Genomic DNA, 56,793 nt, shown 5'->3' on the forward strand with positions numbered 1-56,793 from the left:
CAATGTGATTATCTCCTGTCCCATGGTGACATTTTCATAGAACAGTTACACAGTGACAATATCACAGAACAATAACATTTTTTCCATCAGACCACTTGACTGTCTAAAGCGACCACTGTATATTTACTTAAATTGATTTTGAAAGTTAGTGGTTTGATATATCTACGTAAAGCCCAGCCCTTGATACGACAACATTTGATTTAAGCATTGTTGACAGGGTGGGGGTCGCTGGTTCGAACCCAGTCCGGATCACCATAACAGAAACGTCAAAAGCCTTGATAATCAAGGCTTTTTTTGATGTAACAGGCACCTAGAATTTCAATAATACAGGGTGCTTTTCAGATTGTTGTTGACGGATTGTTGACCAAAAATCTCATTTAGGAGGCACAAATGAAAGACTGGGGCATAAAAATATTGTCAAGTATAGCTACAGGGTTACTTGCAAAAATTTTTCTCCCGATAATAGTTGCATTGCCTCCAGTCGCAGCTACGATTGCATACTTACAAAACGGAAAATGGGTAATTCCAATGTGGGCATGGATGATTTCTGCTTTCTTATTGGCTTTGGTCGGTATTTCTTGGCTTATTAACAAGCGGGTTAAATCTCTCGAAGAGGAAAATTCTAGTTTGCCTATGTTTGCTGTTGTAAGATCCGTAAGGACATGGACTGACTTAGGTTATGAAGAATTTTTCGGAGTACGTTGGAGAGTTAGGTTTGTCTCGAATCCTTATTACAATAGAGGATTTTCAGAAGAAACACTTGAAAGCAGCTTAAGTAAAATCGACGTCCAATCACCACCACTTTGCCCACATTGTGATACCGAACTTTATGAAAAAAGTGATTTCTGGGGCACTCCATTGTGGGGGAAATATATTTGGTATTGTGTTGGATGTGGCTTTAAAGTAAGAAGTAAGCAAAAATTCTATGAAGCTGTCGAAAAGGTTAAGAGAATTGTGAAAGGAAAGGCAAGAAGAGAAGTAATCAAACAACTACAGGATAATTAGTAAAATGGCAGCCTGAACTAAAATAATGTTCGGGTCTGCCATTTGCTGCGTTTAAGCTTTTTTGTTTTTTAAAGGTGTCTCAAAAAGAGAATCGAAATGCTTTGCCGCTTCCTGGTCGGCAGATCGGAGGGCGTGGCCGTAAATGTTCATCGTGGTCAGGATATTGGCATGCCCAAGACGTTCCCAAATGATCTTTGCATGAACACCTTTGTTAATCAGCAAGGTTGCTGACGTGTGTCGCAGATCGTGGAAGCGGATATATCGGAGGGCATTACGCTTAATGAATCGGCTCCACCACGTTTTAACGCTGGATGGATAAAGCGGTTTGCCGTTGTAAGACGAGAACACAAAAAAGTGTTCTCCGCCTTCCCATAACTCACCGGACTGCATGCGGTCTTTCACGGATTGTACTTTTAATGCTTTTTCTTCCGGTATTACCGAGGGAGGCATTGCAACTTTACGCACCGAGTTCTTTGTCTTCGGCTCTATAATCTGGTACCTGATTCCTTTAACAAATGTTAATGACTGTCTTACATCGATCGTTCCAGCTTCAAGGTCTATATGCTTCCATTCCAAACCCAGGAGCCTCACCGCGACGTAATCCCGTTGTCAGTGCCAACGTAATCATGACTCGCCGCATTAGTTTTTCTTTCTCTAAAGCTAAAAACAGTTGCTGCACTTCTTCTTCATCGCATACAGACATTTCGGCTTGTTCGACTTTCGGCTTCTTCAACCCTTCCATTGGACGTGTTTTGATAACCTTCCAGTCAACTGCCCTGTTGAATACGTTTTTTAATACCCGGTGAATGTATTCGATCATCCCGGATGACAATTTGCCCTCTTTTCCGTCTTTGCGTCCACCGTCTTGCTGTAAGTTCTCCAGAAACGAGACGATATGTAATGGCTTGATTTGATCGAGCCGCAAGTGACCAAATTCCGGGAGCAGTCGTTTGTTTATTTGAATGTCATAGTTTTCCAATGTCTTGGCACTTAACTCGCGTTTCGCGTATTTCTCTCGCCATTCCCCCGCAAAGGCTGCAAAGGTCATCTTCTCTGGAGCGATATACTCCCCTGCTTCGACTTCGGTAACGAACTTGGCCAGTTCCTTCTCTGCTTCCCGTTTTGTTTTGCATTTCACAGTCTTTGTACGCTTAATTCGCTTGCCGTTAGCGTCGTAGCCTGCTTAGACGAGAAGCCAGGATTTTCACCGCGCTTTTGGATACTTGCCATGTAGTACCTCCCTTTAGTTAAGTGAGCTTTTGCACTTGTTTTTTGTTGTTCTTAAAGAAATTTGATATGATCTTGTGCAACTCATCGATCGGTTTTTGTTTCAAGACGGCGGAAACGTCCGAGCTCGTTATCTTCCTTCCGTCTATGTGATGACCTTGCTCGTTTAGCTTCTTTGCAACTGCGGTGACGTTCCCCTCAATTGCGTATTCGTAGATTACTGCGGTCTCAAAGGACGTTACTTTGTAAGATTCCACAAGCTGGACGAAATGCTGCAATTGAACGAGCTGTTGTTTTGCTTCGACCAATTTCATATAGTGCCTCCTTCATGGTTACTCCTTGTGGTTGGAGAACATAAGCCGGAGCATGTCCAGAATGCGCTGCCGGTCATCTTGGGAAGCGGGCAGCCCTAGTATATAGTGTTTGGGTGGTCTAAGACAGAAACATGTTCCATCGCCTTCCCACTAAGGACCTGTTCCCTTTTTGATTGAGATGTAGCGTAATAAAGTTTTCCAGCCTCGATTTTGTATAAATTCCTGCATAAATTCTTCCCAGAAGTCGGACATAAATCCCAATCTAAAAAAGGGGATTTGTTCCACTTGTCGAAAAAATGAGTTAGGATTGGGGGTAAATTACATGAGTGGTTTTATTCAACTGAAAAAGTTTCAAGAAATTAATCTGAATGATCCATTTTTTGATTCTCTAAAAGCCGATTACCCCGGCTTTGAAGTATGGTTTGTCAAAAAAGCAAGTGAGCAGGCGTATGTTTATGAAAATGATCAAGGATTCCTAGAAGCGTTCTTATATTTGAAAAAGGAAGAGGGTCCCGTAACTGATATAGTCCCTCCTTTGGACAGTAAAACAAGGGTAAAGATCGGAACCATGAAGATCAATCCTCACGGTACTAGATTGGGTGAAAGGTTCATTAAAAAAGCATTTGATTATGCGGTGAGTCATGGGCTGGATGAACTATATGTGACCGTTTTTCCGAAACATGCTGCCTTGGTCAATCTTTTTAAGAAATATGGCTTCTTGGAGCACGGAAAGAAAGGAATCCCAGGTAAAGAAGAGCTAGTCTTAAAAAAGTCTTTTAGCCAGCTCACAGGTCATATAGTAATGGATTATCCTATGGTAAATGCAAAAGGGTTAAGTAAGTATCTGTTATCGATATATCCGGATTTTCATACACGACTATTCCCTGACTCGATATTAAAAACTGAGAGCTTCAATGTAATTGAGGATGTGTCCCATACGAACAGCATACACAAGGTATACATATGTAAAATGAACGGGGTTGCGATGCTGAAGCAAGGTGACACTTTAGTAATTTATAGAACGTCAGACATTCCAGGACGAGCTCGGTATAGATCTGTAGCCACTTCAATATGCGTTGTAGAAGAAGTGAAAAGCAAACGTGAATTCGCTAATGTACAAGCATATTTGAAATACTGTAGTACGTACAGTGTTTTCTCCGAAGCTGAATTATTACAGTTTTATTCCCAGTTTAACAATCTCTATGTTATTAAAATGACGTATAATGTTGCATTGAGAAAGAGACTGACAAGGGATAGATTAATAACTGAGATTGGTTTAGAAGAAAATACGTATTGGGGCTTCTTGCCACTAACCGACACACAGTTTGAACTGATTCAGCAAAAAGGTGATGTATATGAAGGTCTTGTTATCAATAAAGCCTGAGTTTGTAGAGAAAATTTTCAGTGAAGAAAAGAAGTATGAGTTTCGGAAAGTAATCTTTAAAAAAGACATTGACACGGTGATAATTTACTCGACGATGCCTGAAGGCAAGATTGTCGGGGAGTTTCAGATCGAGGATGTCTTGCATGATGACTTGGAGAGCATTTGGCAACAAACTTCACAGTACGCAGGTATATCTTATGATTTCTTTAAGGAGTACTTTAGCAACAAAGAACAAGCGTACGCAATAAAAATAGGGGAAGTGATTAGGTACGAAACTCCGATCGATCCCAAGATGGTAGACAAAACATTTATTCCCCCACAATCTTTTTGCTACACAGATAAGGAGTATGCATAGACTCTGAAGATCACCCCTTATAGTAGACATTGGAAAATACCCTTGGATTAACCGAATGGTCTGAAGAAAAAACACCTAGATTACCTGTCGCCTGTACTCCTGGGGTGACAGGTATTTAATTTTCCCTGAATACGTTCATTGTTGTAATAATGGATGTATTCATCCACTTTTTCAAGTACCATACCGTTAGGTATATTATTTTCACTGGTGTGAAGAATTTCCCACCTTTCGTATCCCGGTCGTTACTAAGCAAAAAAATCATGTAATACCGTCTTTGATTTGCCACCTCTAAAAACTTTCGAGCCTAATTGGTATCCCACACTTAAACTTCTTTTTTGAATACCTTAGGAGTATCAAAATGGGCTGCCACGTTTTCGGTGAGAAACGACTGGTTAATCAAAGAAAATCGAGGTAGGTTAAATAACTACCATGAGAAGATGTAACGAAGAACAGCCCTCCCTCCGTTCGCTTTGAAATGAAAAATTGGCGTCCAAAAGTATGCGCACCACTGGTATCAAGACCAGTAATAAGCAGCACTTTTGAACGTCATAGCCTATGGTAGTTCAAGTGTATCTCTTTATGCCGTAACTACCAGTTCCGGACCAAAAAATCCAATTAATCTTCTATTCCTTACTGTTCAATAAGCGAAATAGCTGATAACTTTTTTTGTGTAATTATTGTAAACTGTTCTTAGTGATTTTTATGGCTCAAAAAGGGAGAATAAGTACGAAATGGTCAACAAAAAAGGACTACACGAGGAGTTACAGTTACTCAATGTACTATACCCAGAAAATAATAAACGGTATCCAATATCTCCAAATGAATATTCATATGTACTTACTCATTATATAACTGAGATTGTAGGGTCAGCTCTTAAAGAGTTATCGAAAAAAGAACGATATGAGGAAATGATACAATTAGTCTTTAACATAGAAAAACAAATAAAAGACGAAGTAAATGTATTATCACGACCATTAACTAGCATTCATTATCGATTTGATAATGAGTTAATTCCACTGATCTATCCCGAATTATTTTTCAGCAAACCCTATCTGGTTACAAATCAGAATAAAAAAGGACAGAACTTTTTTAAGGTACTTAGGACTGAATTATTCACTGCGGATCATGTTGACTTTATGGTGAGTTTTATTCGATGGTCTGGCTTACAACTTCTCCTAAGATCATTTGATGAATTGCAAAAGAAAAATAAAGAGGTACGCATACTTACATCTACATATATGAACATAACTGAGCCAAAAGCATTACGAAGATTGCTAGATTTCAGTAATGTTCAAGTGAAAGTCTTTAATGCCGGTAATACATCGTTCCATACAAAGGCTTATTTGTTTAGTCGGCTATCTAATATGAATACTGTCATTATAGGTTCTTCCAATTTATCATATTCTGCTATCCAACATGGCTATGAATGGAATGTAAAACTACCTGATGCACCTCTTATCCCGATTTATAAAAATGCTGCTCAACTATTCTTAGAACTTTGGAATGACGGAAGAGCAGTGCCATTGACCGCTGAATTGATAGATGAATATGAAAATGAATTAATGCAATATCAAGGATCGAATAATAAAAATACATATCTAAATCAGCCTAAAGTTTTTAAGGTGGCAGAGTCATCTGTAACTTATAATACTGAGCAGAAGAGAACCGACTACATAAAGCCAAATTCTATGCAACAGCAGGCCCTTTTAGCCCTAAAAGAAACACGTGAAAGAGGGAACAAAAAAGGCATAGTAATTGCTGCAACGGGAACAGGCAAAACATACCTTACCGCTTTTGACGTGAAGCAAATGAATGCGCAAAAAGTACTGTTCATAGCCCATAGAGATGAATTACTCGAAAACGCAAAACAAACGTTTATTTCTGTTTTTGGCTCTGGAGAGATAATGGGAAAAGTTACGGGGACAATAAAGGAATGGGATAAACCATTTATCTTTTCAACTGTACAAACGTTACATCGGGAAGAATCTTTAAGCAGATTCACTTCATCACATTTTGATTATATTGTTGTCGATGAATTTCATCACGCTGAAGCGGAAACATACCGTAGAATATTAGATTATTTTCAACCAAAATTTCTACTTGGAGTAACAGCAACTCCAGAACGGATGGATGGTCGTGATGTATTAGCCTTATGTGACCATAATGTAGTGTATGAGGTTAGACTACATCAAGCACTGGAAGCTGGGCTGCTAGCTCCGTTCCACTATTTTGGTTTGGGTGACACGGTTGATTATGAGCAAATTGCCCAACAAAATGGTTACATTGATGAGGAAGCACTTGTTAAAGCACTAAAATCAAATGAGCGCGTTGACTACATCATAGAAATGATTGAAAAGTTCGGTTATGACGGGAAGCAAAGAAGAGCACTCGGATTCTGTGCATCTGTTGACCATGCAATGTTCATGGCAGAGGAATTTAATCGCAGGGGTTATCAATCTGCGTGCTTGACAGGTGCAGATGATCCCTACATACGTAGACAAACCATTGACCGGTTAGAAGATGAGAATGATCCGTTGGAATTCATCTTTACGGTAAATATCTTTAATGAAGGAATTGACATACCTTCACTAAATCTCGTTCTTTTTTTAAGACCAACTGAATCAGCAACAATATTTTTTCAACAATTAGGACGTGGTCTACGTAAATCAAAAGAAAAAGAGTTTGTAACAATACTGGACTTCATTGGGAACTATCAGCGGTCATTTATTGTACCACTTGCTCTGTCTGGACAAACAAATCACAAGGCATTTGACAGAGATGCCTTGAGAGTCATTGTAGAAACAGAATTTGCGAATCTTCCCGACGGATGTTATGTTGAGTTGGAAGAAATATCAAGACAGAAAATTTTAGATAAAATTAAGCAAATTCGCATGGATGACAATCAAATGTTGTCGGGATTGTATGCAGAATTTCGCAGAGAATTGGGATATTCCCCAGAGATTGAAGATTTTCTATATTCTTCGTCTGCTCCGAGTCTGAATTACTTTATCCAAAAATACGGTTCTTGGGTCGAGACAAAGAAGAAGATGAATGATACCAATCTTTTCGATGGAAAAATATTAGATACTCCCTATCTACTTCAGATCGTACAACGATTAGAACAATCCCTTCCGATCAAGTGGCCTTACGAATTTGCGGTAATTTCATTAGCGAATCAACTTACTCAAGTATCGGTAACGGATGTCATCTTATATTTATCTGCAAAATTTGGGATAGAATTAGATATCGAACATCACCAGAGTTACATCATTCGAGCAATGGAACGACTTGCTGCACCTTATAAGAAACAAGAATGGGCATTTGGTACATGTACGGGTAATACCTTCATTTTCGATGAGGAATTTAGAAAAACTTGGAATCAGGCCGCATTCCACCAGTACCTGCAAGCAAGAATAGAGTATGGAATAGTTGAATTTAGAAGAACGTATAATCCAACTTCCTTCTTTAAGGGGAATCAGAAGGTCCAACTTTATCAAAACTACACAAGAAATGAACTGATATATCTGTTTCAATCTAACGCAAAAGAAGGCTCCTGGCGTGAAGGCATAAGCCGCGTAAATAATCACTATTTATTCTTTGTCACTTTAAAGAAAGACGAAAATACAGCTGAACACTTAAATTACCACGATTATTTTATTGACAAAAACCATTTTCATTGGCAGAGTGCAAATCAAACGTCTCACACTTCAGAGAGAGGACAAGACTATATTCATCATAAAGAACGAGGTTTGCATATTCATCTATTCGTGCGCAAGTTCGATCAAATGCATGGAAAGACACTTCCATTTACGTATGTTGGCGAGTTGGACTACGTAAGTAGCGTTGGGGATAAGCCGATGAATATCACCTGGAGGTTGCAAAGTAGTTTGCCGGATGACTTGTATCTCGACTTTGTCCGATGATTAAGGAGGATTGTATGAAGCAAGTGGATGTAGTAGGAGCTGTCATTGTAAATGAAGATCAAAAAATATTATGTGCCCTTCGCTCTCAAAATATGTCTTTACCTGGTATGTGGGAGTTTCCTGGAGGGAAAATCGAGAAGAATGAGTTGCCACAAGAATCCCTTGTTCGTGAGATAAAGGAAGAACTAGGATGTGATATTGAAGTTGGAGAACTCATAAGTGACTCGGTTTATGATTACCCAACAGTTAGAGTTAGATTAATTACCTATTTCGCTCAAATCGTTAATGGTGAACCCAAAGCAAGTGAACATGCAGAACTAAGATGGGTAGCCCTTAATGAGCTCAAGTCTCTCCATTGGGCCCCTGCGGATCTACCAACAATTGAAGAACTTTTAAAAGGAGCGGACAGTTAAATTCTGTTAGGAGAATCTTGGTGTTGATCATGACTCAAGTGAATAAGATTTTTGTCCCTTTTGCAAATCTGAAGATCTGTCCGTCGTGCTAGAAAACGAATAAGCAGCCGTCATTATTGACAAGTACCCTGTGCAGCGAGGGCATCTCCTGATCATCCCAAGTGGCATATTGCTACGTATTTTGATGCCACAGATGATGAAATTATGGCAATTGTCACCGCCGGGATATAATTGACCCAGGTTCGCCGGAAAGAAAATGACCCACCCTTAGTGGTCAAGACCCCATATTGTAGACACTAAGAAAACGCCCGGCCGTTAGTTAGGCCATGAGCTGGCGCCTATATTCAGCTGGCGTCAGCTTGTTTAATATAATCTGTTCAATTCGCCTTTGTGCCTCTCTCAAGCTTCGTGTAACTTAAGGATAGAGAGTTTCGACTCTTATGTGTGAGGAGGAGAAACTCTCCATTGAGGCATTGTCTAAACAATTGCCTCTAGGGACATGCTAATGCGGGCGCCAACCTTCAGCAGCATGTCATGGTAAGCATAGTACGTGTATTGGCAACCCTGGTCGCTGTGAACGATCAGTCCAGACACGTCCTTATGCTTTTCAAAATCTTTCCGGAACGTCTCTAGGAGTTGTCCTGAAGCGCCCCTCTTATAATAGACAGTGGAATACCTTCAGGGGAAATTCAATCTGTGAAAAATTAAGCGTGGAAGAGGAAAATAAACGATTACGAGCAGAGAATGAATGTGAAGAATCAAAAAGAGAAAACCAAAGCTTTTACGATCATACAGGAATTGGCGGGACATTATCCTCTTTCTTTGCTGTGCTCGATAGCAGGCGTGTCACGAAGTGGTTATTACAAGTGGGAAAACGGCAGCATAATCCGCAGCTTGCCCAAAGATCCCACATACACATTGAGCAAAAGCGTGTGTATCGACTCATGAAGGAAATGGGAATCCAGGCTCGCATTCGCAGGAAACGAAAATACTACGGCCACAAAGAAAAGTTTGTTGTTTCCGAAAACCAACTGTCCAGATCTTCCTATCTTGCTGATTAAGTTCCTGACGACGTTTGGCCACGTAGTGCCGAACCGTACGGTCGCTGCCAATAAATCCGTGTTCGGCGACGAGCCGTTCAAACATCCGCTTAGCTGTATGCCGCTGTTTCCGTGGACGCGTCTGATCCTCCTGAAGCCATGCGTCTACCTTATCGATATAGGGCTCCATCACCCGATGACGACGATGGCATTCTCATCGAATCGGCATTTTTACATTGCCAAATTCGACACTTATATTTTGCCAGACACATAACGTTCAAAAGTTACAGCACCCCTCCCTATCACTCTAGCATTTTCGTATAATGTGGGAGGGGTGATTTTATGTATGAAAAGATATTTCGACATCTTCAGACCTTTAAAAATAGCAAAATATCCCTGGGTCAGCTCGAAGCCTTGGCTGATCCCGACATGACCTACACCTCTTTTCAAACGACCATCCAAATGCTACTAGATAACCAAGTCTTGAAACCTGTAAGCAAACACGGAACCAATGGAAAAAATCCTCCGCTGCCTCTTACCTACCGCATCCGGAAATCCATCATCGCTCAATCCCTGAAGCGAGAAATACAAGCTGCACAATTGCGTTTTCACCCTTCGATCAAGTTGGATACTTATTTTTCGTTATCCGAAACCAGATGGAACAAGGATCTACCTTACATCGAAAGCATAAACAATTACCTCACTCGTCATGGCGTTCCACAAGAGGAGGCGACTGCAGCTGAACGATCCTTTCACCTTGTTGGGGACGAAAAGTGGATAGATGAAAAAGGCGGGAGGAAGCTCCTGGAGACGATTGGGATATGGGATCTGCTAAGAATAACGGCACTGCCAGACCCGCTGATGCTAGCAATGAATGTTATGCAATTCCGGGAAAGCCAGAACGTTTACCAACATCTGATCGTAGAGAATAAGACCACGTTCTACGCCATTCAGCCAATCCTCCCATCTCTGCCTTATGCCACCTTGATCTACGGAGCGGGCTGGAAGGTGGTTTCCGGCCTCGAGAACTTACCTGACCAACTGGGCTTAGGTCCAGAGGTTCAGAGCCGTTTTGAGTATTTTGGTGACCTGGACCACGAAGGAATAGCCATCTGGCATGCGCTATTTGAGAAATACAGGGCTGTCCCAGCAGTTGACGTATACCTAGGTTTACTAAAACAAAACCCATCCACAGGTAAAGAGACACAAATCGTCAGGGAGGAAGCTGTAAGGCGTTTCGTCACATTCTTTTCAGATGAGGAAGGACAACGTATCCAGAATCTCCTGCGAGAAGGCAAATACCTTCCGCAAGAAGCGCTTGAAGCAGAGATATTACGAGACGTCATGAAACAGTCCTTTGGTTACGTAAAGAAAAGGGAGGATCAGAACGTTGGACTATGACCGACTTACAGGGATGCTGGAAGGGTACAAGGAGCGAATCCAACGTCTTGCCTTGTTTGATCCTCTTCATAAATTAGAGGCAAAACGAGAAAAAGATCGTCAAGATCGGCCTATTGATTACTTTGGACTCGGGATGCTTACCCTTCTTTTCTTTTTTGAGAATATGTTGATCCGCAACAAAAAGACAGGCGTACAAGAACTGGCCAGCTATCTACAACAGATGAACGAAGGCGAGATCGACCTCGACGTTGAAGGCTTTGAGAAAGTAGCTAGAACGATTATTGAGGCATTTCGTCCCCCGAGCGGCAAGCGTAACTCCCGGACATTCTATAACTGGGAGACACGTCAAATGGATAAAGTGGAGTTCTCCATCCTGAAAGCAGAACGGGGAGATATTGCATCCAACAAACAATATTACTCCCTGGATGAACACGGACTGGAACTCGTTTTTGCCACAAAAGAGTTTTTCAGGGAATTTCATTTATCCATCAATCAACTGCTACTGCGTAAACAATTGGAAAAAGGAGAGTTCGTTGGGGCGCTCCGTCAGATCAGTGAGATGCGCGTGGATGTTGAGACGCTCCAGGAACGCATCATACGAATAAAGCATGAGGTGCAGCGAAGCATCGTATCAGAAGAAACCTATCTGCGGTACAAGCAAGTGATTGAGGACATTCATTTGCGCCTGTCAAGAGAGCATGAGGAATTTACGGAGCTGCAGGCGTTTGTAGATGAAACCAAGGAGCGTCTTTTATACGAACGAAAGGACGGCAAGGAACAGAGAGCATACGAGTATATTTTGCGGATTGATCGTGAATTGGGAGAGGTGCATTTTGCCCATACCCATCTGTTAAAGGACAGCATTGCTCTAAAAACAACAGCTCTGCAGGCGGCTCAGGAGTCTTTATATCATGTAGCGCTGCAATCCTTTAACTTTGATCAGGAGATTGTTTCCCGTCTTATCTCTACGCCCTTGCCGCTTGGGGCGACAAGAGTATTGTTGGAACCTTTTCTGATGCTCGAGCAATCCTCCAGCTGGTCACCCTTGGCCGTGTTTGAAAAACAGCGGGTGGGCGTCGCACAAGAAGAGGAAGAACAAGAGGATTTCGAGGATGTCACAAACGAACAGGATCAGGCGCATTACGTGGTTCAACAGACAAATTTTGGAAAATTAATGAAACGCATACTAGCGATAATGGGGGACAAGAGAGAGATTACTCTCGCCGAGGTCGCTGCGTATCTCCGGGAGAACGGCAATGAGCAATGGCTGCAACATCGCTCATTCTATGATTTCTGGCTGCTATTGCATCAGCGATCTCCTCTTCAAAAATCTCAGGGGGAAGAGGAAAATCACTTGCTCAAAGAAGTCCTGGCACTCCTTAAGACTGATGAATTCATAAGAGTGACAGAGATGCCGAATCTATTGCGATTGACGGAACGTTATGAAATCCAAAATATGATCTTTGTGAGGGAGGGCAGCGACGATGTATGATAACGAGCAAGTGCTGGCTGCTTTCCGGCTCTACAGTCAACTTAGCCGGGACGGTCAGGCAGATACCGAAAGTATGCGGCAGTATATAGCGAATGACATGATTAGAGGTCTGGTTGATCAGTTTGCCCAAGAGGTTGATTGTACGGTTATTCCCGCAGGGGATAAGCTGTACCTTGTACCGATCGCGGTTACCTCTCCCTTTCATGTAAAGAATGCCACCTTGAAAAAGGAGTTCCTTTCTGCAAAAGCAAAAAACATCGATCTCTACATGATGTATTTGGCTATTCTTGTTTTATTTGGGGAGTTCTACGATAGCTATCATTCCTATGAGATGACGCGTGATTTTATCACGATGGGCAACTGGTTGGAAAGTGTTGATGCGCGTATCCAGGCGCTGAAAGAACATGATCCAGAGGACTTGCAAGCTCTGGATGCGGAATACGACTACAATTGGAGCCAGCTTGTGGAGAAGTGGGACGCGATTGATGACCTTCGGGAATCATCCAAGCAACAGGATGGACGAACCAACAGCAGGTTGGGTTTTTTATCTCTGGTACAAAACTTTCTGATTCAGCAAGGGCTTGTTTCCGATCTGGGAAATCAAGAGATCACTCTCACTGAAAAAGCGAAAACAATTGTGCAGCGCTACTATATGGACACAGAATACAACAGGGGGATCCTGGAATTGATATCCTCCCTTGAAAGACGTAAGGAGGGAGCTTGATGCCCGTCATCTCCAAAATTCGCTTTACAAATGTAATCTACGAGGGCGGTAGCAAGCGGTACAATGATGAACTGTTTCTTTTTGATGGCCATAACGCTGTCATTCTGCTAGAAAATGGAGGTGGCAAAACAGTATTTATTCAGACAGCCTTACAGGCAATTTTGCCGCATACAGATATGGCGGGCCGGAAGATCAGGGAAACGCTATCACTGGCAGGGACACCGGCCCATATCGCGATTGAATGGATCATTAGTGATTCCCCACGTCGCTATGCGTTGACTGCTGTCACGCTGTTTCTCCATAACAATGAATTGGATTCTTATCGCTATGTACATGAGTACGAAGAGGGAAGTCCGCATTCGATCGAAAATCTCCCTTTTGCAAAAGAAGGGATCAGCGGAAAAAAACGACCGGCAGACAAGGGAGAAATGCAGGAATATTATTCGTACATGAGCTCCCAATATATGAATGCGCATACGTTTGGAACGATGAAAGAATACCATGCTCATTTGGAGACTCATTTCCAAATAATTCCCAGTGAATGGCGCAATATTGCCGTCATTAACGGTGCTGAGGGCGGCGTAGAAATCTTTTTTGATAACTGCAAGACTACAGATCAGCTCGTCTCCCAGTTACTGATCCCAACAGTGGAAGAGGCGATGAATGGAAATGACGGCGAAGCTTTTGCAGAAATCTTTGAAAAGCAGCGAGAACAATTTAAACAAAGCAAGCAACTCCGTATGCAAATACAAGAGAGCAAGCTGTTGGAGGGCCAAATTCAGCAGTTGAGTCAAGTCTACGCACAGTACGATAAAGCCAAGACTCTGTTTGAGCGGGAAAAAGAATGGACAAAAGCACTTTTCAACCATGCCAAAAAAGAGCAGGAAGACACGCAAGAAGAACTGTACAAACTGGAGAAGCAACTCACTGAAACAGAAGAAACACTGAGGATCATCAAGCGTAAGAAGGCCTCGAGAGAAATTGCCGTGCAAGAAAATGTATTGCAGGGCTGCGTGTTGGAGTGGCAGAGGGAAAAGGAAAAACTGGATGAAAAACAGCGGGAATACGATGAGTTGGAGCATCAGCAGTATACGCTGGAATATGCCAAATACAAGTTGAAAAAACAAGAGGCAGTAGAGAAAAAAGAGCTGGCAGAATCTCAGCTTTGTGGGTTGGATGAAGAGCAGGATATTGCCCAAATCATAGATGATGTGGAGCGAACAAAAAGAGAGATTCGCGGCTTGTATGAAGATGCGGAAAAAGTCCTGAAGCGGGATGAGACCTACTTACGGAATCAACTGGAAGCTTTACGTTCGCAACAGAGGAAGAAACAAGCGGAAATCGAACAAGAAAGAAGTCAAATCGAAGAGAAAAAACAAGCACAAGCGGCTGTTCAAAATCGACTTGAGCAAACAGCTGAGCAGATGGAGCGAATCGCTAAAAAAATTCTGGACAATCCGCTTCAGGAATGTGTGGAAGAGTGTATTCCGATATGGAAAGAGGAAATCGACAGAGCGCTGGCCAATCAACAACTCTATCAGCAGTATATTAGCGAGTGCGACAAGCACAAAGAAATTCTGGCAGAGAAGCTGGAGAAGGCTCGTCTGGAAGTACGAGAGTTGCAGGAGCAAAGTAGTCAATGGAACATGAAGTGCCAGGAGGCGGAGAGGCAGCAGGAGACAGTGCTTGCAGAAGTGAAGCTTCATTTTCCACGCCTGGGCTACCTCGATTCGCTGTATACCAAGCAAGAGACAGTGAAACAAATGCTGGCAGACAAGGTGGCTCTTCTGGAGCGGGAGAAGGAAGAGGCATTGCAGCAGGAACGAATGGCAACGAGGCTGAGCGATGATTATCTGGAGAGCTCTTTTTTCCTGGCTGATCCTGAACTGGCCTTGCTTGTCGCCAGATGGAAAGATGCTTTTCACTATCTTGAAACAGGCACACAATTTATCCAGGAAATTGTGCGGCAAAAAGAGATTTCCTTGGATATCCTGTACGGTCGCTTTCCCTATTGGGCAGCATTGCTCATTACGACCGAAGCGGAAATTGATCAGGTGGTACAACGGGTGAAAAAACATGCAGACCAACTGCGCAATCCCGTATTTGTTGTGAGTGTTCAGGAAGCGAGAACCTGGCTGGATTCACCCGAGGAGTACCCTTACAGATTCAGGGAAATCATACCCAGCCATTGGCGGGATAATCTGGATCAGGATCAGTTTGAAAGCTGGAAACTCGAAGTGCGGAAGAAAGCGGAGGAAGTGGTCCAGCTTCGTAAAAACAAGGAGAGAGAGTACCAGCATCTGCTGCAGCTGAATTACCAGGTGCAGAGCTTTTACTCCCAATATCCGCAGGACGTCTATAGAGAATGGAAGAAACAACGAGATGAACTTGTGGAGAAGGAAAACTCTCTCCACAAAGAGATTGCCCATATTACAGAGCAAGTCAAAAAGTATGAACAGGAATGGGCTTCCTATAAGGATAAATTGTCAAACGAAATCGGCCGGGAGCAGCTTCTGGGCTATCGCTTGCAGGAAGCAAAAGAATACGTGCAACAGAAGAAGGAATGGGAGGAATCAAAGAAAGCAGGAGACGTGCTCGCAAGCGAAATTGAATTGCGTCAGCGAAACCATGCTGGACTCGTCAGAACTCTCCGTACACTAGAGGATCAAGAAGAGGAACTCCGCAGTGAGCTGGAGGAAAAGAAGGGAGAGCTGGCAAAACTTCACGGGGATTGGCTCTATCAGCAGGTGCAAAAGTATACGCCGCTTCCCCCACGCTTTTCCCTCGAGAGATTACGAGCAGAGCTTGAGGTGCTTGAGGGACTATTACGGGAACAGCAAGCAAGCAGAGCGGAATTGGAAAGGCAAATTGAGCGTTTTCGCAAGGAGATCAGTGATAGCGACAACGCAATGGGACTGGTTCAAGCCAAGGCAAATCAACCACTTGATCAGGAAGCGCGTTTTCCTTTGGATGGGGATGCGCAATTGCAGCGTTTGGTCGAGAAATTGCTGCTCCTCAAAAAAGAAGTGTCGGCACAAAGAGACATGGTGGAAAAGCTAAACAGTGAAGCGGCGAGTGAAAGCAGTCGTCTTGCCCTGATGAAAGAGAATTTTGTGGAGGCTTTTCCTGAAGAAGTAATCGACGAGTTTGAAGGACATCTCGAAGATGTTCGGACACTGCTGGAGCAAGAGGAGAAGGCTGCTCGGTCCAGAACAAACTACCTGCGTGAGCAAGAAAAGCTGGCACGTCATGCGGCGAGGGAACTGGCTGAAGTCATCCATAAGCTTGAGATCAAGAACGAAAGCTATTCGTTTCTGGCGTCTGAGGTACAGGACGTTCCTTTACTAGAGGAAGATTTGCTCGCTTTCTCCTATCAGCGAATGGAGATCGCACAGAATAGATTGAGGAAACTGGAAGAAAAACACCTCCAAGCAGAAAGAGAATTCAAGAGAGTAACGGCTGAAAAAGACCGATTCAAACGTTTCTGCGAAAGCTTCAAAAATATTAAATTACGCGATACAGCGATTGCCGGAATTGCGAACAAACAGGACTTTGCTGAAGTAGAGGAATGGGCAAGTAACATGAGCAGGACGATTGCGACGAGTATACGGGTGCTCGAGGATAATCTACAGGGACGAGACAAAGAGTTGCAGGATTTTATCACGATCGTTCATACTCATCTGCAGCGAATCGCCATTGAGCTGAAAATGATTCCAAAGAAGACAAGTGTAAAAATAGAAAGCGGTTGGAAAGAGGTATACAACTTCCATGTGCCTGAATGGAAAGAGGAGGTAGGCAAACAACTTCTCCGCCAGCATGTCGATTGGATGCTTCATCGTTTGGATGGGGATGAATTTAAGGATCCAGAGGGGAAAGATGACCTCGGAAAGATCAAGAAGTTTATTTACACCTCGCTTCAGTCCAAATCGTTATTAGGCATCGTCATGGGAAATGATAGCATTCGAGTGAAGTGTCGCAAGGTGAGCAAGGATGGGAAAGTAAGCGGAGCACTCTCCTCCTGGGAGGAATCGAACAAGTGGTCCGGTGGGGAAAAATGGAGCAAGAATATGACTCTATTCTTGGGGCTTCTTAACTACCTCGCAGAAAAACGCCAACACATTGCCCAGAACGGTAAGCGATATCGGACAGTTATTGTCGATAATCCTTTTGGGAAGGCATCAAGCGAGCATGTCCTCGACCCGGTCTTCTTCATTGCTGACCAGCTGGGATTCCAGTTGATCGCCCTGACAGCGCATGCAGAAGGGAAATTTATCCGAGATTATTTCCCCATTGTGTACAGCTGTCGCTTGCGTGAGTCCACAAGCGGCGACGTTCTAATCATGACCAAAGAGCGTGAGATTAGGCAAGCCTACTTCCGTGATCATGATCCGTTTGCTTTATTACGACTTAGTGAACATGAGCAGCTTAGCTTGTTCTGAAGAGGACTTTGTACATCATTTCTGCCAACACGGGACTGGTCTTACCCCTGTCAAGTAGACAAACTTTAACAAGTCCTATCATTTTAAGCGGCCTGAGCTCGGTATTGTACCGGGCTCAGGTTGTGTAAACGGGGCTGAAAAAACGAACAGGATTTTTGCCATTCTTCAAGAAAAATGAAAAGTAGAAATTTGTCGTTTTTTGGAGTGAATGACTTGGAGAAGGTACAACGTCTCTTTTTCATACTTACCACGATCCAGCAGAGGCCAGGTATCACCGCACCGGAACTTGCCAAGTTGGCAGGAACGTCAGTGAGAAGCATTTACCGGGACATTAGACACCTCGATGAATGTGGGATTCAAATCATGCTGGAAGGAAACAAAGGCTATTTTCTCGTAGATAACTTCATCCAGACACCAGGACAGCTGGCTGCGGAAGAATACTTCGCCATTTCTTTATATCCGATGCTCGCAAGCCCCATAAAACTAAAAGGGCATCCGTTCCAAAAGTCATTTCAGTCGGCGATGGAGAAAATCCTTACCAGGTTTAAAGTCAACGATAACCTCCTGCAGCTAAGTAAGCGGATCCGGATTCATATGGAGCAGATGAATCCGGAGCAAGATGTGATCATTCGATATCTCTTACTCACTGTTCAAGGCGTTCAACAAGAGGCGACTGAGGCTCGATCTTCCATTTTTTCTGTGAAGAAGACAATAGAAGATGACGTAATTATCATGAATAACATACAAACGGGTACTGACGAGGCAAAAACATGGTTTGATACCTTCTCTCAAAGAGGAGAAATTCCTCTGTCACAGGTCGATTTACGAGATAAACTTGCCACTCATTTGAGTGACATTGGCTATACCGTACGAGTGAATTATGAACTGGGTAAAGAAAAAATATCCATCTGAAGAATCAGTTGGCCTACGACATTTCACGGTACGACTTTTTAAGCGACCTTGGAAAAATGGAAAGAGTGGTCAGAAAGAGACCCGATGTTAAAGGGTACGCGCTACTTCTGACTAATGATCGGGTACACTGGCAACCCTCGAGAACACACAACCCGGTGGATAAAGAGTTTCATATTCACGATGGCAGGTTGATTACTGGGCATTGCTCCTGGAAAGAGCAAGCATCAAAGGGGACGACTTCGGGGAGAGAAGAAACGATTCATTTGACCGGTACATATCGGTTGAAATGGCTGCCGTACGTAAGTCTAGGGATGAAAAAGAACGAACAGTTCCAAGCGTTATTGGTAGAGGTGAGTCATGGATAAGCAAACTACTGTGGATTGGATTCAAATGGAGTTTTTCGGGGGATATTGGGGGGCACTATACCATTCGATTCATGCCGGACGTGGCGATTGAATATTTTGGAGACATATCTAGGCCACTCCGTACTTCTATCGTCACAGCAGCTGTCTTCGATGACTACCTCCGGAAATTCTACGGGTACGGAAGTAATGAGTAGCCCGAAATCCCTCGTAAGACTACCATCTTGAGGGCTGCCTGTAGCTTATCAAGAATACTGAAGGGGCAATAAATCCGTTCTTGAATGGCTAGCAGTCTAATGTTAAATTTTCTGTATCGTACATTTTTTATAGGGGGTTGAGTATGTACGGGATTTTTCACAGAGTGGGCGTAACCCTGCTTTTACTGATGATGTTCGTGATAGGGATACCGGGACAGTCTTCAGCAGATACGAATGTAAAATCTTTCGACAACTACAAGCAGGTTTGGAGCTTCTCAACAGGAACGAGCCCTTATGCCGCTACACCCCAGATACTGGAGGCGCGAATGGATGGGAGTGTCTTGTATGGCCTGGCGAATACGGATGGACACTTCATTGAGATTGGCTTGCGAAATGCCAGTGGGAAGATACTTTGGAAGCGGAGCGACGTCTATATTTATGAATACCGTCTAAACCAGTCATACGTGGTTGCTCTCGCCTTCACTCCAACGAAAGATTACCGGCAAGATAGCATACTTGTCATCAGAAAGTCTGACGGAAAGATCGCAAAGAGCTTCTCTTTAGAACCTTATGGCATCATCATCACCCCATACAACGTGTTCGAACTTGATCAGCAAAACCGTATTTATATTCCGGTGGACAATCGGTTACTGGCGCTTGATGTGACCGGACGAAAATTATGGGAGTTACGCTCGGACAACCCGAATGTTGCCTATCATCGTCCGATCATACTGGATGGAGAACGTCTGGTTACCTGGACCGACTGTAGTGGTTATGGGGTCTGCTCAGAGGACATGTATCGGTTCATGATGCTGTCAACAAGAACAGGCCAAGCCTATTGGGCAATCAATCAGCATGTGAACACTGACTTTCCCATCGTACAGAAAGATCGAATCATCGTAGAAAACAGCTCTGGATGTTTCGCCTTTCGTTTGGATAGCGGAGAACTCCTTTGGCGTTTCCACGAAAACGGAAGTTTGGAACCCGAAGGTATTGATCCGGAAGGGAGAATTTATATTAGCGAAATAGAACCGGATCACCAAGGACATGCGATAACAAGGAAAGTTCTTTCGTTGGACCGAAATGGCGCACTATTATGGAGTACAAACATAAATCTGCCTTCTTTTACCATTCGCGGTGTATCGTTAAACGGAAAGATTGTCTATGCGGATTCGGATTACGGTGTGTATTACATGGATCGAGCATCAGGAAAAATACTGGCCTCCATCCCCTATTATCGTGCTCCGGGTAGCAAGGTCCCCACAGGCCCCATTGCGAAAAGCTTTGGCAACAGCCTGCTCTTTACGGAAGAATGGTATCAGTCCAAGGGAGATTGGTTTCATACCATGTGGAATATTCGGTTGCAGGTATATACCAAGCTAGGGAAAAAGGTTGGAGGAATTGCCTTTACAAATCGTGGGCCAGTGTACGATGCCTACGTTGGTCCGGATTTCCGATTGTATGTTACAGATTCTCATTCAATAAAAGCATTTGCCCCGGTCACCATGAAGTGAGGGGGATAGGTGTTTGTCGCCAATTAAGAAATGTCGAAAGGGTCTACCATAGTCTCCGACCCGAAGAGTGTGGCTTCTGTTCATGATCCAGAACAAAAAATAAACACTCGTTTAGCACTTTTGGAATGGGTAGATGTGCAGGCAACTAAATATAGTTACACGAGTTATTTATTTGGAGATGAAATTGTCGTAAAGATGATCATAAACGACTTTTTGTACGCACAGGTTATCATAAGTTTAGACAATTAGTGATCGAAAAAAGTGAAGGAGAGGCTATTACGGCCTCTCCTTCACTTTTTTCCTATCAATCGATACATCGACTTCGGGAGAAAGGCAGGGGGCTCTCTCTTCAAAGTTGTATATATTTCTGAAGTTTCGAGACAATAGCCTCTGTACAAATATTATCCTTGTATGAAAAGACTACCAATGGGATCCCTCTCTTTTTTAGGAAGTCAGCCTTGATTTTGTCCCTTGCCTTTTGTCCTTTTAAAGACCATTTCGTCTTTCTGTCAGGATGACGAAACCAATCTACGTTTTTGAAATGTTGCTCTCCGTGATATTCTACTGTTAAAGGAATACTTTCAGCAAAGTAATCAATACGCAATGGGAAGTTAGTTAGAGGATTAACAAGTCCTTCAATCATGTACTCCCTCACCCCCTTTACGTTCAACAGATTGTCCAGTATATCGAAGAGAACTGCTGCGGTTCTACCATACTTCTCATTTTCTGCGGTAAAATAAGTCCCAACACGTAGGAAAATCTTCCCCCTCCACCATTGCAAACACTATATGTTCGTACATAAGCTTCAGCTTGTTCCGGTCACAATGGTCAAGCATTACGTTTGTTGCTGGCAGGTCTGTCTTTCTTTAGACATTCTATTTTCATTTGATAAATCTCGATTAGGCCAAAAGGGATTTATTTCTTGAGTAAATAGAAAAATACTGATTCGTTTGCTATAGTAAATATGTACTAAAAAATTTTATATTTTAACGACGTTTTAGAATTTTTTAATTAGTGGAAAGAGTTATCGGGGGTTCATACAATGACTTGGCTTACTAAGCCAAACAGTGCTTTGGTGATACATATCTCTTGTGCGATTTTTATGATATCTTTAATCATTTTTTCTGAAATGAAATCACCCAAACAAATACAGTACGAGACTCGTAACCCTTCCATAGTAATCGAACCTCCACTTGAAAGGGAAAAGATACAAGTTAGACAACGGATCCATCTCTCTGATCGATTAAGCGTAACAAGTTTACGTTACATCATTGAAAACGTGCCACACATAAAACAATATCCGGAGTTAATAAACGGATGTGAGGTAACAAGTGTTGCCATGCTTCTTCGCTTCTTGGGGAATCCGGTGAGCAAACTTGAACTGGCGAAACGTGTAAAAAAAGACACCACTCCGCTCAAAGTGGATGCAACTGGGAGAATACTTTCGTGGGGGAATCCGGAAAAGGGATTTGTGGGCGATATTACTGGGAAACATCTAGGTTATGCCGTGTATCATCAACCGATCGTCCATCTCATTAACGAAGTATATCCCAAGCGAGCGAAAAATGTAACCGGATTGGATTTTTCAACAATCCTGCAGGAAGTACAAAACAATCGGCCCGTAATTGTATGGACAACCAGTGACTTTCAGCCCACAAAGCAATGGCTTGAATGGAAAACGGCAGACAATCGGACGATTCGGGTGACGTTTAAGCAACATGCCGTCCTGCTTGTTGGCTTTGATGTCGATTCTGTCTATATCAACGATCCAATGGGAAAAGAGGGCTACAAGAAAGTGGCGAAGGAACCTTTTATAAAAAGCTGGGAACAACTTGGCAAACAAGCAGTAACTGTTTTTTAAATCTGGATGACACCGTTGGGAGGCAACGAAATTGTTATCGGTAGCGTTTTCATCAGACTTATTTCAGTATGGTTATATGTTGATGATGTCAGCTGTTTGTCTATTTTTGGGCTTTCTAATCTATAAACCCTATCAAACAGTTGATCAAGATACCAAGAAGATAAAAGAAGTGCTGGCAGAAATAAGTGAAGAAGAAGACACCCAATCAAAGTTCAACCGCTTCAAGGATTGGATCGATACAAACGCGAACACAGATTACCTGAGGAATTGTGTAAACCCAGCCTGGGACAACTTTTACCAAAAGTATATGCACAACCAGCAGTCAGGAATCACATTTACACCCGATGTATACGATTTTTTTCTGGAAGATTCTTTTGTCCAGAAATTCGGAAAGCGGAAGTTGGCAGAAATTGTACCTGGAATCTTTCTCGCTTTGGGTATTATTGGGACCTTTCTAGGGATATCGATGGGCGTATCAGGTCTTGACCCCACTGGGGATGCAACTACGCTGAAAAGTGGCATCGGAACTTTGTTAAGTGGGATGAAGGTAAAATTCGTTTCATCTATCATCGGAATCTTGCTGTCTCTAGCTTGGCAAATCGCAGATAAATATTGGTTGTACCCACGCCTTTCCATCAGCTTTTCAGAGATTCGACAATCGATGGATACAGCATTCCCGACCCAGGAAGAAAGCACCGTACTCTATCAAATGTTTCAAAACCAGGAAAAGCAGATGCACGACTTTCAGGATTTCCTTACCGAGATCATGATCCCAAACATGATTTCCGGCTTTTCTGATGCACTGCAAAAAGCGGTTCTACCGCACATGGAACAGACTCAAAATATGATGCAGGAGATGATCCAAAAGACTAGTTCAACACAAATGGAAGGAATTAATCAGATGGTAGACCAATTTGTTCATTCGTTAAGTGAGATTACCGGAGAACACATGAAAGGATTAGGGGAGGCCCTCCAGACTACCATCGAATGGCAGCAGAAAGTTCATGGTGAAATGAGCGCCTTGGTGGAATCGATGCAACAATCTGCAAAAAGACAGTCCGAAATGGTTGAAAAAACAACGGTCCTGACAGAGCAGATTCACTTGTATACGGATCAAATTATTACCTATCAAAATACGTTGCAAGAAACACTTTGGGAAATGAATCAGACAACCGAAAAGAATACGGCCCTCCAGTCTTCAATCTCGGAGTTGCTGGAAAGAATGGTGGAAGAACGGAATGTGTTCCATATGCACTTCGATCAACATTTGGAAACGCTCAGGGAAAATGTCACGTCGATCGTTTCCCATTCAGAATTTCAGGCTGCGCTTCAAGACAAGATTGAAGAAAATCTGCAGCACATCTCGTCGGTTACAGACTCCCAATATAAACTTGCAGAATCGATGGCTGAGCAAATCCAGCTCACGAGCGATTCAAATGACGAATTGAACTCCTTGCTGCGGCAATTTAGCGTGCATGGCTCCATGTTTGCAGAACTGCAGAAAGAACTTATTAAAACATTGGAATCTACTCATAGGGAAAGGCAACATATCGATGAGACTTACAATCAGATAAACGAGAATTTAAGCTGGCAAATTGAGCAAATGGATTCACGAGTGGCGTCATTGAAGCAGATTTGGGAAACTACGAGTCAGGTGCTGTCAGATGCCAACAAACAGCTGGCGGTATCGATGAGCCGTTTTACAGAAGACATGCATCGCGGTCTGGAACATACGTTTAAGCAGTTCGATCAGGAGCTTTCCAAATCGGTTCAATATCTTGCAAGTGGAGTCGATGCGATTCAGGACGGGGTCTCCGATTTGCCTGATGCGATCCAGACCTTGAAGCTGTCTGTGAATGAACTGAATAAATACGCAAGCAATATGCTGAAACAGGCGTAAGGTGTGGAGATCATATGGCCAGAGGATTTCGCAATGCGAAGAAATATTTTTCCTACACGCACGAAGAAGAAAAAGAGAGTTTTTGGGTATCGTATACTGATTTGATGTCAGCCTTGTTAATCGTCTTTGCCCTTGTACTTATGATTGCTCTCTTTAATATGCAGAAAACCTTTGAAGAGACACAGGCAGTTATCAAGCAAAAAGAAGAGGCCATTGATGAAAAGAACAAGATGATTGAGGAAGTTGTCGGAGTAAAAACGAGAATTATCAAGGAACTGGTGAAAGTATTCCAGGACTCAGATCTCGATATGCAGGTAGATCCGCAAACTGGTGCCATTCGTTTTTCCGGGGGAGTATTTTTTGCGACTAACAGCAGTGAAATTTCGCCGACGGGAAAACAATACCTGGAGAAATTTATTCCGAAATATATTGGTATTTTACTTTCCGATCAGTTTCGCAACGAAATATCGCAAATTATTGTAGAAGGACACACGGATACGCAGGGTGGTTACCTGTTTAACCTGAAACTCTCCCAAAACCGGGCATTGGCTGTGGTTGAACAGATTTACTCTCCGTCTTTTCCCAATTTTCGCTATCGTAATGAGTTAAACAAGGTGATTACTGCAAATGGCCGTTCGTTCAGTATGCCGATGTACAAGTCGGACGGAACGATTGATGCGGATAAGTCCAGACGTGTAGAATTCAAGTTTCGATTGAAAGATGACCAGCTATTGGAGAAGATCCAAACGATGGTGAACGAGAATGGAAAATAACCCGCGGTTTCATTTGTTCGCGTTTGAACCTGACCTCCTGAGGGAAGTGAGCAGGAAAGTAGAGGCGCGTTTTAAGAACGTAGAACAATCATTAGTTTTGTCGCGTCGTGCTGTTCTTTTGCCGAAGTTGCTGGAGAAGATACGCGGTCTGTCTTTTACAGAGATCGTTCCCTTTGCCCAATCTCTGAAAAAGATGGAAGTATTGTTGCTGCTGTACGATTACCCATTTACAAGCGAAACGGATGAAACAAGAAGCAAAATCAATGTCATTTTGACGACCCGCTATTCCGGTACGGTAGGACAACGGGCTTGGGGCTTGTTTCAACAAGATTTGACCGACCGCTTTTTGCAAGATTTGATACGGGATTGCTATTATCAGGATCGAGTCGGATTTATGGGGATTGAGGAAACATTTTTACGCTTGTTTGAGCCAGCTATGGAAGAAAAACAAGGGATTGTTCATGGCCTTGTTTCTTCCTTGCAGAAAGCGTCTTTCTCTACCCGGGAAGTATTGAAGAAGTGGAAAGTTAAAGAAGAGTCGTTGCTCGAAGAAGAGTTGATAAAACGTCTCTTTGCTGCCAGCCTGTCCGATGACCGCATCATCAAAAAAGATGGTGTTCCATACATTGTGGAACGGTTGGAGTACTTGTCCTTACAAGACTATAAGCATGTGCTGAAATTTTACCTGGAGGCCAGGGAACATCTCCAATTTCATTTCCTCATCATGGAGCAAGCCATTCGGCGTTTGCTTGATCCGCGTGAACGAGAAACAGAGTGGGACTTTCTGTCAGAGAGGGCACTCAAGCAGGTACATCGATGGTTAATTGGGAATGAACTGAAAAAGTTCTTTGAAACGGATGAAAACAATGAGCGAATCGAGTATTGGAAACGATTTATCAACTACATGAATCACGTGGAATCGTTGAAGGACCCTTCCGTAGTCTTTATTTATTTTGAAGGTTTCGTGGTCGTCGAATTCAGGAAGATCGGGGCAGCTTACTTTTATCATGAAGCAGGTTTCCAACAGTTTATTCATTCAAAGATACACTTGGCTAATTTCAAACATTCAAAGAATACGGCAAAGAAAGAGAGCATGCTGAAAGATACAAATTCAATGAGACATGGAATTAAACTTTTCATTAACAAATTGGATCACCGAGGGGATTGGCAAAGAAAGTTTGACATCCAAATGCGTCAATACCTAAAAGAATGATCCAGTAAGGACTGAGGGCAATGTCCGGTATATTCAATTTCTTGAAGAAAACGAAAAAAGAAAACAGTACTCCCTCCCAGATTCGTGCGGATATCCAAAAAGTTGAAAAAGGGCTTCGGATTCGTCTATACCGCGATCGCAAGGAGCAGGTGGAGAAACTACCGCTGAAACTCTCCATCCTGGAGATCAAGCAGCAGGAACAGATTGACCTATTAGAGGTAATAGAAGCCCTGTGGTACGATGAGTACCTTGAGGAAGCGGGAGAATCATATGTATTGCCTTATCAAAGATTCCGGGAGCTGCCTTCAGAGGTCAAGTCACTTCTCGGGATACCAGATCCGGCAAAGGTGCAATGCAAACTAGGCCATGAGGGCGCAGTAGGCAGCTCCCGTTTCCAGTTTGTTCTGGAAAAAAACACGGGGAAATGGCGGAACATCGAGAGAACGTCAAAACAGACCGGGCCGTGGATCACCTTGCCTGACCAGACCGTCCTGTTGCTTGACGAGGAACAGTACCTGTTTGAGCAGATGCTGAAAAAAAGTCCTGACCCGAAAGACAAGGATCATATTTTTACCTATGTGGCCCAAATCAGGACAAAGGCGAGAGAAATGCAAATCCCTATGGACGATTATCTGGAAGAACAGGAGTATCTGTTCATCGACAAGCTGGACGTTCAGGTGGATTACGACCAAACAGTAATCACGCTCAAGCCGTCTTATCAAACGGCCCATGATGTCCCCCAAGAAGTTTTGGACAAAATGGGAGAAACCTTGAGCGTGTACGCCACCGGCCCCAATCATCAAAAAATCTTTGTGGCTCCCGAGATTCACGAACAGGCAAAAACAATCGATCAGATCCCCCTGATTCAGGGAGCGGATATACCGAGGTTTGCCGAGAACCCTGAGGCATTCCTGCCCGAGATCGAAGGGCTGGATCTGTCTTTCTTCAGTGAACGGGTGAAGTCACTAGGGATCAAAGTGTATCGTGCCCAGCCATATGTCTACGCAAAAGAGAGGGAGCGGGGATGGTTTCACGTCGATGTTGGATTTTCCGCTGTCGATGAAGCCGGCGAATCGCAAGGAACATTCGCGGCAAACGAGATCGTCAAACTCATCCAGACAGCGAAAGAAAATGGCGAGGATTATATTGAATGGAATGGCCAATGGCTGAAAATACCCGGTGACGCCGAAGAATTCTCCAAAGCAACCGAGCAGCTCCAGACAAATGTTGATCTTACACAGCCGGTGGACATCAACAAGCTTCCGTATATTCTAGAAATATACGAAAATATTAACCAGCTTGAGTTTAACCAGCCTATACTAGCTGCAAGGCAGGAAATGCAGGATTTGGGAGTTCTGGATCCGAATCCTCCGCAAAGTTTTTGGCAACATTGAAGCCATTCCAGGCGGATGGCTACATCTGGATGAAATCCTTGCATTATCGCAAATTGGGCGGATTGCTTGCGGACGACATGGGGTTGGGAAAAACGGTCCAGGTGATTTCGTTCCTGTCCTATTTGCAGGAAACGAAGCAGCTTTCACCCACACTGATTGTCGTCCCCAAGACGTTGCTAGACAACTGGGAAAAAGAGATCCGCAAGTTTGCGCCGCTGCTTTTGGCTTCGTTTTCCATACACCGCGGAACGGAACGGGTACGAGATCCAAAAATCTTGGAAAACACCGGCATTACGATTACCACCTATCAGACTTTGGTCAAGGATCAGCTCATTTTCGGCCAGGTGAATTGGCAAGCAGTGATCTGTGATGAGGCACAAGCGATCAAAAATCCTTCCACTGCAGTTTCTCGCGTCATAAAGGCGATGAAAACCAGATTTCGCCTGGCGATGACGGGGACACCCGTAGAAAACAGTTTGAGTGAACTGTGGTCGATCATGGATTTTGTCCAGCCGGGGCTATTAGGCAGTTTGAGCCAGTACAAGCAAGAATTTATTACCCCGCTGGAAGAGGAAGAATTCTCTGGAGGCATCGAGGAGAAACTGACAGCCCGTATTTCCATGGTATACAAAAGAAGGACGAAGTCGGAGGAATTGGCGGACCAGCTCCCGGCGAAGTCAATCATTATCAAAGAAGTTCCTCTGGGACGAGTTCAGGAAACCTTGTACAAGGAAATCATCGGTCTCGTAGGCGAAAATGTTATGGATGGGTTGCAGGCGATACAAAACCTGAAGGCACTTTCCTCCCATCCAGGATTGATCAATGAAAATTATCTTCATTTGGCAGTCAAAGAGATACCCAAGCTTCAGGAAACCTTGCATATTATCAAAACCATCCAGCAAAAGGATGAAAAGGTCCTGGTGTTCACGGAGTATTTGAAGATGCAGGAAATCTTGAAGAAAGTGATTCGTGAACATTTTGACGTAAACCCGATGATCATTAACGGGATGACCAACAAAAGACAGGAAGCTGTCGATGCGTTTAACAAAAAACCGGGATTTGACGTCATGATCCTTTCCCCGAAAGCGGCGGGCACCGGACTCACGATCACGTCTGCCAACCATGTGATCCACTATACTCGCTGGTGGAATCCGGCTGTGGAAAATCAGGCGACGGATCGCGTGTATCGGATTGGGCAGGACAAACCTGTTTTTGTTTATTATCCTATCGTCACCGATCATGGTAAGATGACGTCCCAAGGGACGGTCGAGGAAATTGTCCATAAAATTCTCCAGGAAAAGCAAGTCCTCGCAACCAATGTGATCGTCTCCAGCAAGAAGGTAAACATGGAGGATGAAATTTTGGGATCATTTCAATTTCATTAAAAAGGAATAGACAAAACCTGTCAGAACATTTGTTTGCTGACAGGTTTTGTCACACACTGAGCTAGTATAAAGAAAAAAGTTTAACATATTTGCTCTGTACGAAGGTGGATCATTCAAATGGCTACGTTAATAACTCCGCATGGTTTTTCAACGGAGACTGAGTATCCAGCTGGGCAGAGCATTCGTTCGGCTACGTATGTCAGATATTTTTGAGCCACCACATTTTCGTGGTTAATTTCCTACCTCACAGTAGAATCGTTCAATCTGTTGTCGAGCCTGCCGATTTCGATGTCAGCATATTGAGCGAGCAGTAGCTAAAGGAACGGGGCATTGGCTGGGTGCCCAGAAGCCTGAGCCAAGCGATCGACTATCTAGCAGAGGATACCATCCTGGCGGAAACCATCGGGCGCTCCATCTGGGAGGAATTCATCAAGATCAAAAGAACGGAATGGGATAAATACTCCCGGCACGTAAGCGATTGGGAACGGACCGTATTTACTTCGCGGTTTTAGAGTGCCTGTCACCACTGGTATTTTAAAAATCGCCGGGTGGGTCAGTTCTAAACCGGCGATGGTGGGTCAAAATAAAGTCGGCGTTGACACTGTTGTTGCTTAGTAAATAAAATTAGCTATTTTGGCTGTTCGTAGATTACTACTTGTGGATACAAAAATCATTTGTAGAACACTTCACAGGGTGATTATGAATTATGAGCCACTTTATAACTTGCCTGTTCGAGGAAGGGAAATACTCAAAGACCATCCAGACGTGCAAGACGTTCAACAATTTCAGGATTGGATGAATCTTACTGGCGCTGTCCAGATAAAGAATTTAAGTGGGAACACTTAGGTTCAGCAATATTAGGAATCTCTGACATATATAAAGAAGAATTAAAGTCGTTATTTAACCGCTTCACCAGTAATCGATAATCTTCCGGTATAAACTTTATCGTAGTGTCGTAATCGGACCTGTTTTACTTAAAAGTACGTATAATGCTATTTCCTGTTCTCACCGCCGGGATATAATTGACCCAGGTTCGCCGGAAAGAAAATGACCCACCCTTAGCGAATATATCCCCTTCGTAATTAACGGCCAAGTTAATCTTCGGAGGGAGACACATGCTAAGGAGTGGGATAATGATATAATAAATGTATCTAAAAATTATCATGTGGTAAATAGACTTAATATTCGATAAATAATGGTGGGAGGTATTATCATTGAACACACATAAAAAAGGAGAACACATCAAAGATTTAATGTTGCAGCAGAGCGATATTGAAGATGAAGCTTTTAACTCAAAAGTAAGAAATCTGATTTCACTCTTAGTAAATAAAATAGATCTACCCAACGTAAATAACTTCTATGCAGAGGATCCGAACAAATGTGCTAACTTATTTACATACTTTAAAGAAATGTATTCGCTCAAACCGGACTTTCTTTTCATCGGTGAGGCACCCGGAATAAAAGGTTGTTATCTCACGGGGATTCCATTTACTTCAGAACGAATGATTAATCAAGGTATCTCTACACAACAAATTTTTAAGTCAAGTTACTTGATAAACGGTAACCAGTATGAACATTCAGCTAATATTATTTGGGGAGAGGTAAAGAAACTGAAAAGACCTCCACTTTTTTGGAATGTGATGCCGCTTCATCCTTATAAGCTAAACTCAGGCAAGATTGAAAATCGTCCTCCTACTAAACAAGAGAAAGAGTGGGGAAAGGAAATTTTGTTAAAAGTAATTGGAATTTTCCCCGATGTACGAATTTACTCAATAGGCAATCATTCGAAGGAAGCACTTCAAGAGATATGTATTCGTTCAGAGGGTCATTTGACTCACCCAAGGCTAGCGCATAAATTTCGAGAAGATTTTAGAAAATATTTTGGTTAACTTGTACATAAGTTTCAAGATGAATGAAAACGTACGTTCGCTGACATACTGATGTCAACAACTGATGTTACACTCTCCTTAATAATGAGTTAGAGGAGAGGGTTTCATGAAAATGCCGATTCAAGTAAACCATGAGTGGAACCGGCCGTATATACCGACGGGCGGGGCGGAGAAGGTATTTTTGCTGTTGGAGTGCAAAGGAATAGCCGGTGTGCAAGTGAATCGGGCGCCGATCAACTTGTCCCTCGTGCTGGACCGAAGCGGGTCGATGAGCGGGGATCCGCTTCAGTTCAGCAAGAAAGCCTGCCAATTCGTCATTACCCAAATGAGCGCCCAAGACACTCTCAGCCTCGTCGCGTTTGACAACGAGGTGACCACAGTATTTCCTCCACAGGCAGTTATCCATAAAGATGCCATGAAACAGCATGTCGAACAGATCCAAGCCGGAGGTTCGACAAACTTGAGCGGAGGCATGTTGCAAGGCATTCAACACGTGATGCAGAACAAAAAAGACGGCGTTGTGCAGCGGGTGATCGTGCTTTCAGACGGCCATGCCAACGAAGGGATCACTGACCAGGCAAAACTGGGTGCGATAGCACGGGAGTTCCAAAGTGCAGGCATCGGGATCTCTACCATGGGTGTTGGAGATGGGTTTGACGAAGAACTGATGGAAACCATTGCTGACAATGGAGGCGGCAACTTCTATTACATTCAGAAACCGGATGATATCCCGTCTATTTTTAACAAAGAGTTAAGCGGGCTTTTGTCCGTTGTTGCACAAAACGTGCAGCTCAAATTGAAGCCATCAGAAACCGCAATAATCACCAACATATATGGATACAAAGCAACAGATGCGGATGGAGAAATAACGATCTCCCTTGGTGATGTGTTTGATCAAGAGGAAAAGTCGATCCTGCTTGAGATGGCCTTTTATCCGCATTCCCCTGGAGAACATCCAGTGCTCGAGGTCGAATGGCAGTTTGTCGATGTTACACAAGGGGCGAATCTCTGTCAAATCAAATCTGATGTAAAACTCCATTTTACGAATGACATCAACTTGATTAACCAGCCAGCCAACATGAAAGTCGAGAAACAGGTGCAGATTACCGAATCGGCCAAAGCAATTGAGGAAGCCATGCTGTTGTTCGACACAGGCAATTTGGATCACGCAAAGGGGATGCTGAAGCAGCAAGCGGATAAAATGCTGCAGATGGCAATTCAATGCAATGATCTTGAACTCCGCGAGGAATCTGAAATGCTTTACAACCAGCTTGAACAGTTAACTCCCACAAGCGCATCCCGAAAAGCGCTCCATGAGCAGAAATACCGCCAAATGAAGCGGAAAAAGAAATAACCACAGTAAGAGGGAACATGGCAGCGACAAGTTGTCATGTTCCTTCTTCATTGCAATAGGCAGGAACTATTTCACATGGGACGAATGTACTAAGAAACAATGTTTCAAGGCAGAGGTGAAAATGTGTTAGACCGTCTTATTCGTCTCATGCGCATCATCACGCTGATTCAAGGAAAACCCGGCATTCTGGCCCGTGAGCTCGCCGAACGTTGTGAAACGACAGAACGAACAATCTACCGTGACTTGGAGGCACTTAGTGCCATGAATATACCGATTACGAACCAAGGGCATGGCAAGGGCTACACGTTCATAGGAAATTTTTCACTCTATCCTCTCAACTGGACGGAAGAGGAGGCGTTGGCGTTTTCTGTACTGCCTTCCATTCTGGAACATATTCAATCGTTGCTGCCGCCAGGGTTTGATAGCGCTTATGAAAAAGTGATGGCAGCGAATCAAAAGGAGAAAACGAAACGCAGGGAATTAGTACAAGAAATCACCGACATCATTCAAATGGGTACCCCAGCTTTTCGGGAACATTCGTCCAATTTTTTATTTCCAATTATCCAAGCTACTCTGCAGCTAAACACCATCGAGGCAACGTATTACAGTCAAAGCCGAAACACGCTGTCCCAGCGCAAGATCGACCCATACTACCTCGTTCCCCGTGAACAGAGGTTTTATCTCATAGGCTTTTGCCATGTAGCCCAAGAAATTCGTACGTTCCGAATTAGCCGTTTTCGGGATGTTCGCATTTTGAACGAAACTTTTTCGAAGGGTGATTTTAACCTTAAATCGTACCTGAAACATACATGGTCGATTGATCGAGGCGAACAGAACATCACCTTTAAAGTCAGGTTCAGCTCCAATGTTGCCCGTTACATCAAGGAAGAGGAGTTGTTCGTCAAGCCTAAACTGAAGGATTTGCCGGATGGCAGCCTGGTGTTTGAAGTGACTCTTAATCACGACCGCGAGTTCTTGGGGTGGCTGAGCCAATACGGCCCTGATGCAGAAATTTTGGCGCCGCTGACTTACCGCGAACGAATGAAAGAAAGGCTGAACCGTTGGCAGGCGGTGTATCAATAAGAACATAAGTTCACTGACAGCTTGCTGTCAAAGCGGTGTGCTACTGTATAGAAAATGGCTGAGGAGGTTCTAACGATGTCCAGTCAACGGATAAAACGATTGCACGAGATGCTTACCGGAAATCCCTTTCACAAAAAGGTGTTGTTGACCAGCAACTTTTCGCAAGGTCACCAGTGGCTGGAACAACTTAGCCGGACCCACGGTAGCGTTCTAAATGTTTCGGTCCAATCACCTCGGTCATTGGCTCTCCAGCACGCCCAACTAACACTTGTGGAAAAAGGGTTGACGTATACGTCTCCGGAAGAAATCTATTGGATCGTGCAATGGCTCATGAGGGAGCTGGCTTCAGACACGAACTCCTATATTCCGGTTTCCTTGTTAACTCCAGGGGTGGTTCACTGTTTTTGTTCCGCTATCAGCGAGTTGCGGCACGCGAAAATCGGTTCTGCTGAGTTGGATCACCGTGAGTTCGAAAACCCTGAAAAAGGAATATATGTCCAGAAACTTTTATCCCAGTACGAGTCCTACATGATTAAAAATAAGCTTGTGGATGATGCAGAATTGCGACAGTACGTTCAACCAGACCCGCTGCCGCATGTTTTCTACATAGTAGATGAGCACCTGCGACTTTCGAAGTCCGAGCAAGACATGTTGAATACAATCACCCGAAACCGACTTCACGTTTTGGAAAGCGACGTTCCATTTACTGCCTCGGAGTCTGGTTTCCCTTTCACAGAAACGTCATTCTTCCATTCACTCGGTCCTGTCGCGGAAGTTCGAGAAGTGCTTCGGCGAATGGCTGAGCAGAACGCATCCTGGGATGAAGTTGAAATCATCGCTTCCGATTACGCCGCCTACGCTTCTGCGATACATACAGCGATTGCCCCATTTTCCATTCCATGTACGTATTCTCAAGGACTGCCCATTTCCTACTCAAAAGCAGGCCTGGCAGCAAGCCTGTATTTCGAGTGGTTGGAGTCGGGATACAACCTAGATCCTATTTTGCAAGCATGTAAGCTTGGACTGCTATACCTGCCATCGGAAGAGGAATCAGTGACCGGCTGCAGCTTCATTCGCGTCCTGGAAAAATCGGGAATCGGATGGGGCAGGGAAAGGTATTCCTTGCTTCGCAAGGTCAAGGAAAGCACCGAGCATGATCGTCAGATTATTGCGGCAGATTTGTTAGCCGACTTCTTTGACCGACTATTTGAGGTGCTGCCCGAGGAAAAAGAAATCTGGTCACCAAGAAACGTTTTGGATGGAATGAATCGATTTTGCGACGTGGTACCTTCATACCATGAATACGACATGCAAGCGAAAAGCAGCATCAAACAGCTGCTGCATACACTTGACAGGGCACCGTACACGCCGATGGAACGAAGAACCGCGATCGATTTCGCACGGGAAATGGTAGAGGGTATTACCATTGCCACGGATAGCATGCCTTCGGAAGGAAAGCTGCATGTTTCCTCTTTGCGTGATGGCGGTCAGTCCGGACGTCGATACACCTTTATTGTGGGCATGGACGAAAACTCCTGGACCGTAGCCGATATCCAGGATCCAATTCTCCTCGATATGGAACGAATTCGCATCAGCCCTCATTTAATCACCAGTAAGGATAAAGCGGCCCAGCAAGAGAGAGAACGAACAAGTCGTCTGAACATGATCCGTGGGACGTGCACACTCAGCTTCCATTCATACCGGGTGGCAGATAACCAAGAAGTGAATCCGGCGTTCGAACTGCTGCAAGTATTTCGCCATTCGTCGGGAAATCCCGAGGCGACTTATGAAAACCTTTTGAACCAGCTTGAGTTGCCAATTGGAATGGTTACTTCTCCTAGTGCGATTACACTGGATGGGCAGGAGGCGTGGATGAAACGACTCATCGCCAGCGATGGCCAATTCTATGACAGCCGGAGCCCTGTAATTTCCGTATATCCTCATCTTGGTAACGGGGAGCGGGCTGTGGCGTCCAGAGAGGACTTTCTATTGACCGAATACGATGGTGTGTTTACTGCAACCTCCGGATCGTTGGCCATGGAAACGACGAGTGCCAGCAAACTCGAACTGTACGCCCGTTGTCCCCTTCAGTATTTTTATCAGGAAGTTTTGGGGATCAAGCCAAAAGAGGTTGCCGAATTTGATCGGTCCCAGTGGCTGGATGCCGCCCAGCGGGGGAGCCTTCTGCATGCTATTTTTCAGCAATACTTGTTGGAAGCAAATGAAAACGGGGGAGCACATGATTATACCCGCCTGCAGCGGATCACAGAAACAGCCATACAGCAGGCCCAACAGGAGATTCCTGCCCCCAGCGTCCATGTTATGTTGAAGGAAAGTGACGAGATTCGCAAAGACGTGGAGATATTCTGGGAAGGCGAACTTCAGCGGACATCCAAACCAAGATTCATGGAACTTGCCTTGCACGGCGAAGACGGAGTGTTCCAGGTCGAACTGGGTGACGAACTTGTTTTGCCTCTAAAAGGATATGTAGATCGCGTTGATGAATTGGAGCCGAGTACATACAAGGTCATCGATTACAAGACGGGAAATCCACGAAAATTCAAGGAAAACGAGTATTTTTCCAAAGGGACGCAGCTGCAGCACGCGATCTACTCCATCGCTGTGGAACAGTGGCTGCAACGTACGGGCATTGACCCGCAGGCGAAGGTGGTGGAAGCTTCTTATTATTTCCCGACCTTCAAAGGTCAAGGGCATGAAGTGACACGCTCTCAAAATCGACGTGAAGCGACAGCCCGTCTGGTTTCCCTGATGATCACGGCCATGGAGCAGGGGCTATTCCCGCCCACACAGGACCCTGGCAAATGCAAATGGTGTGACTTCAGAGATGTCTGTGGTAATCATGCGGTACACATGAAAGAGAAACGGAACGACCCAACCAATGGTGAGCGGTTGTCCCTGATGCTGGAGGTGGAAGATTATGAGTGATACTGCGGTGTACGACGATCAATCGGCTCGAGAACGTATCCTGCACGATCTGGATACCACTTTCCTCGTGGAGGCAGGTGCCGGTTCAGGAAAAACGACATCGTTGGTTGGACGTATGATCAATCTGGTGAAATCGGGTAAAGCTGAAATCGATGAAATAGCAGCGATTACCTTTACAAACAAAGCAGCATCAGAACTAAGCGCCCGGTTCCGCTTGAAACTGGAGCAGGAGCTGAAAAGAGCAGCGGATGAGACAGAACGGAATCGCTTGGAGCAGGCACTTCGGCAAATCAATCAATGTTTTATCGGCACGATTCACGCTTTTTGCGGTCGGCTACTGCGAGAACGCCCGATCGAAGCCGGTCTGGACCCGAATTTCACCGAACTGGAAGAGTCAGATGCCAGTGAGTTTCGTGACCGCTGTTGGGATGAATATTTAGAAAAGCTGCGAGATGAGGGGCAGACTGCGGGCATCGATGAACTGCTTGCGATCAATGTTCATGTTGAGGAGTTGCGTGCCGTTTTTCACCGGGTGTCACAGTACGAGGACGTCGTGATTTTTACGCAAGATGTTGAAGAACCCGATTTCGATCTGATCCGTCTGTCCTTGCCAAAAATGGTCGACGAAGCCGCACGGTTTATTCCTACAAATCCCCCTGAAAAAGGCTGGGACAAACTGCAGGAAGTGATCCGAGAGGCGCGCCGTTTTCTTCGAAACATGAACCTCCAGGACAAGATGAATGTACTGGCGGTGGCAAAGATGTTTGACCGTTCGCTTGACGTTACCCAAAACCGGTGGACAGAAAAAACGATGGGGAAACAGTTCAAGGAGCAGTTCCAAGACTGGCAACAAACCGTTCTTCAGCCGTTTCTGCAATCTTGGAGAGAATATCTCCACCCGAAGCTGATTCGGTTTGTTCAGCCTGCAGTAGAGTACAGCCGAATGAGACGCATGGAATCGGGCATACTCGATTTTCAGGATTTACTGATGAAGACGGCTGCGCTGCTGAGGGAGCATCGGGATGTTCGGGAGTATTTCGGCCGCCGATACACACGGCTGTTGGTGGATGAATTTCAGGATACGGATCCGATCCAGGCGGAGATGATGCTGCTGCTTACTTCTGGAGATCCTGATCAGGCCGATTGGCGTCAAGCGCTTCCTCGCCCGGGCTCACTCCTCATCGTGGGAGATCCCAAGCAGTCTATCTACCGGTTTCGTCGTGCTGACATTTCCACTTACAACTTCGTGAAGCAACGGATCGCGTCATGCGGCGATGTGTTGCAGTTGACAAAAAACTTCCGTTCCGTAGCGGCAATCGGGGACTTCGTCAACTATGCCTTTGTTTCGAAATTCACACCGCCTACTGAAACGACGGACCACCAAGCGAACTTTGTGAGGATGGTTACCCAGCAGGAGAATCCCAAAGGAAAACGGCTGACTCACGGAATCTACACATTGAACGTTCCGAAAATGGAGCGGGATCGAAAAGCCGATATCGCAGTTTATGACGCAGAGCGGATTGCACGGTATATTGCATGGGCATGCAAGGGAAACCTGCAGATCCAGGAAAAAGGCGGAACAGATGGTATTCCTGTTACCCGAGATGCGGAGCCAGGCGACTTTATGATTTTGCTGAAACGAAAAGAGTTCATCGGCTTGTACGCTGAGAAGCTGGAGCAGTACGGTGTTCCGTCCGACACATCCGGAAGCCGTGCGGGCTACGAAGAACTGCATGCACTGCACATGTTAGTCGAGTGTCTGAATGATTGCACAGACCGAATTCCGTTGCTTGCGGTTCTCCGCGGGATGTTGTTCGGTGTAAGCGACGAAGCTTTGTATTATTATGCTGGTGAGACAGGGCGAATCGCCGTGTACCCACTGCCGGAGGAGGAGGCTCTTTCAGAGAAAGCACGATCCGTGTATCGAGCGCTTCTGCGCATTCAGAAGTATTTTGAATGGGTACGTTCTTTTCCTGCGTTGACCGCCTTCATGCGCATCATCGAAGATTTGGGAATCCTTCCGTACGCAGCGGTCAAAGAAACAGGTGCGATCCGCGCAGGTACACTGGTGAAACTGTTGGAACTGATCCAAACCGATGTGTCCGTTTCGGCCAGTTGGCACGAATTAACGTCATTCTTTCGGAAACTAAGGCAGTCAGATGGATTGGAGAGTACCAGCTTGTTCGCCGGGTCTGGCGGGGCGGTCCGCATCATGAACTTGCATAAAGCAAAAGGACTGGAAGCACCCGTCGTGTTTTTGGCCTGCCCTTGTGGAGACAACGACCATGACGCGGAAGAACACGTGGATCGCAGCACCGACACGGCAGTGGGATTTTTCACGATTAAGCGGCCTAAAGATTCGTACACGCAAGAGATGGTTGCTCAGCCAGTCGGCTGGGTGGAAAAGGCGCTAAAAGAGCGAACGTACATCCTGGCCGAGGAAGACCGACTGCTCTACGTGGCAGCTACAAGGGCGAAACAGCTTCTCGTTGTCAGCCAGTACCTGTGGAAACCGGCCATTGACCCATGGAGCCCGCTGCAGAACAGCTTGGAAAAACAGCTTGAACTCGATGAGGTAGAATTTGAGCCGATTCACCGCGAGCCGTTAAACATCGCTCCGGATGTTGCGAAAGAACTTTATTCTTGGAACAATTGGTTGGCATCCACTGCAGCACCTACCTACACACGAACCAGTGTCACGGCACAAACCAAATCTCTCAGTCAAGTGGAACTCCATCGTCCGGCAGAAGGAAGAGGCCTGGCGTTCGGTTCCGTTGTCCACCGCAGCATCGAAGCGATCGGCAATGGAATGGACGATTCGAAGCTAGAAACGTTCATCCGAATGGCTGCAGAAGAAGAGGGCTTGGAAGAAAAATGGCTGGGTGATGTGCTCCGTTCCGTCAGGTGTATCCTCGAAAGCGAAGTATGGGCACGCAGCCGCAAAGCCAAACAGGCTTACCACGAGTTCTCGATAATGGTTTCCAAAGACAATGACCTACTCAAGGGTGTGATCGACTTCCTGTTTGAGGAGGAAGATGGGTGGATCATACTTGACTTCAAAACTGACTTGTTTGAACACCAGTACGAGCAGGAATTCGTCGATTATTATACTCCTCAAGTGTTGGCTTATGTGGAGGAATGGGAGCGGCACGGAAACAAGGTGAAAGAGGCAGCGCTGTATTTTATCTCTCATAACAAATATGTCATTTGCAAACGAACCCAAAACTAGAGAACAAGGAGAAGCTAATGAAAAAGTTCGAAATTACCAATATGATTCGATTGAATGACTACCTACTCTATATTATTTAATAACTAAACAAAACTTAATTAGGGGGAAATAAGATGGCATTTCTTGAATGTTCCGAATGTTCAAATATGCTAAACGCAGTGCAGATCTCCCATTTGTTTTCCAACCTTTTCCGCTAATTCAGATTTGGGGGTACATATAGGAGAAACCACAACATTTTAACGGGAGCTACTTTTATAGGTGGCTCTTTTTGTGTGAAGAGGATTTTGTCCCATTAAACAAGAATATCTATTCGGAGGTATTTACTGTTTTTGGGGTGAATGATGACGTGGATAAGACACAGCGTTTATTTTATATCGTCACGACGATTCAGCAGAGACCCGGAATAACCGCGCCTGAACTTGCCGAGTTGACTGGAACGTCAGTCCGGAGCATTTACAGGGACATAAAAGACCTTGATAAATGTGGAATTCAAGTCTTGCTACAGGGAAACAAAGGATATTATGTTGTCGATAACTACATTCAAACACTGGGAAAACTTGGTGCCGATGAGTACCTGGCAATCTCCCTTTACCCGATGCTTGCCAGCCAATTCAAAATGAAAGGGCATCCGTTTCAAAAATCTTTCCAGTCGGCTATGGAAAAGATTCTTACGCGCTTCAAAGTAAACGATAACCTCTTGCAACTAAGTAAGCGGATCAGAATACATACGGAACAAATGAATCCGGAGCAGGATTTGATCATGCAACGAATCATTGAAGCAATTGTTCAAGATGTGACGATATCCTGCGAATATTACACGATGTCGAGAGAAGATTTGACAAAACGAATGATTGATCCCTATTATTTGGTTCCACGCGGGGGGTATCTCTACTTAATTGGCTATTGCCATTTGCGTGAGGAAGTACTTACGTTTCGATTAAATCGCTTTCATTCCATAGAGCTGACAAACAAGAAGTTTTTTATTGAAGATGAATTTAATATCGATTCATTTTTGGATAAACTTTGGGGAATTAAAGCGGACACAGAAGAGGTAACGTTTCGAGTTCGATTCTCGAAGAATGTTGCCCGTTATATTAAAGAACAGAGATATGACTCCAAGCCACAATTTATTGATGGGGAAGATGGCTCTCTCTTAATAATGGTAACGACTCGCGGAGCTGAAGAATTCTTGCGTTGGATGAAACAGTACGGTAAGGATGCAGAGCTGCTCGAGCCTGCGGAGTATAGACAAAAACTACATGAAGAATATCATGAAATGGCGCAAAAATACTGTCAGTAGAACCAGGTTCTCTGACGGTATTTTACTTTTCTAGTAGGAAACAAATGTTCCCTGTCAGGATTTGTCACGATCCCAGGTATTCTAAGAATATAGGGTATTAAAAATAGCTTGTAAAAGGAGGAACGTGTCATGACCCAACCGTATCTGTTCGTTGATTTTGAGTTTACGATGCCGGAAGACGACAAAAAACGAAAAGGTTTCATCCCAGAGATCATTGAAGTAGGTGTGGTAGCCGTACGAAATAATCAGGTATATGATATGTTCTCCTCCTATGTAAAACCTGAAATCAATCCTATTCTGAATGAACGCTGTAAACAGTTTTTGGACATTACCCAAGAGGCAGTGGATAATGGGCTCACATTTTTGCATGCAGTGGGGAATCCAGTATCCTTTCACTAAAAAAGAAATAGATTTGTCAATGGAACACAAGAGGTTTTATGGGGAACAAAATCAAACCGGGCTGATGAAGGCATTGCTTGAGTTTGGCCATACGGCAAATGGAAAACATCATCGAGCATTGGATGATGCGATGACTGCGTTTGAGATCTATAAGCTGATGGAGAACGATAAGCAGTATTTGAAAAGAGCGGAACCATCCAGAATTGGAGATTTGGTTGACCTATCTCGTTTGATTGCGAAGATGGCTTAAGATTGATTGTAGTTTAAATGAAAAAAAGGGTGATGGGAATTTGTTTTTAATAAATGATATGAAGCCACGAATATCGATCAATGATCGGGTTGAGTGTCCCATATTAGGATGTACGCATACAGTCGAACGGCAAACCAACATAATGGAGAAAGAGGAGCGTTTTCGCTGCCCGGATCACGACATTTATATATCCCCTTCCACTTTTGAATATCGCGAAGTGGCACATAACCTGCTATGGAACGATAAGGATGATCTGCGCTACTTAGAACAGGTTCTGGCAGGAAAAACAGAATCCCGAATGGCGCGGGAACGAAGTGAGGACGTTATAACATGGAACGTGTTTCGCTACTTGCAGAAACATCATCACTTGCACCGGTTCGTAAAAGCGTTTACCGGCTGTTTGGCCTATGATCCGGAACTCATATTCTGGTCGTATTCTCCCCTGGAGGCAGGGAAATGGGAGGCATTGCTTAGGGCAAGTCACGTATTCGGAGAGCGAATGGGATACGGTTCCGAGCCGGATTTGATTATCAATTCGGAGGATACGCTTGTTTTTATCGAGGCTAAATTTACATCAGGAAATGAAACAGTGGGAAATAGCAAAGATGCCCTTATCCGTTATGCTGAAAGGGAAGATCGTTGGTATGATAATGTGTTTACTACTGACGTTTGGAATGTGGCAGTAGAGTGTAAAAAGTACGAATTGATGCGCTACTGGCTGCTTGGAACCTGGATTGCAAATGAGATGGGCAAACATTTCGTACTGATGTCTTTAACGGCGATTGATCGTGATCAGGATTTACCCGCACGGTTTAGACCCCTTATTCGAGAGACAGATACCCGAGAATTTCGTCATACATGCTGGGAAGAAGTGCGCAGTTTTATTCATCAGAATCTTCCTCCAAGTGAAGCGCGGAACAAGGTCATTCAATATTTGGACGGAAAGACGGCGGGTTATGTAAATGGTGTACTCCAAAAAGGATTCCGGTGCGGGGGGGTGATCCGATGAAGGACTTGCCACTTTTACAGGAGAGGACCAGTCTCGAGGATTAACCGGGACATATTCGTGCGAACTTTATGATAACGAGTTTAAAATTGGTAGGTAGATGTTCCTGGTCCTTTCGAAATTGGTGGTAACGCTGAAGGAGGCGAATTCTCGATGAATCCGTTGTACCCTCAACTGGACGATATCTGCAAGGCATATCCATTCCAAAAAAAGATCTTGCTCGTTCCCTCCCATCGGTTGGGGAATCAGCTATTGCAGTCGCTTGTTCTGCAGGGGAAGTCGTATCTCAACCTTTCAGTCGATACGTTGGAAAATCTCGCCCTTCAACATTGCAAACAGCATATGTTCGTACATAAACTCCAGCTTGTTCCGGTCACACTGGCCAAACATTATTTGTTTGGCGTTCTGGAAAAGCTTCAATCGACCAATCAGCTGGACTATTTCCATGAGACGAAAATTTCCCCCAGCTTCGTGCATGCCTTCCATTCTTCCTTGATGGACTTGAAGATGGCGGGCTTTTCACCTGACACAATCTCCGTTCATCATTTCGTCAACCCAAAGAAGGGGATGGACATTAAGCGTATCCTGCAAGCGTATAACGATCATCTGCAGCAGCATCACTTTCTCGATGCAGCAGATCTCTGCAACCTTGCTCTTTCACTGCCTGCTGCAAGCAACGTACCGATCATCTTTCTCCTGCCCTCTCATCAGCAGTTGTATCCATTGCAACAGAAGTGTCTGGATCATATCTCTAACGCAACCTACCGTTTGTTGGAGCCGGCAGCGGTGCAACCGGAAGCAAAAACCAACAAGGATCGGCTTTTCTGGTTACACGATATCACAAATTCCGGGGCACCTTTCCAGGATGAAACGGTCCAGCTGATCAAGGCATACGGTGAAAGGAATGAAGTAAAAGAAACGTTCCGCCGAATCAAAACACGAAACATTCCGTTTGACCAGTGTGCCGTTTTCTACACGACACAGGATCCGTATGCGCAGCTCTTTTATGAACTTTCGGCGCGATATGAGATACCGGTTACGTTTGGAGAGGGAATCAACATTCGCAACACCCGTCCAGGTCGTCTTTTCTTCACCCTGCTTACCTGGATTCATGATCGGTACAGCCAGGTTCATCTGCTCCGATTACTGGATAGCGGGGATTTTCAGGTGGACGATTCGTGGGGACTCAGCCCGCGAAAAATGGGAAGAATGCTGCGATCCGCCGGAATCGGATGGGAGAAACAACGATACGTGCGCCAACTGGAGCAACAGGTTGCCCGCTGTTTACAGAAAAGCGCCGATGCGGAAGACGAAGAGAAAAAAGCATACTACCAGCAAAAAGCAGAACAATATTCCCGACTTCGTGACGTCATGGAGAAGTTGTTTTCTGGTCTTCCGGAGTCCGACAGAATGGAATCGGTGCACTATGGGGCGTTCACTGCAGCGCTGCTTCGAATCATCGAAAAACACAGCCGGGTCATCAGTGAACGGGATGCCGAAGCCAAGGCAAAAATGGAAGACGAACTGACACTGTTGAAGCAGTATGCGGATGAAGAAATGCCGTTAGAAGACGCCATTCAAAGGCTTCAGGACACCATCGGCGGGCTCCGTGTCGGTGCTTCCGGTCCAAAACCGGGTCATCTGCACGTCGATCATTTTCGTGCAGGAATGTACCAAGGGCGCAAACATCATATCATTGTGGGCCTGGATAACCGCAAATTCCCTGGTAACAGCAGCGATGATCCTATCCTGCTGGATAAGGAACGGCAACTGCTCGGACAAGCACTTCCGCTGCGAGCCAACCAGACAAAAGAACGTCTTTTCGAAATGGAACAATGTATGCGGAACACGACGGAATCGCTGACGTTGAGCTATTCCTGTGTGAATCCGCTAGAAAATAAGGAACTATACCCCGCCGCGATCATGTTGCAGGTATATCGCATGCTGACAGGGGATGAAGCAAAGGATTACAGCCAATTGATCCGCCACTTTCCTACAGTTGATGGGTATATACCCCATCAAGAAACCGTTTGTCTCGATGAGAATGACTGGTGGTTACATCAAGTCATTCGGCAGGGAGTGACCCAGCAGGCATCTGATACTGTTCTACAGTTATATCCGTTTCTTCAAAACGGGCAGATGGCAAAAGAGGCGAGAGAAAAACCTTTTTTTACCCACTATGACGGTCGGGTACAGGTAAATCCGGGAGAACTTGATCCTCGACGAAACAAGAATCTATCCTTATCGCCGAGCAAACTGGAGACATTGGCTTCATGTCCGTATGCATTTTTCATCGCACACATACTTGGCGTTCAAAAACCGGACGAGTTGGTTTATGACCCTGGTGCATGGTTAAGCCCAACAGATCGAGGCAGTCTGTTGCATGAAATCTTCGAGCGCTTTCTTCGTGGATGCAAGGAAGAAGGCATCAGGCCAAAGGTAGAATCTCATCTCCAGCCATTGCAGCACCTTGCCGATGAGATTCTGGCTGCCTACAAGGAGATCGTTCCACCGCCCAGTGAACTTGTTTATGAGAAAGAACGGAAAGAGATACTTGGGTCCTGCCAGGTGTTTTTGCTGATGGAAGAGGATATCGAGTCTGAACCGGAACATTTTGAGTTGCTTTTCGGCAAACAGACTACTCCAGTCGAGATCCCATTGCCTTCGGGCTATTCGTACTTCATCGATGGGAAGATCGACCGCGTAGACCGAAAACCGGACGGGACGTACTCAATCGTGGATTACAAGACAGGAAGCACGTATGGCTATTCGGACAAGGAGTACTTCAAGGGAGGAAGGCAGCTCCAGCACGCTCTCTATGCGATCGCTTTTGAAGAATACTCGCGTATGAACGATCCGAACAGCACAGTTGCAGTTTCGGAGAGTGGATATGTCTTTCCGACGCGAAAAGGGGAAGGAGTTCGTTTCCTGCGACCTCAGCAAAAACGGGAAGAGTTCCTTCACGTGAACGAAAATCTCCTGGATATCCTTGCAAACGGCCATTTTACCATGACCGACGATCCATCCGACTGTAAATACTGTGATTTCAAACAAGTCTGTAACCGTCACAAGATTGCGGAAGAGGTACTGGCGGAAAAACGAAACGATCATACTGCCGTAGGGCTTTCCGCATTCAGGGAGGTAAGAACTTATGAATAGACCGATCCCCCCCGACCAAGCAGCAAGGGACCAAATAGAAAATCAACTGGAAACCAATTTTCTCGTAGAGGCAGGTGCCGGGTCAGGCAAAACCACCAGCCTCGTCAAGCGAATGGTTAATCTCGTTCTCTCTGGCTACTGCAAAGTAAATGAGATGGTGGCCATTACCTTTACCAGAAAAGCGGCTGACGAATTAAGGGAAAGGTTTCAGTCGGCGCTGGAAAAACGCTATCGCGAAGAGCAGGATCAAACGAAAAGGATGCTGCTGGGACAGGCTCTGGCCAATCTCGATCAATGTTTTTTGGGTACCATCCACTCTTTTTGCGCAAAGTTGCTTAGAGAACGTCCCATCGAAGCGAAAATCGATCCGGCGTTCCTGGAGTTGGATGAATCGCAGGACAGACGGATCAAGGAACTTGTCTGGCATCAGTATTTGCAGACGGTCAGTGAAAATGAACCTGATCAAATCGATTTTTTGAATAGGTTGGGAATCAGTCCACTCGATTTGAAAGCTGCTTTTCTCGAGCTGGCAAGATACCCTGACGTGGAGATTGTGCGGGATGAAATCGATGAGCCAAAATGGCGTCCGGTACTTTCCAGCGTGATCGGCTTGCTCCGGGATGCGGCCCGGGCGATCAGGGAAGAAATATTGAAGGATAATCATACGTTTGAGCACAATATTTTGCGATGCTTGCGGCAATTGCGCTTTTTAGACGAGGAAAACGCCGGAGATGTCATGAAATGGATCGGAAGGCTAAACAGAAAGCCGAAGGCCACGCAATATTGCTGGACATCAAGAGAAGACGCGAAATATTACGAAGCCAAATTTGCCGAAGGTATCGACTCCCAGATTACTCCGCTCGTCACGAGATGGAAAGAGTATTGTCACGCTCCTATCATGGATTTCATCATGCCGGCCATCCAGATGTACGGGGACTATAAACGGGAGAAATCCTTGGTCAATTTCGAGGATTTGCTGATGAATACAGCTTCATTGCTGCGGAATCATCCAGAAGTTCGCGTGTACTTTCAAGACAAGTTTCGAACGCTTTTGGTCGATGAATTTCAGGACACGGACCCGATTCAAGCACAAATACTGTTTTATTTGACGGGCGAAAATGTCTATGAAACGGATTGGAGAAAGGTTGATCCGAAAGCAGGCTCTCTCTTCGTCGTGGGGGACCCCAAACAGGCGATTTATCGTTTCCGGAGGGCCGATATTGATACCTACAATCAGGTGAAGCAACTCATCAGGCAAAGTGGTGGCGAAGTACTTTCCTTGACGGCCAATTTCCGTTCCGTTCGTTCCATAGCTGATGTAGTGAATCCTGTATTTCAAGAGATGCTTCCGGCCGAAGAAAGCCGATATCAAGCAGCTTATCAACCTCTGAATGCGATGCGTGAAAATGAAGCGGGAACGGTATCTGGAGTTGTTAGATACAGGATCCCGGCTGACTACACCAAAAAAGAAGAGATCATCCAGCAGGATGCGGAAACCATCGCAAAGTACATCAGATGGGCGATGGATGGCAATCTGTTGCTAGCTCGCACCGAAGAAGAAATAGCACGGGGAATCTCTCCGGTGCCCACGCCCAAAGACTTCATGATTCTTCTGAGATACAAAGATTCCATGGACGTTTACTCACGGACTCTGGAACGGTACGGTATAGCGAACATCATCTCCGGCGGGTCATCTTTCTCCCAATCGGAGGAGATCCATGAACTGTACAAGCTTGTTCTGTTTCTCGGAGATGTGGAGCATAACCTGAATCTGCTTAGTGTGTTGAAAGGATCGTTTTTTGGACTGAGCGATGAAACATTGTACCAATGGAAGGTTTGTGGCGGCTCCATCTCTTTGTTTACGGAGATTCCTGCCGATCTGGCGAAAGAGCACCGGCTTATCGTAGAAAGCTCATTGCTGAAACTGCAGCAGTATTCTCAATGGACAAGGAAATACCCACCCATCGTGGCCCTGGAAAAGATGATAACGGATCTCGGACTGATCCCTTACGCCGCATCCAATGAAATGGGGAAAAACCGAAGCGGTTATCTGTGTCAGTTGCTCGAGTTGTTACGTGGTCCGGCGGGAAGTGAGATTTCCCACTTTTGCGATATAGCTGCTGTCGTAGAGACTTTGCTGGATACGGAAATCGAAGAAGAGCTGAACCTCCTGGGCGAAGAGCTTGATGCGGTGAGGATCATGAACCTGCACAAGGCAAAGGGACTGGAAGCGCCTGTTGTTTTCCTGGCTCATCCAGCCAAGAAGATTGATCCAAAAGACAGGATTTCCAAACACATCACACGGGACGGCGATATTCCAAAAGGATACTTCACCATTTCGGTGGAAAAAGGAGATTTTCACCGGGAAATCATCGGTCAACCGCCGGATTGGGAAAACCATGCCGAGGAGGAAGGCCGCTACCTGGAAGAGGAAGAAGCACGATTGTTATACGTGGCGGCGACTCGGGCCAAAAATCTGATGCTGATCAGCAGCAGCGCGAAGGATAACAAAAAGAACCCGTGGGCTAGTCTCCTCACTCCGAATGTTGCCGAGATCACGATCCCTGATGCTGTAATTCCGCAACCGGTAATGAATGAACTGCCGATGACGCCAGATTTGGTACATCATGGGAAAAAGGTGTATGAAGACTGGCACTTGCCGATGCAGATGCCCAGCTATCGTCTCACGTCCCCGACAGAAGCAGCGGAAGAAAAAATGAAAGACCTTCAGATCGCACGGGAGACTGGCGGCGGAAAGGTTTGGGGGTCGATTGTCCACCGGATCTTTGAAGTGTTTGTTCAGAACAAAGGCGATGTGCAGAATATGGACACATTTGTCGAGATGATGCTTGCGGAGTACGGAGAAAAAATGGAAAGAAAACAGGAGCTTCTCGACATCGTGAGCCGCTTCGAAAAATCCGGGTTATGGAAACGGATCTTACATGCTTCGGAAGTCTATACGGAAGTGCCGTTTTCCCTGAAGGAAGAAGGGGAAGTCGATCAGATCCTCACGGGTGTCATTGATCTTGTGATGAAAGAAGAGCGCGGTTGGGTGACCGTTGATTACAAAACAGACCGGGTTCAAGACAAGGCGGACATAGACCGACTGATTGAACATTATAAACCTCAGGTCCAGACCTACGCTCGTGTCTGGCAGCAGTTGACCGGCGAAGCGGTGGCGGGAACCGAGATCTATTTGGTGGAAGAGGATCAAACATACTCCATCAATAAGTAAACAAAAAAGGGAGTGGTAATTGAAAATCAACTGGATAAGAGTGATCATAAGCATCTTGGACAATTGGTAACCTATGCGGCCGGTCTAAACGCTTCCGTTATTATTTGGGTTACCCCCTATATTGAAGACGAACATCGAAGAGCCATTGAATGGTTGAATGAAATTACCGACGATCAGGTTAACTTTTACCTTATCAGACCTGAAGTCATTCGAATTAATGATTCCCTTCCTGCTGTGAGATTTCATGTTGAATCGGCACCGAGTAAATTTGTTCGCCATTTACGGGAGGCTTACAAAAGAGATGAGGCTCCACGACACTCGTTCCGCAGAATGTTTTGGCAGGAGATGTTTGATTACCTGGCTGATCACGGTTATCCAAATACGAAAGGACGTCAAACAACTTCAGATTCCTGGGTTACATTCTCAGTAGGAAAATCGGGAGTTAGTGCAAATGTTTGTATGGGTCAAGGATCCAAACTTCGTATTGAGCTTCTGCTGAATTCACCTTCCATGGATCAAAATGAATCAGCTTATGTAATATTGAAAAGTAAGCAATCAGAAATAGAAACTATTTTTGAGAACGAAGAAGTGGTATGGGATCAAATGGAAGGGGCCAAATCTTTTCGGATAGCTGTCAATTACCCGTATGACAAAACACGAGCGGAGAATGACGGAGCATATAGGCAAGAACTATTTTCCTGGATTGCACCCAATCTGGAAAAAATGCGCCAAATCGGAGCCGAATATCTTGTAAAAGGGAAATAACCTGGAGGAACAGGGAAGCTATCAAACACGAATCTGGTTCGCTACTTAGATAATTTGTTATCTGCCATGAAAGGATTTGCAGACAGAGATGATTTTCGCGTGTTTCTTGAAAATACTTCCACGGAGGAAATGACTGACAACCTTACCGAACTTTTCGCTCATGGGTTAACGACTGAAATACGCAAACGATATTCCCTGAAGGAGACAGCCATATGAACCCCAAAAATACCATCTTATACGGTCCTCCGGGCACCGGAAAGACTTATCATGTCATAAACAAAAGTTTAGAAATTCTTGATTCTACGTTACCCTCCGACTTGTTGGAGAATCCCAGCCAAAGGGCAGAGGCAGTCAGACTCTTCAATAAATATGTAGAGAATAACCAGGTTACATTTTGCACCTTTCATCAATCATACAGTTACGAGGAATTTGTAGAAGGAATCCGGTTTGTTGAGGAAGGACAAGGGTTTGAGATCAGAGACGGTATTTTTAAAGAAATATGTGCGGCAGCTCGGACGAACATTTCTGATCGAAAAACGGTCTACGATTTTGATCCGGCTGACATCGATTTCTTTAAAATGTCCCTTGGCAACGTCAAGGAGAACAATGACGACATATACAATTACTGTATCGAGAATAATGTCATCGCGCTTGGCTGGGGAGGAGACGTTGATTACACCAATTGCACCAATAAACAAGCCATTCAAAATGCGTATCTGTCCAAGTATCCTCATGGTGAATCGTTTGGAATAGAAGCAATGGAACGATTTAAGCATTGGATGAAACAGGGCGATATCGTCATTATTTCATATGGAAACACCCAGGTAAGAGCGATCGGCAAAATCGTCGGCGACTATTCGTATAACCCCAATACCGCCATTGATTATAACCATTTCCGCGCGGTGGAGTGGCTTTACAAAGATGTAAAGATTCCTGTTCAAAAAATACTTAGAGAAAAGGTGTTTTCTCAGCAAACCATATATATGTTTTACAAAAAAGATATCAATATGGATGCCCTGAAAGAACTGCTGTCAACCAGCGAAAATATACGTCAACATAATCCGCAATATGTCTTGGTGATCGACGAGATCAACCGTGGGAATATTTCCAAGATTTTTGGGGAGTTGATCACTCTTATTGAACCAGACAAAAGGATAGGAAGTATCAATGAAACGTGGGTTACTCTTCCCTATTCCGGAGAAAGGTTCGGTATCCCAAATAACGTACACATTTTGGGCACAATGAATACGGCTGACCGATCCATTGCTTTACTTGATACAGCACTCCGACGCCGCTTTGAGTTTATCGAGATGATGCCTGATTACGACTTGCTGCCAGAGGATGTCGAAGGCATAAATGTTCGGAAAATGTTGCAGGTCATGAACGACCGTATCGAATATCTATACGATCGTGACCACGTGATCGGTCATTCGTACTTTATTACCGAAAACCCAACAGTCACATTTTATATTCAAGTGATGTTGAAAAAGGTAATCCCGCTGTTGCAGGAATACTTCTATGAAAACTGGGAGTACATCGAACTGGTGTTGGGGGGAGCAGGAAAAGTAGGTGATGATTCCTATTTTCTTACCAAATCGGTCATGCAGTCAGACAAGCTTTTTTCTGTGAACGCAAGAATTACGGAGCAACAAAAACTCCGTTATATGGTTCATCCAAACCCGTCTCCGGATGCATTACGTAACATTTACAAACATGTTGGCAAGGAAATAGAAGAATAGGAGAGGGGATATGAAACATCTGGTTGTAACTGAGTGTTTTGACTCTATCCCCATTTCTGATACGGAGACTGCTGCGCTTTCCTCCGTCGAAGCAGAGGAATTGAGAAAGTTTGTCCATGCTAACGAGTTGGATGAGGATAACATAATCATCTCCAGACACCATGTAACCTTTATAAACTATGTTGGCTTTATTCAATTAAGCAGCTGTTCGATCGAGATCCTTCCGAAAGTTACCGGTAGCGATATAGGACTTTCTCGTAAAGTCCTGTTACGGATGTTGGCGTGTACGGGTTATTTAGATATTTACGAATCAGAGCTCAGTCAATTATCCTTCGACAAGCACAATTTGTTTGAGATATACGGATATCTGTTTGCCAGCAGATTGTACCGGGAACTGGTAAAAGGACCTCATTACAACTACATGACGGAACAGGAGGACTTGCAGCGAGTCAGGGGAAAAATTAACATGCGGGCCCAAATGGTTCACTCCGCCCGCAAATCAGCAAGTGCTTGCTGCATGTATGACGAATTTCAAGTCAATAACCCATTAAATCAATTGTTTAAGGCAGCATTAGTCCAGTTGGTGTATCGAGTGAACCACATGCGGACTCGTAATCTCATTTCAAATTGCTTGTTAATCCTTGATGAAGTTGACCGCGTTCCCGGATCTCGACTGTTAGGACAGGCTGTTCATTTTAACCGGATGAATAAACGGTTTTATCACTGTTATGTTTTGGCTAGGATGTTGCTTAATCAAACAGTGACGATTACGAATCTTGGTTTTCATAAAGGTGTTTCCATATTATTCAAAATGAATGAACTTTTTGAAGCATACATCGCGTATTTGGCAAAAAAGGTGGCAAATAAAGTTATTGTGAAGGATACCCGGTACAAGTTGTTGATTAACAACAACTCAAGGCGGGGGGCTTTTCAATTGGAACCTGACTTGTTCATTTCGCTGGAGAATAATCGGAACATGATTATCGATACAAAGTGGAAGATGATTTATAGTTCCAAATCTAGGCACGGGGTAAAGAGGGAGGATTTTTATCAGATGTACGCCTACCTAACCCGATATAAAGAAGTGGAAACGGTTGTTCTTCTGTATCCACACCATCCGTGGATCACCTCAGAAAGTGGCCGATGTCTTGAATCGTGGTCACTGGAAGACAATCCAAATAAACAGTTGAAGGTATTTTCGATCAGCTATGAAGATGAGGTAAGAGCGAAGGATGAACTAACTCGCATAATTTTTGAAAACAATTCATACCTGTTGTGAGGTTGCACAGCAAAAGGTAGATGACGAATCTTTCCTGGAGAAGAAAATGGTTCGGAAGGAGATTCAACCATGGAGATGATCGACTTCTCATCCGTAAAGAATCAGCATTCGATCAAAAAAGGAATCTTGCGCAGACTGCCGGACTGTTACGAGTACTGTTTTCTGCCGGACTATGAATTGAAATATGACTCGTTTCAAAGCCAGAGCATTCAAATGCTGGAATTCTTTTTTACGTTGTTGGAACTGAAAAACAAAACATTGTTCGTCTCCGTACAATTCCCGTTACATTACGATACGGACCGGATCCAGGAATTCCTGGAGTACTATACGTTCAGTTACGATGAGAATGATGAAAAGGGCTATTATGTGAAAAATACGCTGGAGATCGTTGAAGGGAAGTTGTTTAAAGGAAAACCACTGGTCATTGGCCGACGTGGAAGGAAGAAACTCTATTATGACGTGTCTGATTTTATCGAAGTGACGGCACAATATAACCAATACCACCAGATCGTCAACACAGGACAGGCTGAAATCGTTGACATGGTCAAGAAGAAGCCCGTCATCATCCTGAATGGAAGACGTATCGATACAGTGCCGCGGATTGATTTCGATCTCTCCAAAGATTTGATACTTTCCAATGGACAGTTTATTGTTGCCGATTACCTGGACGACTATTGTGGTAACATCGGATTTTACAGTGCATCAGATCCCGCCATTCCGGTCAGTTATTACCTGGACAACGACACCCCTGTCTATATACAGATCGATGAAGGGGCGGACGGCAGTAAAATTTGCGTAGTTAAGCAAAAATATCATCTTGATCACCTGATAGATAAGGAAAGAAATCGAATCAGTCAAGCAAGAGAAGATGGGGATTTGGATGATTGTGACAAGGATGACGTGTTGGGTAGAGAGTATCCGATGCTGGAAAAAATAAGAAATAGAAAAGGGCAACAAAGATGATTATCCTGGATGAATACGCGGGAGAAAGACATCTCGTCTACGAATTCGTCAATCATGTTCACAGGCAGCCGCTCGTTGTCAACGACCAGCCCATTCATCTCTTTATCTGGGGGTATGAGCTCTGGATGCCCGAAGGAGGAAAACAGGGAGGAGCAGGGATAATAGATCTCATGGCTACGGATGATCAAGGCAGAACCTGGCTGATCGAAGCAAAGCACAGCTTGAACTTTGAACTGCGCCCCGAAATTTGGGAGTATCAGGTGCTAAATTACAGAAAAACCCTGCCCTTTCTTCCTGTAGAGAAGATCCTCCTCAAAACACACAAGTATCTCACCGGCACCCCTGCTGAGATCACACCTCCGTTTTTACAGGGCGGATGCGAGAGTCTATTGGACGCCTTTATCAAATGGCAGGCGAGACTAGGTGTTGACGAACACGAACAGAGAGCACACCAACTTTACGAACGAACCCTCAACAATGTCAGACAGGAGCGAGTGATCTCCACGATTCTTGCGGATGTGTTCAGGCAGGAGGTCTGGGAAGCAAGACCGACTGACGGCCATGCGTATGCGTATCTGGTCAGTACAGGAGTCGGTAATGATTACAAAGCCGAACTCCTCTTGACCGAGCCTGTACACCCGGAAACCGGGATCCAGATGCAAGTGACATCACCAACCTGGGCTGAATTATGGGAACAACAAAAACAGAACCAACAGCTGCCAACTCCAGATGTGATCCGTTCCCTCCTGTCGGAAAGTGCGGTCAAGTTGTTTGATGACTGTTTGGAAAACATGAAGTCCTTCGGATGGAACGGAGAGTATAGTCTGAACAGTAAAAGTTTTGTGGTTCGCATTCCCACTGTATATGGTAAGAACCTCAAACTGCAGATGGGTTTAGTCGACTATGATGCAAGAGGACTGACCTTGCAGGAAAAGCTCCCGGGTCATGCCGGCTTTAAATTTGACATTGACCTTTCCGAGTTTCGGACAGACCCCCGGTCTCAAGATGTGGCCCTGTCAATTGCCTTGCGGTTTATCCAGGAGGCTGGCTACCGGGCAAGAGGGGCCGGCCAAAGATTGGGGACAAGGGAACTGTCAGAAAAAGAGCGTAACAAATGGTCTTGGATCCTTCATCATGACGGTGAGGCATGGCGTGACTTTACCGGAAGACAGGTTGACCATCAGCATTTGCTCCAGGTGTGGACGATCCTCCAAGAAATCATCATTCCGTCGGGACAAACACACGGTAGCGATCAGCGCAAGCATGCCACGCGAGTTGTCTCCACCATGCAGGATGCTCGGGAGCTTCACATGTTTATTCAGAGCCAATACGAAAACGCTCCCGATATGAAAAAACTGTTTATGGCTATGCAGCTTATGCTCGAACAGGCAAATCTGGCGATGGTGTATACGGGAGCAAAAGAGACGGTCGAGATTCGATTGCGCGACCCGAGCTATCCATATGCCTTCGGATCGATTCAGTATTGCCGGCCAAAATCAGGAGAATATCTGGAATTGCGGTTTAAGAGAATTCACCTGCAGCACGTGAATGCTCTTGAAGCGATCGATCAACTGCACGACAATCCCTATCGCAATGATGTGAAAAGTTCGAATCCGGAAGCGGTACGCTTTCATTTTAAACAATTTGATGATCAGGCATCTGAATTGATTTATCGTATTGGAGATATTCTGTGGACGTTTACAAGGTAGGGGGGATCAGCATGAAGAAAAATACACTGGACGAATTGCTGGAAGAGGAACTGATATGGGAAAGACAGGAAGGCGAAATGGACCTTTTTACATGGTGGGAAAAAGGGATTCAACTATACAGAAAGCTGTTAAGTCTGGACCGGGATAATGAACGGTTCAAAATTCAATTGGCCAATCTTCTGTTGAAGGCCGGCGGAGACCTCAAGATGAGGCAGCATAATTTCAATCGGGCGTTGAAGTTGTTTCGAGATTTAACTCAAATGGAACCGGAGCATGCCATGGCATATTACCGGTTAGGATTTCTCTATTATTACAAACAGGAATGGAGAAAATCGATCCGTCATTTTGAATTCGCGTTGCGGGCCAGACCAGCGGAACGGTCTCATCAGATTCATCGGGAACAACAGATGAAAGCCTTATGTTATCTGGCAAAAGCGTATCAGAAGATGAGCCTGTCCGTATTTGAGCAGGCAAATGAAATGTTTGTAGCAGAAAGCGATCCTGCCGTGGCTGATGCGGTCGATCCGTTTATCGAAGAAACCAAGAGAGATCTGTATTCCTACGGGGAGTCAAAACCGTATGTGATGGTTACGCAAGATCAAACGCTATCTCTACATGAAGAAGAAGTATTGAGATATCAGTCGGAAGAATTGGCAGCCAATGAAGTTCGACTGGATTTTCTGGGAGAAGAGATTTACCTCATCTTGCCCTCACATGTCCGTATCGAACTATCCGAACAATTGGGCAAGCTGCTCCGATTTCTAATGGAAAACAAAAGACCAGTTTCTGCACAAACCATTCGAGAAAACATCTTTCCGGATTCAAGAAGCGAATCCATTGTACGCCGAACGATCCAAAGGCTGCGCAATGCCCTTGATCATCCACGATTGCCAGTTGATCTCATTCTAACCACCATTTCGGGCTATCAATGGAATTGGCCGGGAGAGTATAAAATCTTCTACCGGAAAGATGATATTTTCCTACAAGACATCATACACTCCTAACTGCCACGGGCCTAGAGCTCGTGGTTTTCTTAGTGTATAAGAATTTATAACATTGGGACATCGAATACAGCCACAAGGAAAGTGTTCGGGGCCCCGCCCGGCGAAGAAAGGGACCCCACTCGGCACAGCGATAGCTAACGCCGAGTGGGTCGAGGATAGCTAATGCCGGGTGGGTTTTCTTATCGTGTAGGAAAGTTTAAGGGCTTCACCGTGTGAAAGCGTCCTGAAATAAACTTTCCGGAACGCATAAAAAGTT

39 protein-coding genes and 3 pseudogenes are annotated in these 56,793 nt (G+C 44.7%); 35 read left to right on the plus strand and 7 right to left on the minus strand.

Annotated features, from left to right (window positions below; genetic code table 11):
• Nucleotides 1-390: 390 nt before the first annotated feature.
• The gene (locus ACE99V_RS12525; protein ID WP_400491425.1) at nucleotides 391-1,005 is read left to right on the plus strand and encodes a hypothetical protein; all 615 of its coding nucleotides are present in this window, start codon (nucleotides 391-393) and stop codon (nucleotides 1,003-1,005) included.
• A gap of 51 nt (nucleotides 1,006-1,056) precedes the next feature.
• On the opposite strand, the gene ACE99V_RS12530 is transcribed toward ACE99V_RS12525, so the two are convergent.
• The 3 genes from ACE99V_RS12530 to ACE99V_RS12540 form a co-directional block, all read right to left on the minus strand.
• A complete protein-coding gene (locus tag ACE99V_RS12530; RefSeq protein ID WP_400491426.1) occupies nucleotides 1,057-1,581 on the minus strand; it encodes a site-specific integrase in 525 nt (174 codons plus the stop codon).
• Entirely contained in the window at nucleotides 1,556-2,143 is a 588-nt protein-coding gene (locus ACE99V_RS12535; RefSeq protein ID WP_400491427.1) for a site-specific integrase, read from the minus strand. Before ACE99V_RS12535 ends, ACE99V_RS12530 begins: the two co-directional genes overlap by 26 nt.
• Before the next feature lie 109 nt (nucleotides 2,144-2,252).
• Nucleotides 2,253-2,546, minus strand: coding sequence for a hypothetical protein (locus tag ACE99V_RS12540; RefSeq protein ID WP_400491428.1), 294 nt, complete (start codon nucleotides 2,544-2,546; stop codon nucleotides 2,253-2,255).
• 322 nt (nucleotides 2,547-2,868) lie between these two features.
• Here ACE99V_RS12540 and ACE99V_RS12545 point away from each other — a divergent pair, with 322 nt between their 5' ends.
• Complete coding sequence (locus ACE99V_RS12545) at nucleotides 2,869-3,930, plus strand: N-acetyltransferase (protein WP_400491429.1); 1,062 nt, start codon at nucleotides 2,869-2,871, stop codon at nucleotides 3,928-3,930.
• On the plus strand, nucleotides 3,902-4,285 hold the full coding sequence (locus ACE99V_RS12550) for an ASCH domain-containing protein (RefSeq protein ID WP_400491430.1): 384 nt from the start codon (nucleotides 3,902-3,904) through the stop codon (nucleotides 4,283-4,285). The genes ACE99V_RS12545 and ACE99V_RS12550 overlap by 29 nt, the downstream gene beginning before the upstream one ends.
• A gap of 75 nt (nucleotides 4,286-4,360) precedes the next feature.
• On the opposite strand, the pseudogene ACE99V_RS12555 reads toward ACE99V_RS12550, so the two are convergent.
• A pseudogene (locus ACE99V_RS12555) lies at nucleotides 4,361-4,461 on the minus strand (IS3 family transposase); the annotation flags it as partial.
• Between the two features lie 555 nt (nucleotides 4,462-5,016).
• Here ACE99V_RS12555 and ACE99V_RS12560 point away from each other — a divergent pair.
• Together ACE99V_RS12560 and ACE99V_RS12565 are read left to right on the plus strand one after the other, a co-directional pair.
• On the plus strand, nucleotides 5,017-8,208 hold the full coding sequence (locus ACE99V_RS12560; protein WP_400491431.1) for a DUF3427 domain-containing protein: 3,192 nt from the start codon (nucleotides 5,017-5,019) through the stop codon (nucleotides 8,206-8,208).
• A 14-nt stretch (nucleotides 8,209-8,222) separates the two neighbouring features.
• The gene (locus tag ACE99V_RS12565; protein ID WP_400491432.1) at nucleotides 8,223-8,621 is read left to right on the plus strand and encodes a (deoxy)nucleoside triphosphate pyrophosphohydrolase; all 399 of its coding nucleotides are present in this window, start codon (nucleotides 8,223-8,225) and stop codon (nucleotides 8,619-8,621) included.
• 454 nt (nucleotides 8,622-9,075) lie between these two features.
• Here ACE99V_RS12565 and ACE99V_RS12570 read toward each other — a convergent pair.
• Nucleotides 9,076-9,209 (minus strand): annotated as a pseudogene (locus ACE99V_RS12570) (IS3 family transposase); the annotation flags it as partial.
• A gap of 122 nt (nucleotides 9,210-9,331) precedes the next feature.
• On the opposite strand from ACE99V_RS12570, the gene ACE99V_RS12575 reads away from it, so the two are divergent.
• Entirely contained in the window at nucleotides 9,332-9,682 is a 351-nt protein-coding gene (locus ACE99V_RS12575; RefSeq protein ID WP_400491433.1) for a helix-turn-helix domain-containing protein, read from the plus strand.
• On the opposite strand, the gene ACE99V_RS20490 is transcribed toward ACE99V_RS12575, so the two are convergent.
• Nucleotides 9,564-9,851 carry a hypothetical protein gene (locus tag ACE99V_RS20490; RefSeq protein WP_491624843.1) on the minus strand — a complete coding sequence of 96 codons (288 nt, stop codon included), beginning with the start codon at nucleotides 9,849-9,851 and terminating at the stop codon, nucleotides 9,564-9,566. The genes ACE99V_RS12575 and ACE99V_RS20490 overlap by 119 nt on opposite strands.
• 152 nt (nucleotides 9,852-10,003) lie before the next feature.
• Between ACE99V_RS20490 and ACE99V_RS12580 the strand changes: the two genes are divergently transcribed.
• The 6 genes from ACE99V_RS12580 to ACE99V_RS12605 all read left to right on the plus strand — a co-directional run bounded on the left by ACE99V_RS12580 (nucleotide 10,004) and on the right by ACE99V_RS12605 (nucleotide 20,702).
• The gene (locus ACE99V_RS12580) at nucleotides 10,004-11,062 is read left to right on the plus strand and encodes a Wadjet anti-phage system protein JetD domain-containing protein (RefSeq protein WP_400491434.1); all 1,059 of its coding nucleotides are present in this window, start codon (nucleotides 10,004-10,006) and stop codon (nucleotides 11,060-11,062) included.
• A gap of 52 nt (nucleotides 11,063-11,114) precedes the next feature.
• Entirely contained in the window at nucleotides 11,115-12,554 is a 1,440-nt protein-coding gene (locus tag ACE99V_RS12585) for a replicative DNA helicase (RefSeq protein WP_400491435.1), read from the plus strand.
• The gene (locus ACE99V_RS12590; protein ID WP_400491436.1) at nucleotides 12,547-13,278 is read left to right on the plus strand and encodes a DUF6063 family protein; all 732 of its coding nucleotides are present in this window, start codon (nucleotides 12,547-12,549) and stop codon (nucleotides 13,276-13,278) included. The genes ACE99V_RS12585 and ACE99V_RS12590 overlap by 8 nt, the downstream gene beginning before the upstream one ends.
• Nucleotides 13,278-17,717, plus strand: coding sequence for a coiled-coil domain-containing protein (locus ACE99V_RS12595; protein ID WP_400491437.1), 4,440 nt, complete (start codon nucleotides 13,278-13,280; stop codon nucleotides 17,715-17,717). Before ACE99V_RS12590 ends, ACE99V_RS12595 begins: the two co-directional genes overlap by 1 nt.
• Before the next feature lie 213 nt (nucleotides 17,718-17,930).
• Nucleotides 17,931-18,629 carry a helix-turn-helix transcriptional regulator gene (locus ACE99V_RS12600; protein ID WP_400491438.1) on the plus strand — a complete coding sequence of 233 codons (699 nt, stop codon included), beginning with the start codon at nucleotides 17,931-17,933 and terminating at the stop codon, nucleotides 18,627-18,629.
• A 702-nt stretch (nucleotides 18,630-19,331) separates the two neighbouring features.
• Nucleotides 19,332-20,702: an outer membrane protein assembly factor BamB family protein gene (locus ACE99V_RS12605; RefSeq protein ID WP_400491439.1), complete on the plus strand. Its 1,371-nt coding sequence runs from the start codon at nucleotides 19,332-19,334 to the stop codon at nucleotides 20,700-20,702.
• A gap of 349 nt (nucleotides 20,703-21,051) precedes the next feature.
• On the opposite strand, the gene ACE99V_RS12610 is transcribed toward ACE99V_RS12605, so the two are convergent.
• Nucleotides 21,052-21,345, minus strand: a complete 294-nt coding sequence (locus tag ACE99V_RS12610; protein WP_400491440.1) for a hypothetical protein — start codon at nucleotides 21,343-21,345, stop codon at nucleotides 21,052-21,054.
• A 399-nt stretch (nucleotides 21,346-21,744) separates the two neighbouring features.
• Between ACE99V_RS12610 and ACE99V_RS12615 the strand changes: the two genes are divergently transcribed.
• The 23 genes and pseudogenes from ACE99V_RS12615 (at nucleotide 21,745) to ACE99V_RS12725 (ending at nucleotide 56,537) form a co-directional block, all read left to right on the plus strand.
• Nucleotides 21,745-22,563, plus strand: a complete 819-nt coding sequence (locus ACE99V_RS12615; RefSeq protein ID WP_400491441.1) for a C39 family peptidase — start codon at nucleotides 21,745-21,747, stop codon at nucleotides 22,561-22,563.
• 31 nt (nucleotides 22,564-22,594) lie between these two features.
• Complete coding sequence (locus ACE99V_RS12620; protein WP_400491442.1) at nucleotides 22,595-24,463, plus strand: hypothetical protein; 1,869 nt, start codon at nucleotides 22,595-22,597, stop codon at nucleotides 24,461-24,463.
• A gap of 14 nt (nucleotides 24,464-24,477) precedes the next feature.
• Nucleotides 24,478-25,236: an OmpA family protein gene (locus ACE99V_RS12625; protein ID WP_400491443.1), complete on the plus strand. Its 759-nt coding sequence runs from the start codon at nucleotides 24,478-24,480 to the stop codon at nucleotides 25,234-25,236.
• Complete coding sequence (locus ACE99V_RS12630) at nucleotides 25,226-26,449, plus strand: hypothetical protein (RefSeq protein ID WP_400491444.1); 1,224 nt, start codon at nucleotides 25,226-25,228, stop codon at nucleotides 26,447-26,449. The genes ACE99V_RS12625 and ACE99V_RS12630 overlap by 11 nt, the downstream gene beginning before the upstream one ends.
• 20 nt (nucleotides 26,450-26,469) lie before the next feature.
• Nucleotides 26,470-27,843 carry a hypothetical protein gene (locus ACE99V_RS12635; RefSeq protein WP_400491445.1) on the plus strand — a complete coding sequence of 458 codons (1,374 nt, stop codon included), beginning with the start codon at nucleotides 26,470-26,472 and terminating at the stop codon, nucleotides 27,841-27,843.
• On the plus strand, nucleotides 27,840-29,228 hold the full coding sequence (locus ACE99V_RS12640) for a DEAD/DEAH box helicase (protein WP_400491446.1): 1,389 nt from the start codon (nucleotides 27,840-27,842) through the stop codon (nucleotides 29,226-29,228). The genes ACE99V_RS12635 and ACE99V_RS12640 overlap by 4 nt, the downstream gene beginning before the upstream one ends.
• Before the next feature lie 329 nt (nucleotides 29,229-29,557).
• On the plus strand, nucleotides 29,558-29,740 hold the full coding sequence (locus ACE99V_RS12645; protein ID WP_400491462.1) for a hypothetical protein: 183 nt from the start codon (nucleotides 29,558-29,560) through the stop codon (nucleotides 29,738-29,740).
• A 702-nt stretch (nucleotides 29,741-30,442) separates the two neighbouring features.
• Nucleotides 30,443-31,117 (plus strand): uracil-DNA glycosylase, encoded by a 675-nt coding sequence (locus ACE99V_RS12650; protein ID WP_400491447.1) that lies wholly within the window; start codon nucleotides 30,443-30,445, stop codon nucleotides 31,115-31,117.
• Between the two features lie 106 nt (nucleotides 31,118-31,223).
• Nucleotides 31,224-32,471: a vWA domain-containing protein gene (locus tag ACE99V_RS12655; protein WP_400491448.1), complete on the plus strand. Its 1,248-nt coding sequence runs from the start codon at nucleotides 31,224-31,226 to the stop codon at nucleotides 32,469-32,471.
• Nucleotides 32,472-32,594: 123 nt separating this feature from the next.
• The gene (locus ACE99V_RS12660) at nucleotides 32,595-33,554 is read left to right on the plus strand and encodes a helix-turn-helix transcriptional regulator (RefSeq protein ID WP_400491449.1); all 960 of its coding nucleotides are present in this window, start codon (nucleotides 32,595-32,597) and stop codon (nucleotides 33,552-33,554) included.
• Between the two features lie 75 nt (nucleotides 33,555-33,629).
• Nucleotides 33,630-36,500, plus strand: coding sequence for a PD-(D/E)XK nuclease family protein (locus tag ACE99V_RS12665; RefSeq protein WP_400491450.1), 2,871 nt, complete (start codon nucleotides 33,630-33,632; stop codon nucleotides 36,498-36,500).
• Nucleotides 36,493-39,729 (plus strand): UvrD-helicase domain-containing protein, encoded by a 3,237-nt coding sequence (locus ACE99V_RS12670; RefSeq protein WP_400491451.1) that lies wholly within the window; start codon nucleotides 36,493-36,495, stop codon nucleotides 39,727-39,729. Before ACE99V_RS12665 ends, ACE99V_RS12670 begins: the two co-directional genes overlap by 8 nt.
• A 268-nt stretch (nucleotides 39,730-39,997) precedes the next feature.
• On the plus strand, nucleotides 39,998-41,029 hold the full coding sequence (locus ACE99V_RS12675) for a helix-turn-helix transcriptional regulator (RefSeq protein ID WP_400491452.1): 1,032 nt from the start codon (nucleotides 39,998-40,000) through the stop codon (nucleotides 41,027-41,029).
• 129 nt (nucleotides 41,030-41,158) lie between these two features.
• Nucleotides 41,159-41,678 (plus strand): annotated as a pseudogene (locus ACE99V_RS12680) (exonuclease domain-containing protein).
• Between the two features lie 142 nt (nucleotides 41,679-41,820).
• Nucleotides 41,821-42,687: a hypothetical protein gene (locus ACE99V_RS12685; protein WP_400491453.1), complete on the plus strand. Its 867-nt coding sequence runs from the start codon at nucleotides 41,821-41,823 to the stop codon at nucleotides 42,685-42,687.
• Nucleotides 42,688-42,837: 150 nt separating this feature from the next.
• Nucleotides 42,838-45,843: a PD-(D/E)XK nuclease family protein gene (locus tag ACE99V_RS12690; RefSeq protein ID WP_400491454.1), complete on the plus strand. Its 3,006-nt coding sequence runs from the start codon at nucleotides 42,838-42,840 to the stop codon at nucleotides 45,841-45,843.
• Entirely contained in the window at nucleotides 45,836-49,078 is a 3,243-nt protein-coding gene (locus ACE99V_RS12695; protein WP_400491455.1) for a UvrD-helicase domain-containing protein, read from the plus strand. The genes ACE99V_RS12690 and ACE99V_RS12695 overlap by 8 nt, the downstream gene beginning before the upstream one ends.
• 12 nt (nucleotides 49,079-49,090) lie before the next feature.
• Nucleotides 49,091-49,843 carry a DUF4268 domain-containing protein gene (locus ACE99V_RS12700; RefSeq protein WP_400491456.1) on the plus strand — a complete coding sequence of 251 codons (753 nt, stop codon included), beginning with the start codon at nucleotides 49,091-49,093 and terminating at the stop codon, nucleotides 49,841-49,843.
• A gap of 212 nt (nucleotides 49,844-50,055) precedes the next feature.
• Complete coding sequence (locus ACE99V_RS12705; RefSeq protein WP_400491457.1) at nucleotides 50,056-51,582, plus strand: DUF8426 domain-containing protein; 1,527 nt, start codon at nucleotides 50,056-50,058, stop codon at nucleotides 51,580-51,582.
• Between the two features lie 10 nt (nucleotides 51,583-51,592).
• Nucleotides 51,593-52,861: an McrC family protein gene (locus ACE99V_RS12710; RefSeq protein WP_400491458.1), complete on the plus strand. Its 1,269-nt coding sequence runs from the start codon at nucleotides 51,593-51,595 to the stop codon at nucleotides 52,859-52,861.
• 69 nt (nucleotides 52,862-52,930) lie between these two features.
• Entirely contained in the window at nucleotides 52,931-53,824 is an 894-nt protein-coding gene (locus ACE99V_RS12715) for a hypothetical protein (RefSeq protein ID WP_400491459.1), read from the plus strand.
• On the plus strand, nucleotides 53,821-55,533 hold the full coding sequence (locus ACE99V_RS12720) for a hypothetical protein (protein WP_400491460.1): 1,713 nt from the start codon (nucleotides 53,821-53,823) through the stop codon (nucleotides 55,531-55,533). Before ACE99V_RS12715 ends, ACE99V_RS12720 begins: the two co-directional genes overlap by 4 nt.
• A gap of 11 nt (nucleotides 55,534-55,544) precedes the next feature.
• Nucleotides 55,545-56,537, plus strand: a complete 993-nt coding sequence (locus tag ACE99V_RS12725; RefSeq protein ID WP_400491461.1) for a hypothetical protein — start codon at nucleotides 55,545-55,547, stop codon at nucleotides 56,535-56,537.
• Nucleotides 56,538-56,793 lie beyond the last annotated feature (256 nt).

It is taken from the genome of Brevibacillus soli, from assembly GCF_044759095.2.
Taxonomy (GTDB): domain Bacteria; phylum Bacillota; class Bacilli; order Brevibacillales; family Brevibacillaceae; genus JBIYSM02.

Excerpts from the sequence above, each read along its gene's own strand:
- ACE99V_RS12590 (WP_400491436.1), top strand. The coding sequence starts at position 12,547 with ATGTATGATAACGAGCAAGTGCTGGCTGCTTTCCGGCTCTACAGTCAA.
- ACE99V_RS12685 (WP_400491453.1), top strand. The coding sequence starts at position 41,821 with ATGGAGAAAGAGGAGCGTTTTCGCTGCCCGGATCACGACATTTATATA.
- ACE99V_RS12625 (WP_400491443.1), top strand. The coding sequence starts at position 24,478 with ATGGCCAGAGGATTTCGCAATGCGAAGAAATATTTTTCCTACACGCAC.
- ACE99V_RS12545 (WP_400491429.1), top strand. The coding sequence starts at position 2,869 with ATGAGTGGTTTTATTCAACTGAAAAAGTTTCAAGAAATTAATCTGAAT.
- ACE99V_RS12715 (WP_400491459.1), top strand. The coding sequence starts at position 52,931 with ATGGAGATGATCGACTTCTCATCCGTAAAGAATCAGCATTCGATCAAA.
- ACE99V_RS12690 (WP_400491454.1), top strand. The coding sequence starts at position 42,838 with ATGAATCCGTTGTACCCTCAACTGGACGATATCTGCAAGGCATATCCA.
- ACE99V_RS12655 (WP_400491448.1), top strand. The coding sequence starts at position 31,224 with ATGAAAATGCCGATTCAAGTAAACCATGAGTGGAACCGGCCGTATATA.
- ACE99V_RS12705 (WP_400491457.1), top strand. The coding sequence starts at position 50,056 with ATGAACCCCAAAAATACCATCTTATACGGTCCTCCGGGCACCGGAAAG.
- ACE99V_RS12635 (WP_400491445.1), top strand. The coding sequence starts at position 26,470 with ATGTCCGGTATATTCAATTTCTTGAAGAAAACGAAAAAAGAAAACAGT.
- ACE99V_RS12595 (WP_400491437.1), top strand. The coding sequence starts at position 13,278 with ATGCCCGTCATCTCCAAAATTCGCTTTACAAATGTAATCTACGAGGGC.
- ACE99V_RS12605 (WP_400491439.1), top strand. The coding sequence starts at position 19,332 with ATGTACGGGATTTTTCACAGAGTGGGCGTAACCCTGCTTTTACTGATG.
- ACE99V_RS12695 (WP_400491455.1), top strand. The coding sequence starts at position 45,836 with ATGAATAGACCGATCCCCCCCGACCAAGCAGCAAGGGACCAAATAGAA.
- ACE99V_RS12565 (WP_400491432.1), top strand. The coding sequence starts at position 8,223 with ATGAAGCAAGTGGATGTAGTAGGAGCTGTCATTGTAAATGAAGATCAA.
- ACE99V_RS12580 (WP_400491434.1), top strand. The coding sequence starts at position 10,004 with ATGTATGAAAAGATATTTCGACATCTTCAGACCTTTAAAAATAGCAAA.
- ACE99V_RS20490 (WP_491624843.1), bottom strand. The coding sequence starts at position 9,851 with ATGGAGCCCTATATCGATAAGGTAGACGCATGGCTTCAGGAGGATCAG.
- ACE99V_RS12525 (WP_400491425.1), top strand. The coding sequence starts at position 391 with ATGAAAGACTGGGGCATAAAAATATTGTCAAGTATAGCTACAGGGTTA.
- ACE99V_RS12550 (WP_400491430.1), top strand. The coding sequence starts at position 3,902 with ATGAAGGTCTTGTTATCAATAAAGCCTGAGTTTGTAGAGAAAATTTTC.
- ACE99V_RS12610 (WP_400491440.1), bottom strand. The coding sequence starts at position 21,345 with ATGATTGAAGGACTTGTTAATCCTCTAACTAACTTCCCATTGCGTATT.
- ACE99V_RS12630 (WP_400491444.1), top strand. The coding sequence starts at position 25,226 with ATGGAAAATAACCCGCGGTTTCATTTGTTCGCGTTTGAACCTGACCTC.
- ACE99V_RS12615 (WP_400491441.1), top strand. The coding sequence starts at position 21,745 with ATGACTTGGCTTACTAAGCCAAACAGTGCTTTGGTGATACATATCTCT.
- ACE99V_RS12560 (WP_400491431.1), top strand. The coding sequence starts at position 5,017 with ATGGTCAACAAAAAAGGACTACACGAGGAGTTACAGTTACTCAATGTA.
- ACE99V_RS12720 (WP_400491460.1), top strand. The coding sequence starts at position 53,821 with ATGATTATCCTGGATGAATACGCGGGAGAAAGACATCTCGTCTACGAA.
- ACE99V_RS12710 (WP_400491458.1), top strand. The coding sequence starts at position 51,593 with ATGAAACATCTGGTTGTAACTGAGTGTTTTGACTCTATCCCCATTTCT.
- ACE99V_RS12665 (WP_400491450.1), top strand. The coding sequence starts at position 33,630 with ATGTCCAGTCAACGGATAAAACGATTGCACGAGATGCTTACCGGAAAT.
- ACE99V_RS12540 (WP_400491428.1), bottom strand. The coding sequence starts at position 2,546 with ATGAAATTGGTCGAAGCAAAACAACAGCTCGTTCAATTGCAGCATTTC.
- ACE99V_RS12670 (WP_400491451.1), top strand. The coding sequence starts at position 36,493 with ATGAGTGATACTGCGGTGTACGACGATCAATCGGCTCGAGAACGTATC.
- ACE99V_RS12725 (WP_400491461.1), top strand. The coding sequence starts at position 55,545 with ATGAAGAAAAATACACTGGACGAATTGCTGGAAGAGGAACTGATATGG.